A 44715-nucleotide genomic window follows, 5' to 3' on the forward strand; every position below is an offset into this window, starting at 1 on the left:
GTATTCAAGGTCGGAAAAGCTCTTTTGCATGATTGATGGCGAACAGTCAGGATGCCGTTATTGTCTCAGGTAGGTCCGCCGCAGGGAACGGTGTTTGATGAATAAATCAGTGGCTCCTTAGGGGAGTGCTGCGGCACGGCGGAAATAAATGGACCAAATTGGCAGGACGCAGGTGCATGCCGTCGTTGCAAGAATATTGTTGCCCAGCATTTATCAGGCTAACTAAACTTACATGAATGTCATGAGATTCCCTATCTTTACCTTGTTCGGTAAGTAGGCCGCCGCTCCTATTCAAGTGAAATTTCTGCCTGCCGCTTGACATTGCTGAATGTGACGACAATAATGTAGTCAAATTGATTACATAGGTTGTTGTCATGAAGATTTCGCTTGAATCACTGTTGCAGCGTCTCGTGTTGAAAGGCTCAGAGGCCGCACGTTCCACGTCCCCTGATCCCGGCACGTCGGCGCCAACCTCCATTCGCCTAAAACCGGCGACCAGGCATTTTCTCGACTGCCAATCGCTCGCTCTCAACACGTCGGTGCAAAGCGTGATCTCAATGATTCTGGATGGCGTGGCTGAAATGACGGTAGACAATACATCCGGAGCGCTACGCACTATTCGTGAACGATTTTTCTATTTGTTTCAGAGTCACGAGCTTGACCTTCCAGGCATCGTGAGTGTTATGAAGCAGCAGGGTTTCACGCTGTCCACGCTGGACAACCCAGCCCGTATACTTGATTTACTCGATCAAAAAGCGATTCGCCATTTAGCGGAAACTTTCTTTGTGCGCCCAGAATGGATAAGTGGCGCACGCAATTCGGTTATAGAGCTTGGAGTCGATGTACGCTGGTACAAGAATGTCTATGCTGCAGCGAAAAAACTGCTGAAATATGCGGAATTGGGATATCGGCCCCATGTCATGTTTCTACGACGGGAATACGCCAATTTCGCCAATGCTCGTGCCGACAATGATAGCGGCAAAGCTGATCCTGAACCAATCGGCGTAGCTGTTCGCCTCTATCGCTCAACGGACGACGGAGTAAGTTTTACGACATATGAAGTATGGAGTTTCGAGCGGTGGAACTACTGGCGCTGCCGCGAACAGATTAAACTTCTCATTGCATTTTGCGATCAGGCGCATCGCTTGATTTCCTATGCAGGCTATGAGTTGCCGAACGAAGACATTGAAGCATTGCAGGTATGTAAGGCAATGCCTGCAGTGATTATGAAGAAAATACATCAAGTTAGCTGGTATCCAGATGACTATGCGTGCCTGAGAGATAAAGTGACCAAGGAAACTGAAGATTGGCCACTGATTCAGAAACAGTACGAAGATGGCAAGTATGATCGCATGCTCAATGAGGCATTGTATGGTCAACCGGAATCGCCATTTTAAGTAGTTCATCAAGTAAAATCCTTATGATCTGGTGTCGCTGCAGGCCGTCTTGCTAGGCCACAGCGCTAACCACATAGGTGCTAGGGTCATAGGTGCTAGGGTCAGGTCCGCCTTTCAGACACGATCTCATCCTTCGCTGCCGATATCTGCCGCGACACTCCGGTGACAGATGGCGCGATGGGCTGGTATTAACGCCCAGATCGCGCCGGCGTGGCCGACCTGCCTCTTGCTGACTCTGTCCAGCATCGTTCTGGCCGGCTTGCCGCGCCGGATAATGGCCTCGACAATACGGTATGCCAATCAAGATATCGCCTAAAAAATACTGCTGTGCCTGCTTATCCTCAGCCCGGCCTGCTATGTCGCCGCATGCTGAGTGTTCTCCAACAGCCACAAGGAGGCGCTCTATCAAATCCAGACTGGCGATACGCGGCAAGCGGTGCTTGCCCGTTTTGGCGCGCCGACCCATGTGGAGCGTCCGGGAGGCTCCCCCAAACACTATCCCACCACCCCATGTGTGGCGCCTTGCGTCGAGCGGCTGTGGTTCGAGAACCGCTTGAATTCGGAGCTGGAGGTGTGGGCCGTAGAACTGGACCTGCATGACCGCTTGGTGAGTAATAAATATATGATATCGCTGTAGGCCGTTTTGCTAGGTCACCTCGCTCACCACATACCGGTACTTCCCCGACGCCTCCGCCGCGATCTCGTCGACTTCCTCGATGGCGATGTCGACCTGCGCGCCCAGCCTGGCCTGGAAGCCGGTGACGATGGCAGTGCGGGTGGGCTCGTCCAGGCGCGGCAGGCAGACCAGCAGCACGCGCGTGCGCAGCAGGGATTCCTGGATGATTTTAAAACTGCGCACTTGCGGCAGTTCGCGCACGATGTAGACGAGGGCCAGGCCGTGCATGACGCTGCCGTCCATGGCGGTAAGGAAATCCGTGCTGCGGCCTTCGATTTTTTGCAGCAGGGGCAAACCGCGTCCGCAGGAACACGGTTGCGTGCCCAGCGCGCCCACGTCGCCCGTGGCGTAGCGGATGAATGGGTAGTCTTGCGTAGCCAGGTGGGTGACGACGATGTCGCCCGTGGCCCCTGGCGGCAGCGGCTGGCCATTGCCATTGACGATTTCCACGATGATGTCTTCGGCCGTGATGTGCATGCCGCCTTCCGGGCATTCGTGGGCGATGAAGCCTGCGTCGCGCCCGCCGTAGCCGTTGGCGACGGGGCAGCCGAAGGCGGCGGCGATCTGCGCGCGCTGCTCGTCGTACAGGCGTTCGGCCGTGACGAACGCCACTTTCACGCCCATGCCGTCGAGCGGCAGGTTGTGCGCGCTGGCGTGGCTGGCGATGCGGCACAGGGCCGACGGGTAGCCGAACAGCATGCGCGGACGCCGGCGGCGCAACTGCTGGACATAGCCATCGAGGCGCGCGGGCGACATGGCAAACGCGGGCAGCAAGGCGCTGCGCAGCAGCGCATCGCGCAGGCGGCGCACGCGGTCTTGCGCCTGCAGCTCGATGGGCGAACCCCACAACACGGCTTCGCGGTCGCCGATATCGACGCCCCACCAGCGCGTGGCGCGCCACTTGGCGGCGATGTCGTGGCTGACGCGCCGTCGTCCGAGGAAGAACTGCAGCGGCTCGCCGCTGGAGCCGCCCGTGGCGAACGGGCGCAATCCCACGGCGCGGGCCGACTTGAAACTGTCGCGCGCGCTGGCGATATCGCGCTTGCGCAGCAGCGGCAGGCGAGACAGATCGCTCAGTTGCCTGACTTGGCCGGGATCGAAGCCGCTGCGGGCGAACAGGGCGCGGTAATACGGCACGTGGTCGCGCGCATGGCGCAGCAGATGGCGCAGGCGCGCCAGCTGCCACTGCTGCAGCTGCTCGGCGCTCCACCATTGCGAACGTTCCAGCCGGCGCAGCAGGCGCGCGCTGTGGTGGCCCTTGAGCCATTCATGCAGGGGAAACAGCCAGCGGGCCACGCAGCGCGTGTAGGCGCCGGGGCGCGGCGCGGCGCGGATGCGGCGGTAATGCGCGGCCAGCCGGGGTGCGATGCCGGGCCAGCCGAAAGTGGCGGCGTGCGCCAGGCCCGCATCTGCCAGCTGCCGCGCGCGCGGCGGGTCGCGCAGCAGCGCCAGGATGGCCTGCGCCATGGCGGCCGGCTCGCCGGGCGGCACCAGCAGCGCCGTCGCGCCGTCTTGCAGCAGGGCGGGGATGCCGCCCACGTTGGTGCTGACGACCGGCACGCCGCAGGCCAGCGCTTCGAGCACGGAATTGGGCATGTTGTCGGCCAGGCTGGGGTTGAGGACGATGTCGCTGGCCTGGTACAGCGCGGGCATGGCGGCGTTGTCGACAGGGCCGGCGAAGCGCACGGCAGCGTCCACGCCGAGCGACCTGGCCAGGCGTGCCAGCGCCGCGCGCTGCGGCCCGCCGCCGGCCAGCACCAGGCGCGCCGCGGGAAAAACCGCGCGCACGAGGGCAAACGCGCGCACGGCGCTGGCGTTGTCGTACAGGCTTTCCAGGTGGCGCGCCACGAGGATGCACGGGCCAGCATCGCTAGTCGCACGCGGCGCAGCCCTTGTAAAACGCTGCAAGTCCACCACGTTCGGCACGATGTGGGCCGTATGGCCAACTTGCTCGAAGACGCCGGCCAGGTAGGCCGAGGGCACGACGATGGCGCTGGCGCGGCGCAGGCTGAACGCCACCAGGCGCGGCGAGCGGGCCAAAAAGGCGGCCGCTTCGCCGCCCCGGTAATTGAGCAGGGCCGGTTTGCCTTTCAGGCTGGCGATCCACAGCGCGGGCGCTGCCTGCAAATGCCAGGACCAGCCGGAATTGGCCATGATGTGGAACAGGTCGACAGTATTGGCCGTGCGCCACAGCCGCCACAGGTGCACGGGCAGGCGCAGCGCGGCGCGCAGGTAGCGGATGCGCGCCAGCCACGGTGGCAGATGCGGCCCGTTGACGGCCAGCAGCTGCACTTGCGCGCCATCCTCGCGCAGCTTGCGCGCCAGTTGCTGCGTTTGATTCGCCATGCCGCCGGCCGGCGGTGGCAGCGGGCCAACCAGCGCGATGCGCAAGCCCGTAAAGATCATGGCTTCGCTCCCGCCGTTCCCGCTGCCGCCACGCGCGCATACACGGGCGCATAGCGGCCCACGCTGGCGCTCCAGCTGCGCTCCGTTTCGACGAAAGTGCGCGCCTGACGCCGCAGCGCCGGCCAGCTGGCGGGCGCCAGCAGCAGGTTCAATATCGCCTGCGCCAGCGCCTCGGCGTCGCCGGCGCGAAACAGCATGCCCGTCTTGCCATGGTCGACCAGTTCGCGGTGGCCGCCCACGTCGGACGCCGCCACGAGGCGGCCCTGGGCCATCGCTTCGAGCGGCTTCAAGGGCGTCACCAGCTCCGTCAGGCGCATCGGCAGGCGCGGATACACGCAAATGTCGACCAGCTGATAATAGGCGGCCACCTGCGCATGCGGCACTCTGCCCGCGAAGACCACGGCGTGCTCTATGCCTAATTGCGCCGCCAGCGCGCGCAGCGCCGCTTCCTGCGGCCCGCCGCCGGCCAGCAGCAGCCGCAGTGCCGGCTGCGCCGCCAGCATGCGCGGCATGGCGCGCAGCAGCAGGGCCAGCCCCTCGTAGGCATAAAACGAGCCGATGAAGCCGATCACCGGATGACCATCCAGACCCAGCGTGCGGGCCAATGCCGGATCATGAGAGGCATGCAAGGCGCCCGCATCGACGGCGTTCGGGATGACGGTGATTTTATGCGCGGGCACGCCGCGCGCGCACAGTTCGCGCCGCAAGCCGTCGCAGATGGTGGTGACGGCGTCGGCGCGGTGCAGCGCGTAGTTTTCCAGCGCCCGCGTGAGGCAGTAGCGCAGGCCGCCGGGCCGGCTGCTGCCATGGTCGGCGGCCGCGTCTTCCCAGAAGGCCCGCACTTCATACACGACGGGAATGCCCAGCGCGCGGCCTGCGTTGAGGGCGGCGATGGCGTTCAGGGCGGGCGAATGCGCATGCAGGATGTCCGGCTTGATCCGCTGCGCCAACCGGCGCAGGCGCACGGCCAGGCCGATGATGACAGCCAGTTGCCGCAGCACGGGCAGGCGCGCCCACCAGCGTGCATCGGGCGCCGTGCGGTAGAAATGCCAGCCGTCGACCAGCTGCTGCGCGCTGTCCGACGGTCCCTGCTTGGCACTGGTGAGCTGCGTCGTGTGCCAGCCCAGCATCCGCTGCTGCCGCAGGATGGCCAGGGTGCGGAAGGTGTAGCCGCTGTGCAGGGGCAGCGAATGGTCGAGGATGTGCAGGATGCGCATGGTTTTACTCCACTGCCATGGCCGGTGTGGGCGCCGGCGCCTGGCGGCTGTCGACTGGCAGCACCTGGCGCAAAAAGGCTTCGAACATCAGCAGCGCCCACAGCGGCGCGCTGTAGTCGCGCCGCCCGCTCGCGTGCTGATCGAGCAGCAGGCGCACGTAATCCATGTCGAACAGGCCGCATTGCGCCAGGGTGGGGCCCAGCAGCCGATGTTGCAGGCGCTGGCGCAGCGGGCCGCGCAGCCAGTCGGCCAGCGGCACCGAAAAGCCCATTTTCTGGCGGTACAGCAGGGTCTCGGGCAGCAGCGGGCGCAGGGCTTTTTTCAGCAGGTACTTGCCTACACCGCGCCGTAGCTTGAACTGCGGCGGCAGGCCGGACATCCACGCCACCAGTTCATGGTCGAGCAGGGGCGAGCGCACTTCCAGCGCATGCGCCATGCTGGCCCGGTCGACTTTCGTGAGGATGTCGCCGGGCAGGTAGGTTTTCAAGTCCAGGTACTGCACCTGCGACAGCGGATCTTGCGCGGGGCTGGCCAGCGCGTGGCGGCGCAGCACTTCCACGGCGCGGTAGCCGTGCAGGCTGCGCCGCAGCTCGGGGCTGAACAGGCGCGCGCGCATGGCGTCGCCCAGCAGGCTGACGCCGTGAAAATACGCATCCGTCGTATCGCGCGCAAGGCCCTCGAAGGTGGTCTTGGCGCGCAGGAAGCGCGGGGCCCAGTCGGCCTTCGGGTACAGCCGCCCCAGGGTGCCGAACAGCGACTGGCGCAAGCCGGCCGGCAGCAGCGGGTCCATCGCCTTGCGCACTTTTTCTTCGCGCGTGTGCAGGCGGTAGCGGCGGTAGCCGGCCAGGCTTTCATCGCCGCCGTCGCCCGAGAGGGCCACCGTGACCCGCTGGCGCGCCAGCTGGCAGACGCGGTAGGTGGGCATGGCGGAACTGTCGGCGAACGGTTCGTCGTACAAATTGGCCAGCAGGTCGATCAGCTCGAAGTCGTCCTGTTCCACCTGGCGCGCGTGGTGCGCCGTGGCGTAGCGGCGCGCCACCAGGTCGGCGTAGCGCGCTTCGTTCCAGGCCGGGTTGCCGAACGAGATGGAGCAGGTGTTGACGGGCGTGGCGCTGGCGCCGGCCATCAGCGCCACCACGGCGCCCGAATCGACGCCGCCCGACAGGAAGGCGCCGAGCGGCACTTCGGCCACCATGCGGATGCGCACCGCTTCGCGCAGGCGCGCCAGCAATTCGTCGGCCGCCTGCGCCTCGCTGGCGGGCGGGTTCGGCGTGAACGGAATGTCCCAGTACGGTTGCGGCGCGGGCAGCGGCTGCCCCGCGCGGATGGAGAGGGTATGCCCGGGCGGCAGCTTGCGCGCGTGCTGGAAGATGCTGCGCGGCTCGGGCACGTAGCCGTAGGCGAAATACTCTTCCACGGCCAGCGGGTCGAGCGCGCGCGGCATGGCCGGATGGGCGAGCAGGGCTTTCAGTTCGGAGCCGAACAGCAGGGTGCCGTCCTGCGCCTCGCCGTAATACAGGGGTTTGACGCCCAGGCGGTCGCGCGCCAGGAACAGCAGATGACGCCGGCGGTCCCACAGGGCGAAGGCGAACATGCCGCGCAGGCGCTGCACGCATTGTTCGCCCCATTGTTCCCAGGCGTGGACGATGACTTCCGTGTCGCTGCTGGTGCGAAACGCGTGGCCGAACTGGCGCAGTTCGGCCATCAGGCTGCGATAGTTATAGATTTCGCCATTGAAGACGATGGCGATGCTGCGGTCGGCGTTGAACAGCGGCTGCTGGCCGCTGGCCAGGTCGATCACGGACAATCGCCGGTGCGCCAGGCCCAGTCCCGGCTCGCGGTGCAAGCCCCCTTCGTCGGGGCCCCGGTGGCGCAGGCTGTGGTTCATGCGCGCCAGCAGCAGCACGTCGATGTCGCGCTGGCCCTGCAAATCAAAGATGCCGCTGATGCCGCACATGGGAGGCCTTTCAGGGAGTGATGGACAGGGGAGCGGGCTGGCGCGCGCCCGTCAGGCGGTCGTACACGGCCAGGTAGGCGCCGGCCATGGCGGGCAGGCTGTGCTCGGCCAGCACCTGGCGCCGCCCGCGTGCGCCATGGCGCGGTCCCAGTTCGGGCATGCTGTAGTAGTCGAGCATGGCGTCGGCCAGCATCTCGGGCGATCCTGGCGGCACCAGGGTGCCGCTCCAGCCCGACTGCACCAGTTCCGCATTGCCGCCCACTTGGGTGGCGACGATGGGCAGCCCCGTCGCCATCGCTTCGAGGATGGTGTTCGAGCTGCCTTCGGCCAGCGACGGCAGCACGAACAGGTCCATGGCGCGCAGCAGTTGCGCCACGTCGTCACGCGCGCCGGGCAGCCAGGCAAGATGGGCCACGCCGGCCTGCTGCAGCAAGTCCAGGCAAGCTTGGCGGCACGGCCCGTCGCCCACGATGATCAGGCGCAGGCGCGCGCGGGCGCCCGGCTGCGCCAGCAACAGCAGGAAGGCGCGCACCAGCGAGGCGTGATCCTTGACTGTTGCCATGCGGCCCACGCTGCCGATGACGAAGGCGCCGTTGCACAGGAAGCCGGGCGGTCCCACGGCGGCCGGCGGTCCCAGGCGCGGATGGAATTGCACGCTGTCGACGCCATTGCCGATGTGCGACACCTGCGTGGGCGCGACGCCGATGGCGTCCACCAGCCATTGCCCCAGGTCGGCGCTGACGGCGATGAAGTGCTGCACCAGCGGCAGCATGCATTTGCGCAGCAGCCGGTATGTGCAGCGGGTGCCGTGCAAGTCGCTCATGTCGCGCCCGTGTTCGCCATGCACGCGCAGGCGCACGCCGGCCAGACAGGCCAGCAGCTGCGCTTCGAGGCAACCCAGGTTGCGCGTGTGCACGAGTGCCGGGCGCAACTGTTTCAGCACGCGGTACAGGCGCAGATAGTGGCGCCAGTCCTTGCCTTCGCGCTTGCCCAGGCTGATGACAGCGACGCCGGGTGTGGTCAGGCGCTGGCGAAACGCGGTGGCATTCTTCAGGCAGACGATGGCGTGCCGGTAGCGTTCCGGCGGCAAATGGTTGATCAGGTTGACCAGGCCGTTTTCCAGCCCGCCCACGTCGAGCTGGTGGATCACGTGCACGATCAGGGGAGCGGTGCTGGCCGCTTCCATGCCGCCGGCATCGAGGTCAAGGGCCATGCGGCAACTCCTGCAAGCGTTGTTCGATGACGGGCAGTGCCGCCTGCAAGAACGCTTGCAGGTGCGCGCGCGGTGGCGGCGCCAGCTCGTCGTAGGCGGCAAAGACGATGATGTCGGCGCCATCCTGTCGCCTGCCCAGCAGCTTGGCTTGCGCCAGCAGCAGTTTCACCAGCACGGGTCTGGCCGTGACGATGCCGCCCTGGCGGTACACGCGCCACACCAGCAGGCGCTCGCCGCCGTAGGCCAGCACGCTTTCGCGCACGCCCAGGCTGCCGCCGTCCAGGTTGACATGCTGCATGCGCTGCGCCAAGGGCGTCCAGCGCGCGCCATATGGCGCGGATAGATGCGTCAGCAGTTCGGCATCGCGCGCCTGGCGCGCATACCAGTGCAGTTGCAGCCCCACCGGCGCGCCGTTGCCGTCCAGCCCCGCATACGTGGCGGCAAACCGGGCGGGCGCGCCCGCAGACGGCGCCTGCCATATCGGCGCTGCGGGCAGGCGGCGCCAGGCGGGCGGATCGGGCAAGGCCAGCACAATGGCGGGCAAGGTGGCGCTGTCGTCGCGGTGGCTGGCCAGTGCCAGTGCCGGCCACAGGGCCGCCAGCAGCAGGCAGGCGACGCTGGCGCGCACGGCGGCGCGCGGGCTGGCCGCGCCGGCGATCTGGCGCACGGGCTGAGCAGGCGGCACGGCGCGCACCAGCGGCAACTCGCGCCAGCGCGCGGCCAGCCAGAACAGCAGCAGCGCCACCAGGCCAAAGAACAGCCAGCCATAGATCAGGTGATCGACGCCCACGGCCAGGCGCATATTGCTCAGGTGGCCCAGCATCACGATCAGGTAGGCGCGCACGCCATTGGCGAGGATGGGCACGAGCAGCGCGGCGGCCATGACGGCCAGGCGCCGCCGCGTGCTGTGGAAGTTGACGTGGGCGAACAGGGCGCCTAAGGCCAGCGCGGCGATCAGGTAGCGCAAGCCGCTGCAGGCCTCCACCACCGACCAGTTCCCGCTGGGCAGCGAAAAATGGCTGCCATCGCGAAACACGGGCACGCCCGTCCATTGCAGCGCGGTAACGGTAAAGGCGGCCGTGAAATCGATCAGGGGATCGAGGAAGACTTCGCCAAACGGCACGGCGAGAAACAGGTAAGCCAGCGGAAAGGCCAGCAGGCGCACGGCCGGCCAGCCGAGGATGGCCAGCACGCAGGCGGGCAGCATGGCCGTGGCCGCATATTGTTCCACCACGGGCACGTTGGCGGCGTCGGCCAGCAACCAGGCCAGGCCCAGCGCGCCCAGCATCAGCAAACCCTGCCGTGACGGCTGGGGCGCCAGCGCGGCCAGGCGAGCACGCTGGCGCCAGGCCAGCCAGCAACTGATGGGCACGATCAAGAAACCGTGCGCGAAGGTTTGCGAGCGCGACCACAATTCCAGCATCGACCAGAAAGTGGCGTGGTACAGCAGCACGACGGCGGTCAGGGCCAGCAGCAGGAGCATCAAGGCTTGCTGCTGGCCCTGGCCGTGCGGCCAGACGGCCGCATCCGGCAAGCGGGCCACCTGCTCGAGTTGCAGACTCATGTGGATATCTCCCGCACGGGCAGCACAGGCGCGGCGGCGCCGCTGGCAGGCGTAGCCGCACCGGTTTCGGCCGCGGCCGGCAGGCCCAGCATGGCGCCCAGGCCGCGCAGATTGCGTTCCCAGTCGTAATCCTGCAGGACCAGTTGGCGCGCCGCCGCGCCCATGGCCGTGCCGCGCTCGGCATTGCGCAGCACGCGCGCGGCATGGTGGATGAATTCGGCGTCGTCGCGCGCCAGCAGCAATTCCAGGCCCGGCTGGGCGGCGATGCCTTCCAGCGCTTGCGGCGTGGCCAGCACGATCTTGCCCATCGCCATCGCTTCCAGCACCTTGTTCTGCACGCCGCGGGCGATGCGCAGGGGCGCCACGGCCAAGGCCGCGCCGGCCAGGTAAGGCCGGATATCGGTCACCTTGCCTGTCACCACCACGCCGGCCACCCTGGCCAGCGCCATCACGGCGGGCACGGGCGCGCTGCCGACGATATAGAACTGCAACTGGGGAAACTGGCGCCGCAGGGCGGGCCAGACGCGGCGCACGAACCATTGCACGGCGTCGATGTTTGGCCAGTAATCCATGGCGCCCGTAAACACCAGCGCCTGCACGCCGGGCCGATACACGCCGGGCTGGGCCGGCATGGGCGTGAAATACGCCGTGTCGACGCCGTTATTGAAGTAACCTGTCTTGCGCCGCGCCATCGGTGCGCACTGGCGGAACAGGGCCGCTTCGGCCGGCGAGACGAAGCTGGCGGCCGTAAACTGCTGGGCGATATGGCGCTCGTACTGCAGCAGCAGCTGCGCTTCGCGCCGGTACAGCTGCGACATGGGCCAGGGTTTGCTGTCGCCGTACTGGCGCCATTTGTCGGAATCGACATCGACGAAATCGATCACGCGGTGCAGGGCGCGGCCCGCGCTGCCGTCGATGTATTGCGCCATGGGACCTGAAAAGGCCAGCGCGTGGCGCACCTTGTCGCCCGACAGCAAGCCGTCGACCCATTGCAGCAGCCGTGCATCGCGGTAGTACTGCACGCTCATGGCTTGGCGCGACAGCAGCGCCTGCATGGCGCGCCAGCGGGCCGTGCCGCGCCGCAAGCCGATGAAGCGCGTGCTGGCGCACAGGGCGGCCACGCTTTTCGCGTGCTGCCAGTCGTCGTCATCGTCGATGAAGCAGCCCAGGTGCACGCGGAAATGCCGGCTCAGGTATTGCAGCATGTGCCACGAGCGTATCTTGTCGCCCTTGTTGGGCGGATACGGCAGCCGGTGGGCGAGGAATAAAAGTTCACGCATGGCGGCTCCCGTCGCTTAGCCCAGCTGCCGCACGATGTGCGGCCCCAGCAGGTTGGCCAGCGGTAGCGGCAGGCGGCGCCAGGCGCGGATGAACAGCGCAAATTGCGGATTCAGGGGATTGACGTCCGGCAAGGCCTTGGCGCGCACGAGCTGGTAGGCATACGGCAGCGGCTGCGGCGTAAAACCCCAGTTCTTCTTGAAGTCCCAGGCACCTGTCCCCAGCTTGCTGCGGCCGAAATCGAACAGGCGGTAGCCGCGCGCGCAGGCGCGGCGCATCGCTTCCCAGTACATGAAGTCGTTGGCGCCCGTGCTGCGCGCCAGCACGCTGCCGCCGGCATAATATGGCAACACTTCATCGCGGAAATAGAACAGCAGCACGCTGGCCTGCGCCTGCTGGCCGTGGTACACGGTGAGTATCTCGCAATCGTTGCCAAACACCATGCGCAGCAGGGCAAAATGGCGGCGCGCGAAGACGGGCGTGCCCAGCCGGTGTACGCTGGCCGCGTAGATCGGGTAGAAACGGTTGAGGTCATGGTCGATGGCGCTGTGCAGCCCGCCCGCCATGGCCTTGCGCACGACGGCGCGCTGCTTGCGGGGTATCGCCAGCAGATTCTGTTCGGCATCGGGATGCAAGGGGCGGCGGAAGGTCGCATACAGGGGTTTCTGCAGCCAGGACGCGTCCGCATTTTCCGACACATTTCCCTCCACCTCGCGCCAGCGGTATTCCAGGTGTCCCACGCCGAGGCGCCGGGCCAGCGCCTGCGCGGCACTGTCGAGGGCCTGCCGCACGGCCACGCTGCCGCCGGCGATGCCGCCGTACACGCAAAAGGGCAGCGAGACGAGGGAGGAGCCGAACAAGCGGCTGCGCAGATGGGCCAGCGGCAGCACGCCGGCGATGCGCCCATCCTGTTGCGCGTACAGGAAATAGCTGTCGTGCTTGAAACCTTGCTGCAGGATGGTGTGCCAGCCGGCGCGGTGAAAGAAGGTCGCTTCCGGGCACGTGTCGACAAAGGCGTCCCAGCGCGCATGTTCGTGCGGCTGCAGGGGCAGTACGGCGATGGCGGCGCGGGACTGTACCGGGTCGGGAGCAAGACTGGCCTCGTGCATCATGTGCTTTCCAGAAAAATACGGTCCATGCGGTCCCAGGAGAAATCGCGCGTCAGGCGTCCCAGCCGCGCCTCCATGCGCCCCAGGTTCAAATAGTGGCGAAAGCGCGTCCTGGCATCGAGGCCGGGCGGGCGTGGCTGGCCGGGATCGAGTTCCCAGGGATGAAAATAGAATATGCCAGCTTGCCCGTCGCGCGAATTGATGCGTCGCAAAAGCCAGCGCGACAGTGCATACGGCATCAATCTGAAGTAACCGCCGCCACCGGCCGGCAGGTTGCGCCCGCGCAAGCGCACGGTGCTGACGGGCAGTTCCAGCATGCCGTGCGGCCCCCGTGGACGCCAGGCGAAGCGGGGAGCATCGGGCATGCCGTAATGGTCGTGGCGGATCGGGTAGATGCTGGAACTGTAGCGGTAGCCGGCCTCCTGCAGCACGTCGAAGGCCCACAGATTGGCCGCGCCGATGGAAAAGCTGGGTGCCCGGTAGCCATGCACGGCCAGTCCCGTTATTTGCTCCAGGATGGTCTTACTGTGGCGCACATCCTCGGCAAACTGCGCGGCCGACTGCTCGCAGGCGCGCAGGTGCGCATAGCCGTGGCTGGCCACTTCGTGTCCGGCGGCCGCCACGCGGCGCAGCATGGCCGGATAACGCTCGGCGATCCAGCCCAGGGTAAAAAAGGTGGCGTGGATGCGCCGCGCGTCCAGCAGCAGCAGGATGCGCTCGATATTCGCTTCGACCCGGCATTCCAGGCGGGGCCAGTCGGCGCGCGCGATGTGCGGCGCAAAGGCGGACACCTGGAAATAGTCTTCCACGTCGATGGTCAGCGCATTGCGCAATATCAAAGAGGAAGGCGGTGGCGTCATGGCGTGCCCCGGCGCGCCGCCAGCCAGGGCGCGATGACGGCGGCGATGCGCTCGGCTGCGTGGCCATCCCACAGGGGCGGAAGCCGGCCCCGCTTGCCACCCGTGTCCAGGATGCCCCGCGCCAGCGCCAGGATGGTTGCCGGCTGCGTGCCGGCCAGGGTATTCGTGCCAGCGCTGACGGTGACGGGCCGCTCCGTATTGTCGCGCAGGGTCAGGCAGGGCACGCCCAGGGCCGTACTTTCTTCCTGGATGCCGCCCGAATCCGTCAGCACCAGGCGCGCCTCTTGCATCAGTCCCAGCATTTCCAGGTAGCCCAGCGGCGGCAGGCAGACGATGGCATGCCGCGCCAGCAATGGCTCCAGGCCCGCCAGGCGCAAGCGGGCCAGGGTGCGCGGATGGATGGGAAACAGCAGCGGCAGCTGTGCTGACAACTGCCCCAGCACCTGCAGCAGCGCTGCCAGTTGTTCTGCGTCATCGACGTTCGACGGCCGGTGCAAGGTCAGCAAGCCATACGCGGGCGGGCAGGCGTGGCCGTGGGCGCGCAGGGTGGTGGCAGGCTTGACTGCGCGCGGCAGCTGTTGCCGCAGGCTGTCTATCATGACGTTGCCCGTGAAGTGGATGCGTTCGGGGGCGACGCCTTCGCGCAGCAGGTTGGCGCGCGCGCCTTCCTCGCAGGTCAGCAGCAGGCTTGATAATTGATCCGTCAGCACGCGGTTAATTTCCTCGGGCATGCGCCGGTCGCCGCTGCGCAGACCCGCCTCGACATGGATCACTGGCGTGCCGCGCTTGGCCGCCACCAGCGCGCAGGCCAGGGTGGAGTTGACGTCGCCCACCACCAGCACGCCATCGGGCGCCAGCGGGGGCTGCCCGTCGAGCACGGCGTCGAAGCGGCGCATGATCTCGGCCGTCTGCTGCGCGTGGTTGCCGGAACCGACGTCGAGGCAGATATCGGGCGGGCGCATGTCCAGGTCCGTAAACAGTTGTCCGTTCATGGCCGTGTCGTAATGTTGACCGGTATGCAGCAAGGTCACGCGCACGCCAGGTGCATGGCGGGCCAGGGCGGCCAGGATGGGCGCCATCTTCATCAGGTTGGGGCGCGCGGCCACCACGCACAACAGGTGCGCCGGTGCGGCGGACGCAAGAGAGGGAGAGTACATGCTGCGGCCTCCTTAGAATTGCATGGTGAGCGTGGCGCTGACGCCGTTTTCGCGGTAGCTGCCGCCGCGGTTGCTGGCGTGCCGCGTATGCCGCACGTCGATGCTGGCCGTCATGTTCGGCTGCAGGATGCGGGTATAACCGCCCGTCAAGGTGATGTTGTTGTCGCGCCGGGGCACGCTCAGCGAGCGCACGCTGGCGTAGCCGGCATTGACATTGACGCTGGTGCGCGAGCTGGCTTGCCAACTCCAGCCCAGATTGGCGCCGATCTGGCGCGTGCGTTCTTCGCTGCCGAACTCCACGCCGGGCAGCAGGCCGCTGTCGATGCCGCTGGCCGTTTGCGCCGTGCGGTCGACGGCCGTCATGCCGGCGATGATCGTGCTTTTCGCCGTGGCGCGCGCCATCGTCAGCTTCAGCTGCTTTTGCAGGAAATAGCGGTGACTGAAGTAATTGATGGCGCCCCGTTCCGGCCCCAGGCTGTTGGCGTAGCGCAGGAAGGCATTGATGCGCAGGCGCCGGTCGCGCGCGTTGGGAAAGATGCCGCGCCACAATTGATCGAGCAGCCGGCCCGCGTCGCGGTCGCCCAGGCGCGAAAACTGCGTGAGCATGGTGGTGATGTTTTCGCTGTAGTTGAGTTGCCAGTTGGTCTGGCGCTGCAGGAAAGTGGCATCCAGGCTGTAGGTGGTGCCAAAGAAGCGCTTGGCCGCGCTGAAGGCCACGCTGGTGCGCGGCGACGGCGTCCACACGCCGCCCAGCGACCAGAAGCGGCCCGCCGGCGCCTTGCCGGTGGACGACAGATAACCTTCCTTTTCCATGCCGCCGCTGGCCGTGGCCGCCCATTGGCTGCTGAAGGGATAGCGCAGGCCCACGCTGCTGCGCTGCATGCGCACGGGGGCCAGCTTGCCATCCTGCGTGCGGCGCACGTCGTGGCTGGCGTTCCAGCTCCAGCCCTTGCCGCGCGGCTCGCCGCTGAGCAGCAATTCCATTTCATCGCTGTGCACGGATAGCAGTGCGCCGCCGCTGGCTACCGTATTGCGCGTGTAGCGCAGCTCGGCCGTGGCCAGGCTGCGGAAACGGTGGCGCAGGTAGGGGCTGATGCCGGTGGTGCGCACGCTGCTGGCATTGTCCGTGCCGGGCAGCTCGGCTATCAGTTGCGGGCCGAACGGCGAGATGTTGCGCCGGCTCACGCTGGCATCGGCATCGATAAAGAACCAGTCCTTGACCAGCTCGGCGTCGGCCGAGGCATGCAGTGCGTGCTTATCCGTATCGGCACGCTGGCCCGAGAGGTATTTGTGCCAGCTGTAATCGAGGTGCACGCGCAGGCGGGGGCCCGTGCCGATGAGGGCGATGGCGGGCGCGATGTCCGTGATGAAGTCCGATTGCGCCTGGCCGGCGGGCGCGCGCAAGGCATTGTCCGTATAGCTTACACGCTGGCGCAGCGACGGTTTCACCAGCCAGTCGACGGCGCCGGCCGGCATGGGCAGCAGCAGGGATAGCAACGGCAGCAACGGCAGCAGCGGCGATGGCGGCGGCCCCCGGCGGCTAATCGTAATAGCCATAGCCGTAGTAGTCGTTGCCGGGGAACGATTTGGTTTTGTTGTAGATCAAATGTATGTGTTCGCACGACTCGATCTGGCGCAGCGCTTCCTTGACGGCGTGCTGGGTCGTCGTTTCCGCCTCGACCACCATCACCACCTGTCCCATCTGTCCCACCAGCGCATGCGCCTCGCTGGTGATCAGCAGGGGAGGCGAGTCGAAGACGACGATGCGGTCGCCATAGCGGCTGGCGATTTCGGCCAGCAGCCGGCTCATGGCCCGGCTGGCCAGCAATTCCGTCGCGTGCTTGTTGCTGCGTCCGGCGGGCAGGATGCTCAGGTTGGCCACGTTGGTTTTCAGGATCACGTCCCCCATGGCCAGTTGCGGGTCGAGCAGCACGTCCATCAGCCCCGGCTCGGGCGGCAGGCCCAGCACTTTCAGCACGGACGGACGCGCCACGTCGGCATCGACCAGCAGCACCGTGATATCCATTTCCATGGCGATGCTCATGGCCAGGTTGATGGCGCAGTAGGTCTTGCCTTCGCCCGGCATGGCGCTGGTGACGACGATCAGGTTGCCGTGGCGGATGGCCTCGGCGCCGCTGGCGCGCGCCTGGCGCAGCAGGGGGCGTTTGATGATGCGGAAATCCTCGGCCACCGAGCTGCGCCCGCCATCGTGCGTGAGCATGCCTTGCTCGGCCAGCCGGGCCAGGTTCAGGGGGCGGTAGCGGGGCGACTGGGCCGCTGCCGCGCCATCCGCACCCTGCGCAACATAAGGCACGCTGGCCTCGGCCACGCCCAGGATGGAGGGTTCCTGCATGCCGCTGTTCTTGCTGCTCATCGTCGCTCCCGTGGCGTGGTCTAGAATTTCAGCAGCGCGGCCGTCATGACCCCGCCGTACAGCACGAACAGGCTGCCCAGGCAGGCGCCGAAGCCATAGCGGGCGCGGCGGCGGCGCACTTGCTGCAGCGCCGTCCAGTTCATCGATACCGTGCCCAGTACGTTCAAGCCCGTCGCGTCGCGCAGTTCGGAAGGACTGAGGAAGGTGGGGCGCACCTGGCTGATCAGGAGGGCCGTGGCGGCGCCGGCCACCAGGGCCGCGCCCAGCGCTGCGGAAAATAGCAGCGGGCGGTTCGGGCCGACGGGCGCATATTGCACCGTGGGCGGGTCGATGATCTTGAAGGCCATCATCTCGGTGGTGGAACTGAGCTCGCCCGACAGCTTGGCCGCTTCGCGCCGGCCGATCAGCTTTTCATAGTTTTCCTTGTTGATGATGTAGTCGCGGTTGAGCTGCGCCAGCTGCGATTCCACCTCGGGCACGGCATTGCTCTGCGCCAGCAGGCGCTCGTTACGCGCGGTATATTCCTGCACGCGGGCGCGGATGGCGGCCACCTTGGCGTCCGCGTCCGTCAGCGCCACCTTCAGTTGCTGCAGCATGGGGCTGTAGTTCTTGCCGGGGTCGCCGGCCGCCGTTTTCAGCTTGCTTTCCTCGATCTTGCGTTCTTCCAGCTGGGCCACCAGGCGCTTCGAGGCGATGATGTCGGGATGCAATTCCGTAAATTGCATGCGCAAGCTGTCCAGGTTTTTGTTGAGCGAGGCGATGCGCTCGTCGAGTTCGGGATTCGTGATGGCCGCCGCGTTCGGTTCCAAATCGAGCACGGGCTCGTCGCCCTCGATCTGGCTCAGGATGGCCTTGCGCGCTTGTTCCGCCTCGACCAGTTCCAGCTTGGCATTGTTCAGGCTATCGGACGACATCAGCAGCTGGCTGCCATAGTCGATGCCCTGGCGCGGCAGCAGCAGGTTGTTGCGGATCTTGAATTCCTTCACCAGGTTTTCCGCCGCGCTCAGCTTGTCCTCGTAATTCTTGATCTGCTCGTCAATGAATTGCACCGCCTTCTGCGTATCACCTTTCTTGCCCTGGAAACTGCCTTCGACAAAGATGGTCAGCAGGCTTTGCACGACGTCGCGCACCAGCTTCGGGTCGCGCCCGCTGTAGCTGATGGTGTAGATGTCATACGCGTTGGTGCCGGTGATCTTGATGCGGCGCATCAGCTCATCCAGCCGGGCCTCGTGCTCGCGCACGGTCTTCGTGTCCAGGTCGAGGTCGACCATGCGCATGACGCGCTCCACATTCGGGCGGCTGAGCAGGGTGCGGCTCATGATGGCCACCTGCTGTTCCGTGTTCGGCACGCTGGTCATGCCGGCCATCAGCGGCTTGAGGATGGTTTGCGTATCGACAAACACGCGCGCCGACGTCTGGAAGTCGTCGGGCAGGGTGATCACCCTGATGAAGCCGACGATGCCTACCAGCCACGCCACCACGACCGCATGCCAGCGGTACTTCCAGATGCCTTTCAGGCTGGAAAGTAGCTGCTGTATCAATTCTTCCATGTCGCTTCCTTCAGGTAACGGTGCTGGACGATAGATGAGCTGGCGACGGCTCTTGCAAGAAATGCTTGTCTGTCGAGTAAGCAAAGTATAGGGCGGCTGTGAGGCAAGATTTCCCAAGATGATTGCTTCTTGATACGCCTCAAGGTTCTCTCGCCAGGTTTTAATAATCATAGGAAGTTCGCGGCCCAGGCCGGTTCTGCGGGGCCGGCCATGGATGCGCCATCGACTCGAAGAGGCTTTGCATGAATCCGTTTCGCCGTGCATTTCTATGCAACACGCTGGTCCTGGCGGGCGCCGCCAGCCTGCTGGGCGCCTGCCGCACGGCCTATCCGCTGGCACCGGCCGATGACAGCGCGCCCATGCACGATTACCTGATCGGTCCGGGCGACTCCGTCAACATCATCGTCTGGCGCAACCCGGAAGTGTCGCTGACGGTGGCTGTGCGGCCGGACGGCAAGATCACCACGCCGCTGGTCGAGGATTTGCCCGCCAGCGGCAAGACCTCGACGCAGCTGGCGCGCGACATCGAGCAAGCCTTGAGCAAGTTCATCCAGCAGCCCGTGGTGACGGTCATCGTCACCAATTTCTCTGGCCCGTATGGCGAGCAGATCCGCGTCATCGGCGAGGCGGCCAAGCCGCAGGCGCTGCCGTACCGGCTGGGCATGTCGCTGATGGACGTGCTCATCGCCGTGGGCGGCATCACCGATTTTGCGGCCGGCAACAAGGCCAGCATCATCCGCATGCGCGAAGGCAGCCAGCAGCAGCTGCGCGTCCGGCTTGACGACTTATTGAAAGAAGGCGATATCTCCGCCAACGTCATGATGCGTCCGGGCGACGTGCTGCTGATACCGGAGAGCTTCTTTTAACAGCGATCTCGGCAATATCAAAAAAGCACTTATATTTGTCATCTTGTACTTTTCTGTAAATTTAAGCGTGTGATTTTGCTATTGAATAGCGCATTTCTTCTGTTTTTTTTGCCTGGCGCGGGAACTTCTTCAGATTTTTTCTTGTCACAAGGCATTGGCTTCAGTCCGTCTCGACGGCGGCCGATGAACGTGAGGACAAGATGAGCTTTCAAGATGAACCCATTATTTCCTTCGACACGCCAGGCAGCTTCAGCGACCTGGTGGTGGGCGAGGGGCGGATCGACCCGGCCATGGAGCACGAACTGGACCTGCAGCGCTTTCATATCCGCATGGCCAATTCGCGTGGCCGGCGCGAAGCGGCCAGTTTGCTGATCCGCAAGATGTACGGCTGGCGCGGCTATGCCGTCGATCCCGGCATTGCGCATGCGCTCAATAAAATCACCCTGTTTGCGGAAACGGCGGGCAGCACCGTCGGCACCATGACCCTGTGCCTGGACAATGACGAGACGGGCTTGCCCGCCGATGAAAATTTCCGCGACAAGCTCGACGTCCTGCGTGAGCAGGGCCGGCGCCTGTGCGAACCGTCGCGCCTGGCCATCGACAAGGGCGTGAGCAAGCGCGTGTTTGCGGCGCTGATTCATATTTCTTATATCTATGCCCATAATATTCATGGCTTTACGGATTACGTGATCGAAGTCAATCCGCGTCACGTGGTGTTTTACAAGCGCATGCTGGGTTTCCGGGACTTCGGCGGCGAGCGCGAGTGCACCCGCGTGGGAGCGCCGGCCGTGCTGCTGCGGCTGGACCTCGATGACATGGGGGCCCAGATCCGCAGATATGGTGGCCTGATGGAGCAGCATGGGGGGGAACGGTCGTTTTACCCCTATTTTTTTCCGACATGGGATGAGCCAGGCATTACCGACCGGCTGCGGCAGGGGCGCAACTGACTCATTTATTTTTCAGCAAGATCGCCTGTATGTGCTTGCCCGGAATCGCATAGGTGATGCCGCTCGGTGCGCTGACGGCCGCTTCTTTGAGGCCTTTGACATACACCATGTTGACGATGCCGTAGACGAGACCGGTCTCGGGGTCGAACAGGGGGCTGCCGCTGCTGCCGGGAAATGCCGTCGCGTCCAGCTGGAACACGGTGTACGGCGCCTTTTGCAGTTGCGCCAGGCGCCGCACGTCGAGACGCTGTGCGTTTTCGCTGGGCAGCACCACCGGCGTCAGCGATGACACGGTGGCGCGGTGCGTCACGTGGCGCAAACCCAGCAAGGTGCCTAGCGGAAACCCCGTAAAGGCCATGGCCTGGCCTTCGCGCACCGTGGCCGCGTCGCCCAGCGCCAGGGCGGGCAGGGGCGCGCCCTCCAGGCGCAGCAAGGCCAGGTCGTGTTCCGTGTCCAGCGCCTGGACTTTGGCGGGGCGAAATTGCGCCACCTCGCCCTGGCCCGTGAGTATGCCGATGACTTCGTTCGGGTTGGCGTCGAGCAGTTTCTGGATCACATGGGCGCAGGTCAGCACGCTCAAGCCGTCGCCCGTCACGAAACCCGTGCCGATGAAATTCATGGGCGGCGTGCGCGTCTTTTGCAGGCTGCCCACGCCCACGATGGACGGTTTCACGCGCGCGATGGTGTGCGTCAGCGGCGCATCGGCGCGGCACGGCGCGCTGGCCAGGGCCAGGCAGACGAAGAGGGCGAAGGGCAAGACTTTCATGGCGGCGCGCTTTCAACGTCAGGAGGTGGCGGGGGCTGCAGCAGCGCGCACAGCAGCATCAGGTAGCACAGCAGGGCGATGCGCGGCACGTCGAGCAGGCTGTCGAACAGGCCGACGACGAGAAAACCCAGCAGGGCGGCGGCGCAGGCCAGCGCGGCTGTGTCGCCCCGCGCGGCGCGGCGCAGCAGGCGCAGGCCGGCCACGGCCAGCAGGGCCAGCATGGATAGTGCGCCGCAGCAGCCCGTTTCCACCAGCAGTTGCAGCGCCATGCTCTTGATATGCCACGGCAAGTGATGATGGTCGCTGCTGAAAAACCAGTAATTGTTGGCTTGTGTAAAGCGTCCGTTGGCGATCAATTCCTCGCCATCGGGCGCGCGCAGGCTCAGATTGTCGACTTCGAGCACGGACGAGGTGGCCGTGCCGCTGGCCGCCAGTTCCAGCTGCACGGGCGGACGCAGCAACCAGGCGCCCGCGCCCAGCCAGGCGCTGTCGAACGGCACTTCATAGTGTTGCCAGGGCGCCACCGGACTGCCAGGCGGCGCAGGGCGCAGGCGCAGCGGGACATGCACGCAGCTTTGTGCATACAGTAATTGCCGCTGGCACAGGCGCACCAGCAGCACGGGCATGGGGCCGCTTCTACGCGCGTCGAGCGCCAGGGTGTAGCGCGTGGCCGGTCGCACGGGCAGGCGTTGCAGCAGCCGCAGCAGTTCGCCATAGCCGGCGCTGTAGCCGGGACTGGCCAGGCGCACATAGCGGTTACCCGGCTTGCCCGGGCTTCCCCCTTCCTCGGCATACGCGATGCTGGCCGGCACTTCGCGCTGGGGATTGTGCCAGTAATAGGTGGCGGGAAAGCTGCCGATGCCCATGCCGAACAGGCGGGTCCCCCAGTCGGACGGCTGCATGGCCAGCACCTGCCGCCAATGGCGCAAGCGGCCTTGCATGTCGAAGGCGGTGGTGGCGAAGCGTTCGGTGGCGTAATAGCTGGCCGAGACGGGGATGGCCAGCAGCAACAGGATGCCGGCCGCGCCCACGATGCTCAGGCTGGCGCGATCCAGCCGCCACAGCGGTGAACGCAAGCGTCCGTTGCATAGCATCAGCATGGCCAGCAGCACGACCAGGCCGGCCGGCAGCAGGGCTGGCGGTCCCGCCCAGTGCCAGCCTATCCAGGCGAGATTGCATGCCAGCATGGTCCATGCCACCATCGCCAGGCCCAGCCTGGCTGGCCCTTTGTCGCCGGCGCCACTGGGCCACAGCACGCCCGCCAGCAGCGCTGCGGCCAGCAGGAATAGGAAATACGGCCCTTTCAGCCAGCTGGCCGTCTGCTGGCTGGCAGGTTCAGGCCACCAGGCGGCCAGCAAGCCTTGCAGGCACAGCGCGCACAGCAGGCTGGCTGGTGCCCGGCGCCACGGCAAGGGCCGCGCCGCCAGCACGAAGCTGGCGGCGAGCAGGACGACGGCGGCGAGCAAGCCCCGGTAGCCGGCCTGGCTGAACATGGTCGCGAGCAGGACGGTGCCCAGGCCGGCCAGCAGCAGCCTCAGCAATAGTTGGCGCACGGCCGGCCGGCCGGGCGCTTGCCGTGCCGTGCCGGGCGTCGTCCGCAGGGCTTGCCACAATGCCAGCAGCATGGCCGCTGCCAGGGCCGCGTACAGGCCCCGCGAAAAAGTGCTGAACGCCGCGTGCAGGCCCAGGGCCAGCAGCAGCAAGGCCAGCGCCGCCTGCCAGCGGCTGCTGGCGCGCGCCAGCAGCAGGCCCGCCAAGGGCAAGCTCAAGGCCAGGTAGCCGTCCAGCGCAGCGCCGCCCGTGTGCATGGCGGAAAACGGCGCCGTGATGCGATAGTCGCTGGACAGGTTCAGCAGGCCGGGAAACACGGCCCGTTCCCATAGCGCGAACAGGGATACCATGGCCAGCCCGGCCAGCATGCCCGGCAGCGCGTAGCGGCGCAAGGCGGCAGGGTCCGCGTCGCGCAGCAGCAGCGGCAGCAGCAGTATGCTCCAGGCCCAGGCTTTGCCCAGCCGCAAGCTGTTGTAGGGGCTCAGGTAATTATCCCAGGCGTTCAGGTCGAGGGGCGGCAGCGGCAGGATGCCGCGCAGCAGCGCCGCCAGCCAGGCCAGGCTGCACAGCAGCAAACAGGTGCGGGCGGCGGGCGAGAGCCGCGCCGCTGCCGGCTGGGCAGGCCCACCCAGGCGCCAGTAACCGCAAGCCACCGTCAGCAACAGCAGCACGTCGATTTCTTCGAGGAAGAACCAGCCCGTCCACGGCGCCAGATCCAGCACGGGTAGCAGGGCGGGCACGCAAAACAGCCAGCAGGCGGGACGCCAGCACAGCAGCAGGAAATACGCGGGCAGCAGGGCGGCAAACAGCAGGCCGGGCCAAGCGTGGCCCAGCGGATAATGGCGCAAGGCCAGCACGCAGGCCGCGCCCGCCATCAGGGCCAGTGGCCGCGCCGCCAGGCCGGGCATGGCCGCTTGCACAACCATGACCTACAGCTGGGTCAACAAGGCCTGCGCTGCGGCCCGCTGCGGAAAGTCCTGGTTGGCGGCCAGCAGTTGTTCCAGTTGCTTGCGCGCGCCGCCCTTGTCGCCCGATTTCGCCAGCGCCGCGCCCAGGTGGTACTGCACCTCGGGCGACTTCGGCGCCAGGCCCGCCGCCTTGCGCAGCAGGGCCGTAGCGCGCTGGACCTCGCCTTGCTCCAGCACGATCCAGCCCAGGGTGTCGAGCACGGCGGGATTATCGGGCGCCAGCTTCAGCGCCTGCTCGGCCGTGGTCAGCGCGCGCGGATCTTTTTCCTGCTGATACGCCCAGGCCAGGTCGTTCAGTGCCACCACATTACCCGCATCCTTGGCGACGACATACTGGAAATGCTCGATGGCGGCGCGGTATTGCTTGGCTGCCAGCCGGGTGCCTGCCAGATAGGTGCGTGTCGGCACGTCTTCCGGATGCTCTTTCAGCCAGGCGGCCATGCGCGCCTCGGCTTCGCGCTCCTGTCCCGACGCCTGCAAGGCACGGTACAGTTGCACCTGCAACGGGCCGATGGGGCTGATGCCGAAGGCGTGCTGGTACAGCTTGACGGCTTGCTGCGGCAGTTTTTGCTCCATCAGCACGTCGCCCTCGAGCTTGTAGCCGGCGGCCAGCTTGGGCTGCTGTTCCTGCACCTGGCGCGCCACGGCCAGCGCCTCGCGCTGGCGGTTCAGGCTCAGCAGCATGGCCACTTCCACCACGCGCGCTTCGAGCAGGGCCGAGTCAAGCGCTTGCGCCCGCTTGACGGCTTGCAGCGCTTGATGATGCTCACCCAGCGCCAGGTGCAGGCTGGCGATGCGCATCTGCAAGGGCGCGGACGTGGTTTGCAGGCTGGCCAGCTTGCTGTAGCTGTCGAGCGCGGCCGGCGCCTGGCCGGCGCTGTACTCCACCTGGGCGCGCAGGGCCAGCGCATCGGCGTCGCCCGGATGGCCCGTCTGCAGGGTGCGCGCCAGTTCCAGCGCCTTGTCGGGTGCACCCGTCTTCAGGTAAAAGTTGCTCAGCAGCAAGGCCGGCGCGACGGCGTCGGGATGGTCGCGGTGGGCCCGTTCGAGCCAGCGCCGCGCCTCGTCCGTCTTGCCCTGCGACGCGGCCAGCTTGGCCAGCGCCGCGCACAGGTCGGCATTTTTCGGCGCTTTCGCCAGCGCGCGCTCGAAGCGCTGTTTCGCCTGTTCCGGCTTTTTCTCGGCCAGGTCGATCTGCGCCAGATTGTTCAAGGCGGGCAGGTAAACCGGGTCCATGCCCAGGGCTTGTTCGAAGCTGGCGCGCGCGGCGGGCAAGTCGCGCAAGGCCAGGTAGACGCCGCCTTTCAGGTTCAGCAGCAAGGGATTCGTGCCTTTCTGCTGTTGCTCCATCATCTTGACGCTGGCCAGGGCCTTGTCATTCTGCTGGTTGCGCAGCAAGGTCATCACCAGCATGGTGCCCGCCTGCGGCGTGCTCTTGTCTAGCATGCTGGCGCGCTCCAGTTCATCGATGGCGCGGCTGTTCTCGCCCATGCCCAGGCGGCTGATGCCCAGCGCCGTGTGCAGCCTGGCCGTGTCCGGCGCCAGGCTGCTGGCCTGTTCGAAATACTGTGTCGCCTTGTCGTACTGGCGCGCGCGCAAGTGGGCTTCGCCGGCCAGGGACAGCAATTCCACGTCGTCGGGGAAGGCGGCCAGCATCGCTTGCAGCATGCCGATGGCCGCGTCGGTCTTGCCGCGCATCAATTCAATCGAGGCCATCATCTTGCCGGCATACAGATGCCGCGGATACACGGCCAGGAAGCGCCGCAGGTAGTTTTCCGCCTGCGGCGGCGAGCCGAGCGCCAGTTGCACGGCGCCGGCCAGCAGGATGGACGGCATGTGCTCGGGCGCCGCCTTGAGCACCAGTTGCAAGGCTTGCAAGGCCGCCTTGTTTTTTCCCTGGCGAAAATCGAGCAGCGCCTGGGTCTGCAGCAAGCCCAGGCTGTTGGGCGCAGTCTTGCGCGCCGTGGCCAACTGGGCCGCCGCTTCCAGATAGCGGTTTTCCACGATATCGAGGTTGGCCAGGTCGATATGCGCCTGGGTATTGTCCGGTTTGATCTTGAGGATCTGCATGTAGGCGAGCCGCGCCGCGCCGTTCTTGCCTTGCAGGCGCAGCAGGTCGCCCTGCAGGCGCAAGGCGTCGAAGTTGGCGGGCGCACTTTTCAAGGCTTGCGCCAGCAACAGCTCGGCTGCAGACACTTGCTGTTCCAGCGCCGCCAAGCGCGCCAGGCCCAGCAAGGCTTCGACCTGGTCAGGATGGGCTTCGAGCAGGCGCGCGTACAGGGTGCGCGCCTCGTCCCGGCGACCCAGAGCCAGCAAGGCGTCGCCCCGCAGGGCCAGCACGCTGGCGGGCTGCGCAGCATCGTCGGCGATCTCGGCCAGCACCTTGTCGAACTGGCCCAGCATCAGCCAGGCCTTGCCCAGCAGTGGCATCACTTGTTGCGCTGCCAGGCCCAGCGACTTTGCCCTGCGCAGTTCTTTCTCGGCCGATAGCGCTTCACCCGTGTCGATATAGATGCTGCCCAGCAGCAAGCGCGCGGCCGCGTTGTCCGGCTCCTTTTGCAGTAGGTTCTTCAACTGGATGATGGCGGCCCGCGCTTCGCCTTTCTGGCGGTACTGTTGCGCGTCGGCCAGCAGGGATGCACTGCTCTGCGTGCCGTGGCAAGCCGTCAGCAGGGGCAGCAGCAGGATGTAGCACAGCGCGGCGGCCGGCAGGCCAGGGAAAGGGCGGGGTAGGGAACGGGCCATGGAAGTCTCCGGTAGCGGCGTGCATGAACGATCAGCATGGCTTAGCTTAAAAAGATGGCCGCCGGTCTCCTTGATTGCGCTCAACAAGACGCCGATTGTCCGCGCACATGCTGGCCGCCGGCCCGTGTTTCTTGTTCCCGCTCAAGAATGGCCGCATCGGCAACCGTAGAATTTCCCGGACGGCGATGCGCAGGCCGCAACCCTTCGGAGCGATGCATATGGACAGCAATGTGAATAGCAAAGCGGGCGTGGTGGCGGTGGTGGGGCTCGGTTATGTGGGCTTGCAGCTGGCCGTGGCGTTTGGCATGCGCCAGCGCACGCTCGGCTTTGACTTGTCGGCACGCAAGGTGGAAAGCTACCGGCGCCACATCGATCCGACGGGCGAAGTCAGCCATGAACAGTTGCTGGCGGCGCAATGGCTGAGCGTCGGCTGCGATCCGGCCGAGCTGGAACTGGCCGATTTCATCGTCGTGGCCGTGCCCACGCCCGTCGACAGCGCGCACAATCCCGATTTCTCGGCGCTAGCAGGCGCCAGCGCGGCCGTCGGGCGCCACATGCGGCGCGGCGCCATCGTCATTTACGAATCGACCGTGTATCCGGGCGCCACCGAAGAAATCTGCATCCCCATCCTGGAGCAGCATTCGGGCCTGCGCTGGAAAGAAGACTTTCATGTGGGCTTTTCACCCGAACGCATCAACCCCGGCGACAGGGATCACACCCTGCACAGCATCCGCAAGGTGGTCTCGGGCGACGACGACGCCACGCTGGAGAAGGTGGCCGCGCTGTACGAAGGCGTGGTCGAGGCCGGCGTGCACCGGGCCTCGAGCATTCGCGTGGCCGAAGCGGCGAAGGTGATCGAAAACACGCAGCGCGACCTGAACATCGCGCTGATGAACGAGCTGGCCATCATCTTCGATCGCATCGGCATCGACACCCTGGAAGTGCTGCAGGCGGCGGGCACGAAATGGAACTTCCTGCCGTTCCGGCCCGGACTGGTGGGCGGCCACTGCATCGGCGTCGACCCATACTATCTGACGCACAAGGCGGAAATGCTGGGCTACCACCCGCACGTGATCCTGGCCGGGCGCCGCATCAACGACGGCATGGCCAAGTTCGTGGCGGAAAAAACCATCAAGGAAATGGTGCGCGCCGGCTTCAAATTGAAAGGGGCGCACGTGAACGTGCTGGGCCTGACCTTCAAGGAAAATTGTCCGGATCTGCGCAACTCGAAAGTGGTCGACATGATCCATGAACTGCAATCGTATGGCGTGCAGGTGCACGTGCACGACCCCGTCGCCGATGGCCGCGAAGCGCTGGAAGAATACGGTTTGAACTTGGAAAGCTGGGAGCAGCTGCCGCAGGCCGAGGCCATCATCAGCGCCGTCTCGCATCAGGCCTTGCTGGCCCGTCCGCTGGCCGACTTCCAGGCCAAGGTGCTGGAAAACGGCTGCTTCATCGACATCAAATCGCATTTCGACCCCCGGCCCCTGGAGGATGGCGGCCTGCACGTGTGGCGGCTGTGATGGTGGCCGATGCCTTCGGGGCGCCAGCAAACACGACGCAAGGCGCCGCCGCTGGCAGTCCGGCTGCCAGCGCCTACGCGCAAGCCTGCGCACAGCTGCTCAGCGAACCGCGGCGCTGGCTGGTGACGGGCGTGGCCGGCTTCATCGGTTCGCATCTGCTGGAAACCTTGCTGAACCTGGGCCAGGAAGTGCGCGGCCTGGACAGTTTTCTGACGGGCCACCGGCATAACCTGAAACTGGTGCGCGCCAGCGTGGGCGAACAGGCGTGGCGGCGCTTCACCTTTATCGAAGGCGATATCCGCGACCCGCAAGCGTGCGCGCGCGCGTGCGGCAGGCAGATACCGGCGGCCTGCATCGGCGGCGGCTTGGCCGAGCGCGTCCGGGTTGATCCCGGTGGCCCCGTCGCCGTCGATTATGTGCTGCACCAGGCGGCGCTCGGTTCCGTCTCGCGTTCGCTGGAAGACCCGCTGCTATGCCATGCCGTCAATGTCAGCGGTTTCCTGAATATGCTGGCCGCGGCCCGCGAGGCGGGCGTAAAGCGCTTCGTGTATGCGGCCTCCAGCGCCACGTATGGCGACCATCCGGCCTTGCCGAAAGTGGAACAGCATATCGGCGCGCCCCTGTCGCCGTATGCCTTGAGCAAATATGTCAATGAACTGTATGCGCAGGTGTACGCGCGCTGCTACGCCATGCAGACGGTGGGCCTGCGCTACTTCAATGTCTTCGGCCCGCGCCAGGATCCGCTGGGCGCCTACGCGGCCGTCATTCCCCGCTGGATCGTCGCCATGCTGGACAATCAGGCCGTGTCCATCCATGGCGATGGCGCCACCAGCCGCGACTTCTGCTTCGTGCACAATGCCGTGCAAGCCAATATCCTCGCCGCCACCAGTAACGACCCGGCGGCCGTGAACCAGGTTTATAACGTGGCCGTCAACGCCCGCACCAGCCTGACGCAGTTGCACGCCAGCATGCAGCAGATGCTGCTGGCCGTCTGCCCGCAGCACGTGCAGCAGGCGCCGCAATACGGCGAGTTTCGCGCCGGCGACGTGCGTCATTCGCAGGCGGACATCGCCAAGGCAGCCAGCCTGCTGGGCTACGTGCCTACGCACGACCTGGCGCAAGGCTTGCGGCACACCATCGCCTGGTATGTGGCGCAGGCGAATATGCCCTGAGGTGCGCATCAGTTGCGCAGGAGCTTGGCACGAGTAGCCTGCGATCAGCTCAGGCGTGGAGATTAGTTCGGACTTGTGCGCCTTCACGGCTGCGCGTATGTGCCGGACGAGGTCGCTCATGCCGCCCCGCCTCCCGGCCGCCTGGAAGCGGCAAAGCGGCGCCACGAGCGGGCCCTGATGGCGATCAATGGGGTTGAAGGCGTCAGCCTGGGGCAGATCGCCAGCGGCAGCGAAGCCCTCGTCGTGTATCTGCATGATGCGTCCGTCAAGCGGCGCGTGCCGCTGCAGGTCGATGGTTATCCGGTGGAAACGAGCATGACGGGCCAGGTCGATATCCAGCGCAGGTAGGCAAGCGGGCCTGGCATCGGCCGCCGTGCTGCGGATAGCTGCAGCGGAAGACCTGTTGCCAGGCCTTCCGCGTCGTCTATCCACCCGCCTTATTTGCTCAGGCGGCCGATTGCTTCAGCCACGCCCGCGCCATAGGCGGGGTCGCACAGGGTGCAGTTGCCGATGTGGCGTTGCTTGACTTGTTCCGAGGCGCCCGAGATGGCGCGCGCCGTGTTGTCGAACAAGGCTTGCTGCTGTGCCGGCGTCATCAGGCGGAACAGGGCGCGCGGCTGCGAATAGTAATCCTCGTCGACGCGGTGGTTCCAGTGGTCGGCCGCGCCTTCGATGCTGAGCGGCGGCTCGCGGAAATCAGGCTGCTCGGCCCACTCCTGCTCGCTGTTCGGTTCATAGCCCAAAGTCCCCCCCTGGTTACCGTCGACGCGCATCTGGCCGTCGCGGTGGTAGCTGTGGAACGGGCACTTCGGCGCGTTGACAGGGATATGGCTGTGGTTGACACCGAGGCGGTAGCGCTGCGCGTCGCCATACGAAAACAAGCGGCCTTGCAGCATCTTGTCCGGTGAAAAGCTGATGCCGGGCACCACGTTGGCCGGGTTGAAGGCCGCTTGCTCCACTTCGGCAAAGTGGTTGTCCGCATTGCGGTTCAGTTCCAGCACGCCCACTTCGATCAACGGATAGTCGCCGTGCGGCCACACTTTCGACAGGTCGAAGGGGTTGAGGTGATACGTGCCTGCCTCTTTTTCCGGCATGATCTGCACGTACAGGGTCCAGCGGGGGAAATCCTTGTTTTCGATGCTCTCGTACAGGTCGCGGTGCGAGCTTTCGCGGTCCTTGCCCACCAGCGCCTCGGCTTCGGCATCCGTCAGGTTTTGAATCCCTTGCTGGGTCTTGAACGTGAACTTGACCCAGAAACGTTCGTTTTGCGCATTCAGGAAGCTGAAAGTGTGGCTGCCGAAGCCGTGCATATGGCGAAAACTGCGCGGCAAGCCCCGGTCGCTCATCACCACCGTCACCTGGTGCAGCGCTTCGGGCAGCGAGGTCCAGAAGTCCCAGTTGCTGTTGGCGCTGCGCAAGCCGGTGCGCGGATCGCGCTTGATGGCGTGATTCAAATCGGGAAATTTCAATGGGTCGCGCATGAAAAACACGGGCGTATTGTTGCCGACCAAGTCCCAGTTGCCTTCTTCCGTATAAAACTTCAGGGCGAAGCCGCGGATATCGCGTTCCGCATCCGCCGCACCCCGCTCGCCGGCTACCGTGGAAAAGCGCGCAAACATCGGCGTTTGCTTGCCGACTGCGCCAAAGATTTTCGCCCGCGTGTAGCGCGTGATGTCGTGCGTGACGGTAAACGTGCCGTGCGCGCCGGAACCCTTGGCATGCATGCGGCGTTCGGGAATGACTTCGCGGTCGAAGTGGGCCAGCTTTTCCAGGAACCACACATCTTGCAGCAGGGCGGGGCCACGGGGGCCGGCCGTCTGGATGTTCTGGTTGTCGACGACAGGCGCGCCAAAGGCGGTGGTCAGCTTTTTCATTGGACTCTTTCTTTCATGGCTAGGCAGAGCAATGGACGCACCGGCGCTACTCAAACACTGGCTGGGTTGAATGAACACTCACCGGGGCTGGTCCAGAGTAAAATTTCTAAAATGCAAACCAGTGTAAACCTTTTCCTGCAGGACAGCAGGCCACACCGCCTGCGCAAGCTCAGGTGGTGCGCTTGTATCATAACTGCTGAGTCACTGCCGGCCACACACGCTTGCAAGTTGCAAGTATATAAAGGCTGGCTTCGATCGCGCCACTGGCCTTTTGTCCAGGTTATAAAACCCAGTTTTTAAAACTTGTTCCAGTTATTGTGCCGGTGCTCCGTCGCCTCCTTCATCAGGTGACCGGCGCGCAGGGCGTCGTCGGCCTGCACCGTCATGGCCAGTTCCTGGATGGCGGGCGGGTATTCGTGGTGGGCCGCTTCTTCCAGCAGTGCATGGCCCTTGGCCAGGTCGCGCGGCACGCCACGCCCTTCGCGGTAGGCGTTGTACAGCAGGAACATGGCGTGTGGATTGCCCAGTTCGCTAGACTTGTCCAGCCAGCGCGCGGCGATCACGGGGTCTTTCGGCACGCCTTCGCCATTCGCCGCCAGCAAGCCCAGCATCAATGCCGCCTTCGCATGGCCTTGCTGCGCCGCTTGCCGGTACCACAGCCAGGCCTGGGCCGGCGTGGCCGCGCGCAGCATCTGGCCCAGCTCGAAGGCCGCTTCCGTGTCACCGGCGCGGGCCGCCTGTTCGAACAGGGCCAGGGCCTCGGCGCGGCGCTCGGGCCGGGGCTGGTAGATCAGCGCCAGTTCGCGCTCGGCGACGGGCATGTCCTTGCTGGCCCAGCTGCGCACACGGCGTTCGGCCTGGTGGTCACCCGTCTGGCGCGCATGCATGGCGACAGCTTCGATTTCCGCCGGCGTGGGCGGTGGCGACGCCTGGCAGGCGGCCAGGACGCCAGCGAGCACGACAGCGGGGAGGGAGAGTGCGTGTTTCATCTGGATCAGCTTTCATCAAAACAGGCCGGAACTGCAGCAGTCCCGGCCCATGGACCTTATTTGCTCAGGTCGATGCGGTACTTGGCGAAGCCGCTGGCGTCGAGTCCGCCTTCGGCCGCCACATTGACGATGCCGCTGCCTTGCGCCAGCGCCAGGTGCCCCGGCGCCGAGCGCAGGATTACGGGGCCGACCGTGGCCGTCTTGACAAAGCTCCAGCTGCGCGCGCTGCCATTCGCCGCCAGCGTCACCTTACCGCCCTTGGTGCTGAGCGACGCCAGGTAATTGCTGACCACGGCCTGGTTCGCGTCGGGCGACTTGATGATGGTCTTGCTGCCATCGATGCCAGGCACGGCGCCGCCGCCACCGGCGCGGTAGTCGTTGGTGGCGACGATGAAGTCATCGCCATCGGCCACGGGTGCGCCTTTGTACGTCAGGTTGACGATGCGGCTGCCCGGCTTTTTCGTTACGTCGATCTGGTACGTGAGGGCATTGTTTTCCGCATAGAACACGTCATAGTTATAGATCGTGCCATACGATGGCACCAGGTCCTGTTCGGCCGTGGCGCTTGGGTCGATCTGGTTGAATTGCTTGGCTGAGGTTTCCAGCCACGCCTTCAAGTCCGATCCCTTGATTTTGACGGCTTGCAGGTTGTTATTGCTATACAAATACAGGTCACCCGGATTGCGCACTTGCAAGCCAACCGGCGCGGCCGGGGAAGCGCCCGCCGCCACGTCCGTGAAGTCGGATGGTCCGTTGCGGCCCGCCTTGAATGGCGCGCTGCAGGAAATGACGGGGATGTTCTTGTAGCTCGACAAGGTGGCATCCGTGCTGGTGGCAATGAAGTTTTTTACATAATCGAGCTGCGCCTGATTCACCAGCTGGATGGCGCTCACGTCGCCCACCAGCGCAAAATAGGCGGACATCTCGAAATCCGTGCTGATGCCCAGCGGCTGCTTGGCGTAGGCGATGGTGGCCGCATGCTCGGTGGCCACCAGCGGCGCGATGGCCGGGTCGACTTTCACGAGGGTCTTGCCATCCGTGTACTTGAAGCCGCGCGATTCGACCGTCGTCTTGGCCGGCTGCACCACCCATTTACCGCCCTGGTACACCAGCGTCAGCTTGATGATGCCCAGGCGGCGGCCCCAGCTTTGCGCCATGACGGTGGGCACGCCGTTCACGAAGCCGTTGACGGCGTCGATCTTGGCGCTGGCCGGGAAGGCGGCAAACGAGGCGTCCAGCGCGGCCGCGCCTTCTTCCTTACCTTTCGGGAAGATCAAGTGCGAGTGGCCGATCATCAGCGCGTCGATGCCCGTGCTTGTCAGGTGGTAGCTGCCGTTTTCCATCTTCGGGCTGTAGGCGCTGGTGTCCAGGCCGCCGTGCGACAGGGCCACGACCAGGTCGGCGCCTTTGTTGCGCAATTCCGGCACGTACTGCTTCGCCGCTTCCTGCACGCCCGTCACGCTGACTTTGCCAGCGAGCACTTTTTGATCCCATTCGAGGATTTGCGGCGGCACAAAGCTCAGCACGCCGACATTGATCTTCACGGTCAGCTTGCTGCCATCGGGCGCGGTCGCCGCGAAATCGCGGGGCAGCAGGGTGTAGGGCTGGAAAATCGGCTTGCCGCTGGACACGCCGACGACATTGCTCAGCACGGAAGGGAAGGCGGGCGCGCCGCATGTGCCCGTCGGCTTGGCCACGCCGGGAATGCCGAAATCCGTGTTGGTGATCTGGCTCAGGTAAGGCAAGCCATAGTTGAATTCATGGTTGCCCATGCCGCCCGCATCGTATTTCAGCGCATTCATGGCCTTGTGCACGGCCAGCGTGCCGGAGCAGGGCACGGGCGCGGCCACGGCTTGTAAATCGGCCAGCAAGGTGCCCTGGATGACGTCGCCATCGTCGAGCAGCACATTGTTCGGATTTTCCGCGCGCGCCGCCTGGATCAGGGTCGACGTGCGCTCCAGGCCCAGGCTCGTATCTTCGGCCAGCGCGTAATAGTTATAGCTGAGGACGTTCGAGTGGATATCGGTGGTTTCCAGCAAGGCCACCGTGACCGTCGTGCCTTCGGGAATGGCCGGCGCCGCCGGGGTATTCGAACTGCCGTTGCAAGCGACGAGACCTGCACTTGCCAGCGCCGCCAGCATGATCCTATTTGTTTTCATTACCGCCCTCGGAGAGATTCAAAGGACGCGACTGTAACGCCGCCATATGACGCGGCGATGACAGCCTTGCAAGGCGCATGGATTCAGGCGCGCGCGCAGGCGGCCGCGCGCGTATCCGATGTTGAGAAGTTAGAATCACTGTGTACGGCAAGTCCTTGATTTGATTGCCAAAGATAGGCAGAAAGGCAGGCGACGCCAAGGCCTGGGGATAGCTGGCCGGGTGCTGCCGTAGGTACGCTTGCGCGGCCTCCCGCGTGTCGATGGCGATGCCGATGAAGGGCGCGCCAGGCCAGGGTGGCCGCGTTCATGCTGGCCCGATGGCGCGCGGCAAGCGCAGCACGAGCGCATCCGGCAAGGCGGCCAGCACCCTGGCGTCATGGCTGGCAATCACCAGCGAGGCGCCAACTTGCATGGCCTGGCTGGCCATCAGGGTGACGACGGCGGCGCAGGCGGCGTCGTCGAGATTGTCCGTCGGCTCGTCGGCCAGGATCAGTTGCGGGCGCATGACGACGGCGCGCGCGATGGCGGCCCGTTGCCGTTCACCGCCGCTCAGGGCATGCGGGTAGGCATCGAGCTTGTTGGCCAGACCCAGCTGGCCCAGCAGGCTGGCTGCGCGGGCCGGATCGGGCCGCTGGCCGCTGGCGTAGGCCGGCAGCAAGACATTATCGAGCACGTTCAAGCTGGGTACCAGCGCCAGTTGGTGGGGCAGCAAGCCGATGGCGCGGCCGCGCCAGCTGTCGCGCTGGCGCGGCGTGAGGCTGGGCAAGGACGTGCCCGCCACGTCGAGTCGGCCAGCCTGGGGCACGAGGATGCCGGCCAGCAAATGCAGCAAGGTCGATTTGCCGGAGCCGGACGGCCCCAGCAGCAGGGCGTGTCGTCCGGCGGGCAAGTGGAAGGCGGCGATATCGAGCACGGGGCTGGCGGGGTCATAGCCATAGGTCAGTGAGGCGAGGTGGAGCATGAAGTTCTTTCGGGTAACTGGCTGGCTGGCAAAGATTGTCGCACAAATGCAACTGAGCTGCATTATAATTTAAACGCAATAGACTTGCATTTAAAATGTGGCGCCTATTGCCCACCCTCAATCGACTCCATCCCGAAGGATTTCCAGCATGCCCCAGCGCAAACTCCCCGTCACCGTCCTGTCCGGCTTTCTCGGCGCCGGCAAGACCACCTTGCTCAACCACATACTGCGCAACCGCGAAGGCAAGCGCGTGGCCGTCATCGTCAACGACATGAGCGACGTCAATATCGATGCCTCGCTCGTCAAGGACAGCGCCGAGGCGGCTGGCGCGGCCCTGTCGCGCACGGAAGAAAAACTCGTGGAAATGTCGAACGGCTGCATCTGCTGCACCCTGCGCGATGATTTACTGTTGGAAGTGCGGCGCCTGGCCCTTGAGGACCGCTTCGATTATCTGCTGATCGAATCGACGGGCGTGGGCGAGCCGATGCCCGTGGCCGCCACCTTCGACTTTGAAGACGAGCACGGCGACAGCCTGAACGACGTGGCGCGCATCGACTGCATGGTCACCGTGGTCGACTGTGCCAATTTGCTGGCCGATTTCCATAGCGAAGACAGCTTGGAGCAGCGCGGCGAGATCGCGGGCGAGGGCGACGACCGCCAGCTGGCCAACTTGCTGACGGAACAGATCGAGTTTGCCAATGTCATCGTCCTCAACAAGGTCGACATGGTCGATGCGGCCGAGCGCCTGCGCGTGCTGGCCATAGTAAAAGCCCTCAATCCCGGCGCGCGCATCATCGAAACCAACCAGTCTATCGTACCGCTGGACGCCATCCTGGGCACGAACTTGTTCGACCTGGAGCAGGCGGCCAGCATGCCGGGCTGGGCCCAGGAATTGGCCGGCGCGCACACGCCGGAAACGGACACGTATGGCATCAGCAGCTTTGTCTACCGCGCGAAGGAGCCGTTCCACGCGCAGCGTCTGCATGACTATATTTCGCAGCCGATACCGGGCGTGGTGCGCAGCAAGGGCTATTTCTGGCTGGCCAGCCGCCCCGAATGGGTGGCCAGCCTGTCCGGCGCGGGCAAGCTGATGAATATCGAACCCGTGGGCCTGTGGTGGGCGTCCGTGCCGAAGGAACGCTGGCCGACGGACGCTGCCTCCCTGGCGGAAATCAAAGCGGGCTGGAGCGAGCCCTATGGCGACCGCTACCAGGAGCTCGTCTTCATCGGCCAGGACATGGACCAGGCCGCCATCGAGGCGGACTTAAAGAAATGTCAACTCAACTATACAGAGACGCGCCAGGGCATGGCCGCCTGGCGCAAGCTGCCCGACCCGTTTCCCGAATGGCAGCGCATGGAAGAACTGGAAGGCTAACCATCGATAGGAAAGAAATATGACAGAACTGATCCCCGTGACCATCATCACGGGTTTTCTCGGCAGCGGGAAAACCACCTTGCTCAAGCGTATATTGCAGGGCGATCACGGCGTGCGCATCGCCGTGATTGAAAATGAATTTGCCGCCGAAAGCATCGACCATGGCTTGCTGGTGCAAGACAGCGACGAGCAGATCGTGGAAATGAACAATGGCTGCATCTGCTGCAGCGTGCGCGGCGACCTGATCCGCATCCTGGGCGAATTGCACGCCAAACGCGCAGCGGGGACGATCGCCTTCGACCACGTGATCATCGAAACGACGGGCCTGGCCGCACCCGGCCCCGTGGCGCAAACCTTCTTTGCGGAACCGTCAATCAGCGAGTGCTACATGCTCGACGCCATTTTGACGGTGGTCGATGCGCGCCACGCGCAGCAGCAATTGACGGCGCACAAGGAAGCGCAAGAGCAGGTGGGCTTTGCCGACCGCATCCTGCTGTCGAAGACGGATCTGGTCAGCAAGGACGAGCTGGCCACGCTGCGCCAGCGATTGATCGCCATCAACGGCCGCGCCAGCATACAGAAAGTGCGCTTTGGCAATGTGCCCCTGCGCGACATCCTGAACATTCGTGGTTTCAATTTGAACGCCATCGTCGAGCTGGAGCCGGATTTCCTGGGGGAACTGGGACACCGCCATGGCGACGGCGTGCAATCGTTTGTCTACCACCAGCCCCAGCCGCTCGATTTGCTACAGGTGGAAAATTTCCTTGACGCCGTGGTGCAGCTGTTCGGCACCCAGCTAATGCGCTACAAGGGCATTTTGTATGTTGCCGACTTGCCATGCCGAGCCGTCTTCCAGGGCGTGCACATGCTGATGGGCTCGGAGCTGGGCGCGCCGTGGCGCGACGAGGAAACGCGCGCCAGCAAGATGATCTTCATCGGCCGCGACTTGCCGCAGGATATGCTGATCCGGGGCCTGGACCGCTGCGTCACTACGGTGACCAGGCTGGCCACGGCTGATAGCTCCGTCGCGGTGGCGGCATGAGCGTGGAAGCGCGCTGGCCCGCCCTGGCGCGGATCTTTCTGCTCGGCATGCAGCCGGCCTTGCGGACCGGCCTGGTGTTTGCCGTGGGCATGGGCGTGACGGCTACGTTCGACGGCCGTGCATGCCTGAGACGGGGGCGTGGCTTTATTGATCAGGCAGCTAGCAATGCTTACCTTACTTGCAGCGTGGGCACAGCCCCTTGATCAGGTAATCGACTTCGCCGCCGCTGAAACCTTCCGGCAACAGCACAGGCGGTGGCAGCTTGACTTCATTGAAGCAGGTGATGTTCGCGCATTTGGTGCACTGGAAATGCGCGTGCTCGTGCGCCTGGTGGCCGGCGCCCGCGCTGAAGCGCCACACCTGGTCGGCGCCCGCGATACGGTGCACCAACTCATTTTCCGTCAGCCATTCCAGCACCCGGTACAGGGTGACGGAATCGATATCGCTGTCTTGCGACAGCGCCTGCTGGATTTCATGGTGGGTCAGCGAACGGCTTTGCGCCATTAAAAAGTCGAGCACCTTCACGCGCGTCTTGGTGACGCGGGCGTTGGTGTTGCGGATCAGCGATTCGGCTTGCGGTGTAGAAGATGATGTCAACATGATAGGCCTGCTTGCGGGGGATAGGCTGGCGGCGTCATCGCCGTGCCCGTTGCCACCCTCTGGGCCATATCTTAGCATGCGTGCCGCACCGGATGGAACGGCGTCATGGTTTGAACGTCCAATAGCGGCCGGCCAGCGTATCGACGGGGTCGGGAAAGCGCTGAAGCGCCGGGTCGGCGGCTTGCCCACTTAGCGCTGGCGGTCCGTGGCGAAATCCCCTTTCACGACGGCATAGTGCGAGACGAAGGCACTTTATCGGCCGGGGCGATCGCCAAAAAAGCACGCGCAAAGCGACTTGTCCAGCACCGCGCGCAGGCGGTGCGCGGCAGATCAATGCTGCTTGTCGTCGCTGAACTGCTGCGCCAGCGATTGCAAGGGCGCCACGCTCAGGCCGCCACGGCTCACGTGTTCGGGGATGGCCACGCGCACGGGCTTGCTGTGCATATTGGCTGACGATAACACGTTCGTCGTGGTCTCCGGCGCCGCATTCCACACGGGGTCGACGATGCCTTCGAACACCTGTTTCAATTGCTCGCCCCAGGTGTCGCGGATCATGCGGAAATACTGGTTCTTTTCATCGATGGTGACGAAGCGCGTGACGGCCAGGCTGCCCGTCTCGTAGACGAGCAAATCGAGCGGCAAGCCGACGGAAATGTTTGAGCGCAAGGTCGAATCCATGGAAATGAGCGCGCACTTGGCCGCCTCGTCCAGGCGCGTGAATGGATTGATGACCCGGTCGATGATGGGCTTGCCGTATTTCGCTTCGCCGATCTGGAAATACGTGTTTTCATCGTGCGATTCGATGAAATTGCCGGCCGAATACACCTGGAACAAGCGGCAGCGCTCGGCGCCTATCTGGCCGCCCAGGATGATGCTGACATTGAAATCGATGCCGCAATCGGCCAGGGCCTTCGCTTCGCGCAGGTGCACGGTGCGCACGGCTTCGCCCACGATACGGGCCGCATCGTACATGCTGGCCACATTCCAGATGCTGCGCCCATCGGCATCCACGTGTTCGGAGACGATCTGGCGGATCGCTTGCGAGATCGACAAATTGCCTGCCGTCATCAGCACCAGCATGCGGTCGCCCGGGTTTTCGAACACGCTCATCTTGCGGAAGGTGCCCACCTGGTCCACGCCGGCGTTGGTGCGGGAGTCGGACAGGAAGACCAGGCCTTCGTTGAGGCGCATGCCTATGCAATAAGTCATCGTCGTAAATCAAGTCAAAAGGGGGTGTATTCTACACCAGCCGGACCGTGCCACCTGCTGGCAAGGCCCAGCCAGCCTCATTCTTGTCGGTTTACAGGGGCACGATCTGCACATCGACTCCTAACGTTTCCGTGCCGCCACCCTGGCGCACGCCGCGCACGGGGGCCGCCGAATCATAGTCGCGTCCGATGGCCAGGCGGCAATACGCATCCGTCATCAAGCGCGCATGCGTGACGTCGATGCTGACCCAGCCCGCGAAATCCGTATCTTGCGTCCAGGCATCGACCCAGGCATGGCTGGCCGCGTGGCCCGTCGTGCCCGGATCGATATAGCCGGAGACATAACGTGCGGGGATGCCCCAGGCGTGGCAGCAAGCCAAAAACAGGTGGGCGTGGTCCTGGCACACGCCGCGCCCCAAGGCCAGCGCGTCACCGGCCGTGGTCGTGACCATGGTGGCGCCACTTTCATACGCCACCTTGCCGACGATGTGCTCGGCCAGGCGCAGCAAGTGGCCCGTGCCCGCCGTCACGCCCCGGTCCGGCAGGCTGGCGGCCGCCAGCTCGAGGATGGCGGGATTGGCCTGGGTCAGCGGTGTCGGCATGGTAAACAGCAGCGGCGACAGGGTATCGATCAGGTTCAGCCGTCCCTTGTGCGGGTAGATGGTTTCCACCACGCCATGCGCCACCAGGCTGAGCGACTGATGGCTGCCGCTGATCGTCAGCATGTGCGACAGATTGCCGTAGGCATCCGTGTAGGCGTGGCACTGGCCTGGCGTGGTGATTTGCCAGGACAGGGCCCGCTGCTGCGGCTCGATACGCGGCGTCAGGTGCAGCTGCTGGATGGTGTAGGCCAGCGGCGCACTGTAGGCGTAGTGGGTTTCGTGGCGGATAGTGAGCTGCATCAGGCCGCCAGGGGAACGAGGAAGTCGCGGCTGACCCGGTTGCCCAGGTCGTTGATGTTTTCCAGAAACTCCGTCAGCGTCAGGTGCAAGCCAGCCTTCATGATGTCGTCGATATGGCCGAATTTCAGCTCCGCGTGCAGCTTGCCGGCAAACCGTTCCGTATCGGCCGAGACATCGTTGCGGATATGCTTGAGGTTTTCCACCACGTCATCCATGCAAGCCAGCAAGGATCTGGGCATGTCGCCGCGCAACATCAGCAATTGTGCCACTCTTTCCGGGGTGATCACGTCGCGGTAGACCTTGCGGTAGATTTCAAAGCCGGAGACGGAGCGCAACAGGGCCGCCCAGTAGTAAAAGTCGCGCTGGGTGATGTCTTTCGACGTGTCGCGCGCGCCATGGAACTTCACGTCGAGGATGCGCGCCGTATTGTCGGCCCGCTCCAGGAAGGTGCCCAGGCGAATGAAGTGGATGGCCTCATCCTTGAGCATGGTGCCCAACGTCACGCCGCGCGACAGATGCGAGCGGTATTTGACCCATTCGAAGAACTGGCTGGGGTCCGTTTCCAGCAGATTGCTTTTCAAACGCTTCTGCATGTCGAGCCAGGTGGCGTTCTGGATTTCCCACACTTCCGTCGTCAGGGTACCGCGCACGGCGCGGGCGTTTTCGCGCGCCCCCGTCAGGCAGGCCAGGATGGAAGAGGGGTTGTTCGGGTCGCGCACCATGAAGTCGAGCACGTCGCGCGTGTGGAAGCGGCCATACTTGTGGTCGTAGGCGCTTTGCAGTTCGGAAATGCCCAAGGTGGCGCGCCAGCCCTGTTCCGCGTCCTGCTCGGACTGCGGCAGCATGGATGTTTGCATGTTGACGTCCAGCATGCGGGCCGTGTTTTCCGCCCGCTCCGTGTAGCGGGCCATCCAGAACAAATGATCGGCAGTGCGACTCAGCATGTTTTCTCTCCTGCAAAAGCGGATGTGGCTTCCAGTACCCAGGTATCCTTGGTGCCACCCCCTTGCGAGGAATTGACCACCAGCGAGCCTTCGCCCAGTGCCACGCGGGTCAGGCCACCGGGCACCATGGAAATCGTCTTGCCCGACAGCACGAACGGGCGCAAATCGATGTGGCGCGGCGCGATGCCGGCGTCCACGTACGTGGGACAGGCGGACAGGGCGAGGGTGGGCTGGGCGATGTATCCGCCCGGGTTGGCCAGCAGCCGCTGGCGGAAGTCCTCGATCTGCGCCAGGCTGGACGCCGGCCCCACCAGCATGCCATAGCCGCCCGCGCCATGCACTTCCTTGACCACCAGTTTCGCCAGGTTCGCCAGCACGTAGGACAGGTCAGCCGGCTTGCGGCACTGGTAGGTGGGGACGTTGTTGAGTATCGGTTCCTGCGACAGGTAGAATTTGATCATGTCGGGCACGAAGGGGTAGATCGACTTGTCGTCGGCCACGCCCGTGCCGATGGCGTTCGCCAAAGTCACGCGGCCGGCGCGGTACACGGACAACAGGCCGGGCACGCCCAGCGAGGAATCGGAGCGGAAGGCCAGCGGGTCGAGGAAATCGTCGTCGACCCGGCGGTAGATCACGTCGACACGCTTGGGGCCGCGCGTGGTGCGCATGTACACGGAATTGTCGTTGACAAACAAATCCTTGCCTTCGACCAGTTCCACGCCCATTTGCTGGGCCAGGAAGGCGTGTTCGAAGTAGGCGGAGTTGTACATGCCGGGCGTCATGACGACGACTGTGGGGTCATCCACGCCCATCGGTGCGACGGAGCGCAGGTTGTCGAGCAGCATGTCCGGGTAATGGTCGACGGGGGCGATGCGGTTGCGGGCGAACAGTTCCGGGAACAGCCGCATCATCATCTTGCGGTCTTCCAGCATGTAGGACACGCCCGAAGGCACCCTTAAATTGTCTTCCAGCACATAAAATTCGCCCTGGCCGGCGCGCACGATGTCGACGCCGGCGATATGCGCATAAATGTCGGAGGCGACGGCAATGCCCTGCATTTCCGGGCGGTACTGGGCATTCTTGTAGATTTGCTCGGCGGGAATGATACCCGCCTTGATGATGTTTTGCTCATGATAAATATCATGGATGAACATGTTCAAGGCTTGCACGCGCTGCACCAGCCCCGTCTGCATCTGCGCCCATTCGGCGGCGGGGATGATGCGCGGAATGGTGTCGAACGGTATCAGGCGTTCCGTGCCGGCATCGTCGCCGTAGACTGCGAACGTGATGCCGACCCGGCGGAACGTCAGGTCGGCTTCGGCCCGCTTGCGGGCGATGGTCTCGGGGGATTGCTGCGCCAGCCAGTTGTCAAATTCACGATAGTGTTCACGTACCTTGCTGTCCGACCCCACCTCACCTGCAGTCATTTCATTGAAAAAATTTGCCATGTTGTGATTTCCCTTGAGCCGTGTCTATGTATGGCCCAGCAGGAAGCGTGCCAATGAGATGCTTGCGAAGTGTGTAAAAAATGACCATTTTTGTGGCATAAATCCATCATCTGCACCGTGTTGGTGCATCAGATGTCAGTTCTTGGGGAGATAGATACGAGGCGGCACGAACGGCAGGCAATCGACGGCTAGACCTCAGCGGTGTTCATCGTGCGTATCGCGCCTGGAGAGTGCCATCACGGCGCGACAGTGCGCGGGAATGTCACTGTGAACACGGTGCCGACGGATTTGTTTGAACTAACCGTGATCGTCGCGTCATGTACCCAAGCAGATTCTTGGGCGATAAACAGGCCCAGACCCAGACTGGTGTTCGGTCGTGCATCCTGTTCAGCATCCAGGTTCAGCTGAACGAGTGGCTGGAAAATTGTTTTCAGTGCCTCCGGCGCGATGACCGGCCCGAAATTGCTGACCCTGACGACGATCGTCTCGGCAAGTCCCTCGGCTTCCAGCACCACATCCTTGCCCTTGGTCGAATATTGCGCTGCGTTAATCAAAAGATTGGTCGTCAACTGGTGCAGCCGAAGGCCGTCAAAGGCGCCGACCAGGCTACCGCTGGGCCGATAAATGATGGCGCTCGCCGGGTACATCGCGCGCGCGTCGGTCGCTGCGGCTTGAAATACCTCGTCCGCATCGATGCGCGTGCGCGAGGCTGGCAGCGTCGCTCCCATTTGCAGGCGCGTAAATCCAAGCAGGTCGGTCACCATCGCGCCCATCAGCATCGCGCTACGTTTGGCTTTTGTGGCAAGGCTGATCGCGTGTTCCGACATGCTCGGCTGCCGAGACAACAGGTCTACGGCAGTTGTGATATTGGCCAAGGGCGCGCGCAGGTCATGGCTCAGTATGGCGACAAACAGACCTTTGGTGTGGTCTGCGCGTGCCGAATAGGTCACGATAGACTCGGCCAGCGCTTGGTCGATCGCTTCATTAAACCGCACCATTTCATACGTACTCGTTACTGACATCTGACTCACTTCCGGTAACCACAGACGCAAGACGGTTGCCCGCAGCGCTCGGAACTCCGAGCTAAGCTGCAGCAGCGAAAAATTGCTGGCGTGGCGCAGGCGACCGTGGATGGCGGCAGCGGTTTCATCCTTGCCGGCAGGAATCGTGCCACCCTGGGACTTATCGAATTGCTGCTGCTTGCTTTGGTGCGTTTCGATATCGAGTGCCACGGCACGCAGGATCGCCTCGGCGTGATCCCTGAGCGCCAGTTCGGACATCTGAGCGGAGTTCGGTTCGACTGTCTTTGCAAAGGCGGTCCACTCCGCAAGAATTTGCGGCATTTTGGCGCGAATAAATGCGGCGAGATTCATTTGTTGTACTTTCATGTTCATTAAAATCTGCGCTGCTCGCCACCAGATGGATGCCGCGTGATCTCAGCCGCGTAGTGGGCGGCGCTGCATAGCGCTGCCTCCACTATTTTACGCCACTGTTAAATTGTCGGTCGCACTGAATTCAGCCATAAGCGCGCGCAAGAGGTCAGGCAGGTAGGGGGAAGAAGTAGTGTGGTACGTCCGCAGTCGCTGAACGAGACGGCGCGTACCGAATGATATGGGGAAGGTGCGCTATCTAGCCCGCATCAACGATGCGCGCGCTTTGCCTATACATGAGGGAGCAGGCGAGGGCGCCTGCACAAAAAGCAGCGCGTGGGGACGCGCCGCCGTGACGCTATTGTTACTGTAATAGTGGAAGTTCGATTTCGGCTTTCCGCACTGCGATCGCTGCGCCCAAACCGTCTAGGGAACCACTGATTTATTCATCAAACGCCGTTCCCTGCGGCGGACCTACCTGAGACAATAACGGTATCCTGACTGTTCGCCATCAATCATGCAAAAGAGCTTTTCCGACCTTGAATAC

Annotated in this window: 33 protein-coding genes; 8 read left to right on the top strand and 25 right to left on the bottom strand. The window is 64.5% G+C overall.

The features are described from left to right. The first annotated feature begins 374 nt into the window (after positions 1–374). Positions 375–1397 (top strand): hypothetical protein, encoded by a 1023-nt coding sequence (locus ACQ4WS_RS22385; RefSeq protein WP_436479213.1) that lies wholly within the window; start codon positions 375–377, stop codon positions 1395–1397. Positions 1398–2043: 646 nt separating this feature from the next. Here ACQ4WS_RS22385 and ACQ4WS_RS22390 read toward each other — a convergent pair. Genes ACQ4WS_RS22390 through ACQ4WS_RS22445 form a run of 12 tightly spaced genes read right to left on the bottom strand, consistent with a single transcriptional unit; the run spans position 2044 to position 18758 of the window. After that, the gene (locus ACQ4WS_RS22390) at positions 2044–4479 is read right to left on the bottom strand and encodes a glycosyltransferase (protein ID WP_436479214.1); all 2436 of its coding nucleotides are present in this window, start codon (positions 4477–4479) and stop codon (positions 2044–2046) included. Further along, a complete protein-coding gene (locus ACQ4WS_RS22395; protein WP_436479215.1) occupies positions 4476–5696 on the bottom strand; it encodes a TIGR04063 family PEP-CTERM/XrtA system glycosyltransferase in 1221 nt (406 codons plus the stop codon). Before ACQ4WS_RS22395 ends, ACQ4WS_RS22390 begins: the two co-directional genes overlap by 4 nt. 4 nt (positions 5697–5700) lie before the next feature. Further along, positions 5701–7653, bottom strand: a complete 1953-nt coding sequence (locus tag ACQ4WS_RS22400) for an XrtA/PEP-CTERM system amidotransferase (RefSeq protein WP_436479216.1) — start codon at positions 7651–7653, stop codon at positions 5701–5703. 10 nt (positions 7654–7663) lie between these two features. After that, on the bottom strand, positions 7664–8866 hold the full coding sequence (locus tag ACQ4WS_RS22405; protein ID WP_436479217.1) for a TIGR03088 family PEP-CTERM/XrtA system glycosyltransferase: 1203 nt from the start codon (positions 8864–8866) through the stop codon (positions 7664–7666). Then, positions 8856–10430, bottom strand: a complete 1575-nt coding sequence (gene xrtA, locus ACQ4WS_RS22410; RefSeq protein WP_436479218.1) for an exosortase A — start codon at positions 10428–10430, stop codon at positions 8856–8858. Before xrtA ends, ACQ4WS_RS22405 begins: the two co-directional genes overlap by 11 nt. Then, on the bottom strand, positions 10427–11710 hold the full coding sequence (locus tag ACQ4WS_RS22415) for a TIGR03087 family PEP-CTERM/XrtA system glycosyltransferase (protein ID WP_436479219.1): 1284 nt from the start codon (positions 11708–11710) through the stop codon (positions 10427–10429). The genes xrtA and ACQ4WS_RS22415 overlap by 4 nt, the downstream gene beginning before the upstream one ends. A 15-nt stretch (positions 11711–11725) precedes the next feature. After that, complete coding sequence (locus ACQ4WS_RS22420; RefSeq protein WP_436479244.1) at positions 11726–12817, bottom strand: FemAB family XrtA/PEP-CTERM system-associated protein; 1092 nt, start codon at positions 12815–12817, stop codon at positions 11726–11728. After that, the gene (locus ACQ4WS_RS22425) at positions 12817–13677 is read right to left on the bottom strand and encodes an XrtA system polysaccharide deacetylase (RefSeq protein ID WP_436479220.1); all 861 of its coding nucleotides are present in this window, start codon (positions 13675–13677) and stop codon (positions 12817–12819) included. Before ACQ4WS_RS22425 ends, ACQ4WS_RS22420 begins: the two co-directional genes overlap by 1 nt. Next, the gene (gene wecB, locus ACQ4WS_RS22430; RefSeq protein ID WP_436479221.1) at positions 13674–14834 is read right to left on the bottom strand and encodes a non-hydrolyzing UDP-N-acetylglucosamine 2-epimerase; all 1161 of its coding nucleotides are present in this window, start codon (positions 14832–14834) and stop codon (positions 13674–13676) included. The genes ACQ4WS_RS22425 and wecB overlap by 4 nt, the downstream gene beginning before the upstream one ends. 12 nt (positions 14835–14846) lie before the next feature. After that, on the bottom strand, positions 14847–16391 hold the full coding sequence (locus tag ACQ4WS_RS22435; protein WP_436479222.1) for a TIGR03016 family PEP-CTERM system-associated outer membrane protein: 1545 nt from the start codon (positions 16389–16391) through the stop codon (positions 14847–14849). Beyond that, complete coding sequence (locus ACQ4WS_RS22440; RefSeq protein ID WP_436479223.1) at positions 16375–17208, bottom strand: XrtA-associated tyrosine autokinase; 834 nt, start codon at positions 17206–17208, stop codon at positions 16375–16377. The genes ACQ4WS_RS22435 and ACQ4WS_RS22440 overlap by 17 nt, the downstream gene beginning before the upstream one ends. Positions 17209–17228: 20 nt before the next feature. After that, positions 17229–18758 (bottom strand): XrtA system polysaccharide chain length determinant, encoded by a 1530-nt coding sequence (locus ACQ4WS_RS22445; protein WP_436479224.1) that lies wholly within the window; start codon positions 18756–18758, stop codon positions 17229–17231. A gap of 242 nt (positions 18759–19000) precedes the next feature. Between ACQ4WS_RS22445 and ACQ4WS_RS22450 the strand changes: the two genes are divergently transcribed. Both ACQ4WS_RS22450 and ACQ4WS_RS22455 read left to right on the top strand, forming a co-directional pair. After that, positions 19001–19624 carry an XrtA/PEP-CTERM system exopolysaccharide export protein gene (locus ACQ4WS_RS22450; RefSeq protein ID WP_436479225.1) on the top strand — a complete coding sequence of 208 codons (624 nt, stop codon included), beginning with the start codon at positions 19001–19003 and terminating at the stop codon, positions 19622–19624. A gap of 200 nt (positions 19625–19824) precedes the next feature. Beyond that, entirely contained in the window at positions 19825–20571 is a 747-nt protein-coding gene (locus ACQ4WS_RS22455) for an N-acyl amino acid synthase FeeM domain-containing protein (protein ID WP_436479226.1), read from the top strand. Between the two features lies 1 nt (position 20572). Here the strand turns inward: ACQ4WS_RS22455 and ACQ4WS_RS22460 are convergent, their stop codons facing one another. Genes ACQ4WS_RS22460 through prsT form a run of 3 tightly spaced genes read right to left on the bottom strand, consistent with a single transcriptional unit; the run spans position 20573 to position 26601 of the window. Next, entirely contained in the window at positions 20573–21337 is a 765-nt protein-coding gene (locus tag ACQ4WS_RS22460) for a S1 family peptidase (protein WP_436479227.1), read from the bottom strand. Beyond that, positions 21334–23814: a hypothetical protein gene (locus ACQ4WS_RS22465; RefSeq protein WP_436479228.1), complete on the bottom strand. Its 2481-nt coding sequence runs from the start codon at positions 23812–23814 to the stop codon at positions 21334–21336. Before ACQ4WS_RS22465 ends, ACQ4WS_RS22460 begins: the two co-directional genes overlap by 4 nt. Positions 23815–23817: 3 nt before the next feature. Continuing rightward, on the bottom strand, positions 23818–26601 hold the full coding sequence (prsT, locus tag ACQ4WS_RS22470) for an XrtA/PEP-CTERM system TPR-repeat protein PrsT (protein ID WP_436479229.1): 2784 nt from the start codon (positions 26599–26601) through the stop codon (positions 23818–23820). 218 nt (positions 26602–26819) lie between these two features. Between prsT and ACQ4WS_RS22475 the strand changes: the two genes are divergently transcribed. The 3 genes from ACQ4WS_RS22475 to ACQ4WS_RS22485 all read left to right on the top strand — a co-directional run bounded on the left by ACQ4WS_RS22475 (position 26820) and on the right by ACQ4WS_RS22485 (position 29644). After that, complete coding sequence (locus tag ACQ4WS_RS22475) at positions 26820–28124, top strand: nucleotide sugar dehydrogenase (protein WP_436479230.1); 1305 nt, start codon at positions 26820–26822, stop codon at positions 28122–28124. Beyond that, entirely contained in the window at positions 28124–29296 is a 1173-nt protein-coding gene (locus ACQ4WS_RS22480) for an SDR family oxidoreductase (RefSeq protein WP_436479245.1), read from the top strand. The genes ACQ4WS_RS22475 and ACQ4WS_RS22480 overlap by 1 nt, the downstream gene beginning before the upstream one ends. A 75-nt stretch (positions 29297–29371) precedes the next feature. Further along, complete coding sequence (locus ACQ4WS_RS22485) at positions 29372–29644, top strand: hypothetical protein (RefSeq protein WP_436479231.1); 273 nt, start codon at positions 29372–29374, stop codon at positions 29642–29644. Between the two features lie 89 nt (positions 29645–29733). Here ACQ4WS_RS22485 and ACQ4WS_RS22490 read toward each other — a convergent pair whose 3' ends face one another. The 4 genes from ACQ4WS_RS22490 to ACQ4WS_RS22505 all read right to left on the bottom strand — a co-directional run bounded on the left by ACQ4WS_RS22490 (position 29734) and on the right by ACQ4WS_RS22505 (position 35279). Beyond that, positions 29734–31170 (bottom strand): catalase, encoded by a 1437-nt coding sequence (locus tag ACQ4WS_RS22490; protein WP_436479232.1) that lies wholly within the window; start codon positions 31168–31170, stop codon positions 29734–29736. A gap of 296 nt (positions 31171–31466) precedes the next feature. Continuing rightward, positions 31467–32159, bottom strand: coding sequence for a tetratricopeptide repeat protein (locus ACQ4WS_RS22495; RefSeq protein ID WP_436479233.1), 693 nt, complete (start codon positions 32157–32159; stop codon positions 31467–31469). Positions 32160–32215: 56 nt separating this feature from the next. Further along, positions 32216–34318: a bifunctional 2',3'-cyclic-nucleotide 2'-phosphodiesterase/3'-nucleotidase gene (locus ACQ4WS_RS22500; RefSeq protein WP_436479234.1), complete on the bottom strand. Its 2103-nt coding sequence runs from the start codon at positions 34316–34318 to the stop codon at positions 32216–32218. Between the two features lie 304 nt (positions 34319–34622). Then, on the bottom strand, positions 34623–35279 hold the full coding sequence (locus ACQ4WS_RS22505; protein ID WP_436479235.1) for an ABC transporter ATP-binding protein: 657 nt from the start codon (positions 35277–35279) through the stop codon (positions 34623–34625). Between the two features lie 148 nt (positions 35280–35427). Here ACQ4WS_RS22505 and zigA point away from each other — a divergent pair, with 148 nt between their 5' ends. Together zigA and ACQ4WS_RS22515 are read left to right on the top strand one after the other, a co-directional pair. Next, positions 35428–36654: a zinc metallochaperone GTPase ZigA gene (zigA, locus tag ACQ4WS_RS22510; protein ID WP_436479236.1), complete on the top strand. Its 1227-nt coding sequence runs from the start codon at positions 35428–35430 to the stop codon at positions 36652–36654. Positions 36655–36673: 19 nt separating this feature from the next. Further along, on the top strand, positions 36674–37696 hold the full coding sequence (locus ACQ4WS_RS22515; protein WP_436479237.1) for a CobW family GTP-binding protein: 1023 nt from the start codon (positions 36674–36676) through the stop codon (positions 37694–37696). 174 nt (positions 37697–37870) lie between these two features. Here the strand turns inward: ACQ4WS_RS22515 and ACQ4WS_RS22520 are convergent, their stop codons facing one another. The 6 genes from ACQ4WS_RS22520 to ACQ4WS_RS22545 all read right to left on the bottom strand — a co-directional run bounded on the left by ACQ4WS_RS22520 (position 37871) and on the right by ACQ4WS_RS22545 (position 44192). Continuing rightward, positions 37871–38296, bottom strand: coding sequence for a Fur family transcriptional regulator (locus ACQ4WS_RS22520; protein WP_436479238.1), 426 nt, complete (start codon positions 38294–38296; stop codon positions 37871–37873). A 330-nt stretch (positions 38297–38626) separates the two neighbouring features. After that, on the bottom strand, positions 38627–39505 hold the full coding sequence (locus ACQ4WS_RS22525; protein ID WP_436479239.1) for a proteasome-type protease: 879 nt from the start codon (positions 39503–39505) through the stop codon (positions 38627–38629). A gap of 91 nt (positions 39506–39596) precedes the next feature. Next, positions 39597–40406, bottom strand: coding sequence for a transglutaminase family protein (locus ACQ4WS_RS22530; protein WP_436479240.1), 810 nt, complete (start codon positions 40404–40406; stop codon positions 39597–39599). After that, complete coding sequence (locus ACQ4WS_RS22535; RefSeq protein ID WP_436479241.1) at positions 40406–41350, bottom strand: alpha-E domain-containing protein; 945 nt, start codon at positions 41348–41350, stop codon at positions 40406–40408. Before ACQ4WS_RS22535 ends, ACQ4WS_RS22530 begins: the two co-directional genes overlap by 1 nt. Continuing rightward, positions 41344–42798 carry a circularly permuted type 2 ATP-grasp protein gene (locus ACQ4WS_RS22540; RefSeq protein ID WP_436479242.1) on the bottom strand — a complete coding sequence of 485 codons (1455 nt, stop codon included), beginning with the start codon at positions 42796–42798 and terminating at the stop codon, positions 41344–41346. The genes ACQ4WS_RS22535 and ACQ4WS_RS22540 overlap by 7 nt, the downstream gene beginning before the upstream one ends. Positions 42799–43034: 236 nt before the next feature. Beyond that, entirely contained in the window at positions 43035–44192 is a 1158-nt protein-coding gene (locus ACQ4WS_RS22545; protein ID WP_436479243.1) for a sensor histidine kinase, read from the bottom strand. Between the last annotated feature and the right edge of the window lie 523 nt (positions 44193–44715).

This window comes from Janthinobacterium leeuwenhoeki, assembly GCF_051380795.1.
In the GTDB taxonomy this organism is placed as follows: domain Bacteria; phylum Pseudomonadota; class Gammaproteobacteria; order Burkholderiales; family Burkholderiaceae_D; genus Janthinobacterium.

What these genes read in the sequence shown, in the direction of transcription:
- ACQ4WS_RS22385 (WP_436479213.1), top strand. Translation starts at nt 375, where the DNA reads ATGAAGATTTCGCTTGAATCACTGTTGCAGCGTCTCGTGTTGAAAGGC.
- ACQ4WS_RS22390 (WP_436479214.1), bottom strand. Translation starts at nt 4,479, where the DNA reads ATGATCTTTACGGGCTTGCGCATCGCGCTGGTTGGCCCGCTGCCACCG.
- ACQ4WS_RS22395 (WP_436479215.1), bottom strand. Translation starts at nt 5,696, where the DNA reads ATGCGCATCCTGCACATCCTCGACCATTCGCTGCCCCTGCACAGCGGC.
- ACQ4WS_RS22400 (WP_436479216.1), bottom strand. Translation starts at nt 7,653, where the DNA reads ATGTGCGGCATCAGCGGCATCTTTGATTTGCAGGGCCAGCGCGACATC.
- ACQ4WS_RS22405 (WP_436479217.1), bottom strand. Translation starts at nt 8,866, where the DNA reads ATGGCCCTTGACCTCGATGCCGGCGGCATGGAAGCGGCCAGCACCGCT.
- xrtA (WP_436479218.1), bottom strand. Translation starts at nt 10,430, where the DNA reads ATGAGTCTGCAACTCGAGCAGGTGGCCCGCTTGCCGGATGCGGCCGTC.
- ACQ4WS_RS22415 (WP_436479219.1), bottom strand. Translation starts at nt 11,710, where the DNA reads ATGCGTGAACTTTTATTCCTCGCCCACCGGCTGCCGTATCCGCCCAAC.
- ACQ4WS_RS22420 (WP_436479244.1), bottom strand. Translation starts at nt 12,817, where the DNA reads ATGCACGAGGCCAGTCTTGCTCCCGACCCGGTACAGTCCCGCGCCGCC.
- ACQ4WS_RS22425 (WP_436479220.1), bottom strand. Translation starts at nt 13,677, where the DNA reads ATGACGCCACCGCCTTCCTCTTTGATATTGCGCAATGCGCTGACCATC.
- wecB (WP_436479221.1), bottom strand. Translation starts at nt 14,834, where the DNA reads ATGTACTCTCCCTCTCTTGCGTCCGCCGCACCGGCGCACCTGTTGTGC.
- ACQ4WS_RS22435 (WP_436479222.1), bottom strand. Translation starts at nt 16,391, where the DNA reads ATGGCTATTACGATTAGCCGCCGGGGGCCGCCGCCATCGCCGCTGCTG.
- ACQ4WS_RS22440 (WP_436479223.1), bottom strand. Translation starts at nt 17,208, where the DNA reads ATGAGCAGCAAGAACAGCGGCATGCAGGAACCCTCCATCCTGGGCGTG.
- ACQ4WS_RS22445 (WP_436479224.1), bottom strand. Translation starts at nt 18,758, where the DNA reads ATGGAAGAATTGATACAGCAGCTACTTTCCAGCCTGAAAGGCATCTGG.
- ACQ4WS_RS22450 (WP_436479225.1), top strand. Translation starts at nt 19,001, where the DNA reads ATGAATCCGTTTCGCCGTGCATTTCTATGCAACACGCTGGTCCTGGCG.
- ACQ4WS_RS22455 (WP_436479226.1), top strand. Translation starts at nt 19,825, where the DNA reads ATGAGCTTTCAAGATGAACCCATTATTTCCTTCGACACGCCAGGCAGC.
- ACQ4WS_RS22460 (WP_436479227.1), bottom strand. Translation starts at nt 21,337, where the DNA reads ATGAAAGTCTTGCCCTTCGCCCTCTTCGTCTGCCTGGCCCTGGCCAGC.
- ACQ4WS_RS22465 (WP_436479228.1), bottom strand. Translation starts at nt 23,814, where the DNA reads ATGGTTGTGCAAGCGGCCATGCCCGGCCTGGCGGCGCGGCCACTGGCC.
- prsT (WP_436479229.1), bottom strand. Translation starts at nt 26,601, where the DNA reads ATGGCCCGTTCCCTACCCCGCCCTTTCCCTGGCCTGCCGGCCGCCGCG.
- ACQ4WS_RS22475 (WP_436479230.1), top strand. Translation starts at nt 26,820, where the DNA reads ATGGACAGCAATGTGAATAGCAAAGCGGGCGTGGTGGCGGTGGTGGGG.
- ACQ4WS_RS22480 (WP_436479245.1), top strand. Translation starts at nt 28,124, where the DNA reads ATGGTGGCCGATGCCTTCGGGGCGCCAGCAAACACGACGCAAGGCGCC.
- ACQ4WS_RS22490 (WP_436479232.1), bottom strand. Translation starts at nt 31,170, where the DNA reads ATGAAAAAGCTGACCACCGCCTTTGGCGCGCCTGTCGTCGACAACCAG.
- ACQ4WS_RS22495 (WP_436479233.1), bottom strand. Translation starts at nt 32,159, where the DNA reads ATGAAACACGCACTCTCCCTCCCCGCTGTCGTGCTCGCTGGCGTCCTG.
- ACQ4WS_RS22500 (WP_436479234.1), bottom strand. Translation starts at nt 34,318, where the DNA reads ATGAAAACAAATAGGATCATGCTGGCGGCGCTGGCAAGTGCAGGTCTC.
- ACQ4WS_RS22505 (WP_436479235.1), bottom strand. Translation starts at nt 35,279, where the DNA reads ATGCTCCACCTCGCCTCACTGACCTATGGCTATGACCCCGCCAGCCCC.
- zigA (WP_436479236.1), top strand. Translation starts at nt 35,428, where the DNA reads ATGCCCCAGCGCAAACTCCCCGTCACCGTCCTGTCCGGCTTTCTCGGC.
- ACQ4WS_RS22515 (WP_436479237.1), top strand. Translation starts at nt 36,674, where the DNA reads ATGACAGAACTGATCCCCGTGACCATCATCACGGGTTTTCTCGGCAGC.
- ACQ4WS_RS22520 (WP_436479238.1), bottom strand. Translation starts at nt 38,296, where the DNA reads ATGTTGACATCATCTTCTACACCGCAAGCCGAATCGCTGATCCGCAAC.
- ACQ4WS_RS22525 (WP_436479239.1), bottom strand. Translation starts at nt 39,505, where the DNA reads ATGACTTATTGCATAGGCATGCGCCTCAACGAAGGCCTGGTCTTCCTG.
- ACQ4WS_RS22530 (WP_436479240.1), bottom strand. Translation starts at nt 40,406, where the DNA reads ATGCAGCTCACTATCCGCCACGAAACCCACTACGCCTACAGTGCGCCG.
- ACQ4WS_RS22535 (WP_436479241.1), bottom strand. Translation starts at nt 41,350, where the DNA reads ATGCTGAGTCGCACTGCCGATCATTTGTTCTGGATGGCCCGCTACACG.
- ACQ4WS_RS22540 (WP_436479242.1), bottom strand. Translation starts at nt 42,798, where the DNA reads ATGGCAAATTTTTTCAATGAAATGACTGCAGGTGAGGTGGGGTCGGAC.
- ACQ4WS_RS22545 (WP_436479243.1), bottom strand. Translation starts at nt 44,192, where the DNA reads ATGAACATGAAAGTACAACAAATGAATCTCGCCGCATTTATTCGCGCC.